Origin of the sequence: Bacteroides sp. 2201st1_D9_2201SCRN_220225 (assembly GCF_040928965.1) — a bacterium.
Taxonomy (GTDB): domain Bacteria; phylum Bacteroidota; class Bacteroidia; order Bacteroidales; family Bacteroidaceae; genus Bacteroides; species Bacteroides stercoris.
The window spans coordinates 12,174-56,732 of sequence record NZ_JBCODG010000030.1 but is presented as its reverse complement, the minus strand read 5'-3'; the positions used below and the strand labels follow the sequence as shown (position 1 = coordinate 56,732).

51 protein-coding genes, 1 tRNA gene and 1 pseudogene are annotated in these 44,559 nt (G+C 45.3%); 33 read left to right on the top strand and 20 right to left on the bottom strand.

Annotation, left to right across the window (positions count from 1 at the left end):
* Both AB5903_RS11845 and AB5903_RS11840 read left to right on the top strand, forming a co-directional pair.
* On the top strand, positions 1 to 1,812 hold a 1,812-nt coding region (locus AB5903_RS11845), incomplete at its 5' end, for a 3'-5' exonuclease (protein ID WP_368117853.1).
* Positions 1,809 to 4,700: a PD-(D/E)XK nuclease family protein gene (locus AB5903_RS11840; RefSeq protein ID WP_272710721.1), complete on the top strand. Its 2,892-nt coding sequence runs from the start codon at positions 1,809 to 1,811 to the stop codon at positions 4,698 to 4,700. The genes AB5903_RS11845 and AB5903_RS11840, both read left to right, overlap by 4 nt.
* Positions 4,701 to 4,804: 104 nt before the next feature.
* Here the strand turns inward: AB5903_RS11840 and AB5903_RS11835 are convergent, their stop codons facing one another.
* The 5 genes from AB5903_RS11835 to AB5903_RS11815 all read right to left on the bottom strand — a co-directional run bounded on the left by AB5903_RS11835 (position 4,805) and on the right by AB5903_RS11815 (position 9,236).
* Positions 4,805 to 5,932 carry a response regulator gene (locus tag AB5903_RS11835; protein WP_272710722.1) on the bottom strand — a complete coding sequence of 376 codons (1,128 nt, stop codon included), beginning with the start codon at positions 5,930 to 5,932 and terminating at the stop codon, positions 4,805 to 4,807.
* Positions 5,933 to 5,973: 41 nt separating this feature from the next.
* A complete protein-coding gene (locus AB5903_RS11830) occupies positions 5,974 to 6,909 on the bottom strand; it encodes a UDP-glucuronic acid decarboxylase family protein (protein ID WP_060385111.1) in 936 nt (311 codons plus the stop codon).
* Between the two features lie 115 nt (positions 6,910 to 7,024).
* On the bottom strand, positions 7,025 to 7,552 hold the full coding sequence (locus AB5903_RS11825; RefSeq protein ID WP_005653848.1) for a ParB/RepB/Spo0J family partition protein: 528 nt from the start codon (positions 7,550 to 7,552) through the stop codon (positions 7,025 to 7,027).
* The gene (locus AB5903_RS11820; protein WP_005653846.1) at positions 7,549 to 8,838 is read right to left on the bottom strand and encodes a DUF3440 domain-containing protein; all 1,290 of its coding nucleotides are present in this window, start codon (positions 8,836 to 8,838) and stop codon (positions 7,549 to 7,551) included. The genes AB5903_RS11825 and AB5903_RS11820 overlap by 4 nt, the downstream gene beginning before the upstream one ends.
* A gap of 2 nt (positions 8,839 to 8,840) precedes the next feature.
* Positions 8,841 to 9,236 (bottom strand): hypothetical protein, encoded by a 396-nt coding sequence (locus AB5903_RS11815; RefSeq protein ID WP_005653844.1) that lies wholly within the window; start codon positions 9,234 to 9,236, stop codon positions 8,841 to 8,843.
* Between the two features lie 497 nt (positions 9,237 to 9,733).
* Here AB5903_RS11815 and AB5903_RS11810 point away from each other — a divergent pair, with 497 nt between their 5' ends.
* Genes AB5903_RS11810 through AB5903_RS11800 form a run of 3 tightly spaced genes read left to right on the top strand, consistent with a single transcriptional unit; the run spans position 9,734 to position 14,541 of the window.
* Complete coding sequence (locus AB5903_RS11810) at positions 9,734 to 11,491, top strand: hypothetical protein (protein WP_368117852.1); 1,758 nt, start codon at positions 9,734 to 9,736, stop codon at positions 11,489 to 11,491.
* A 13-nt stretch (positions 11,492 to 11,504) separates the two neighbouring features.
* Complete coding sequence (locus AB5903_RS11805) at positions 11,505 to 13,079, top strand: DUF5723 family protein (RefSeq protein WP_336314131.1); 1,575 nt, start codon at positions 11,505 to 11,507, stop codon at positions 13,077 to 13,079.
* Positions 13,080 to 13,104: 25 nt separating this feature from the next.
* Positions 13,105 to 14,541, top strand: coding sequence for a DUF3868 domain-containing protein (locus AB5903_RS11800; RefSeq protein WP_117742660.1), 1,437 nt, complete (start codon positions 13,105 to 13,107; stop codon positions 14,539 to 14,541).
* Between the two features lie 98 nt (positions 14,542 to 14,639).
* Here AB5903_RS11800 and AB5903_RS11795 read toward each other — a convergent pair whose 3' ends face one another.
* Positions 14,640 to 15,854, bottom strand: a complete 1,215-nt coding sequence (locus tag AB5903_RS11795; RefSeq protein ID WP_117941132.1) for a sugar MFS transporter — start codon at positions 15,852 to 15,854, stop codon at positions 14,640 to 14,642.
* 98 nt (positions 15,855 to 15,952) lie between these two features.
* Positions 15,953 to 16,630, bottom strand: coding sequence for a porin family protein (locus AB5903_RS11790; protein WP_272710726.1), 678 nt, complete (start codon positions 16,628 to 16,630; stop codon positions 15,953 to 15,955).
* 346 nt (positions 16,631 to 16,976) lie between these two features.
* On the opposite strand from AB5903_RS11790, the gene AB5903_RS11785 reads away from it, so the two are divergent.
* Positions 16,977 to 17,714 (top strand): ion transporter, encoded by a 738-nt coding sequence (locus AB5903_RS11785; RefSeq protein WP_005653820.1) that lies wholly within the window; start codon positions 16,977 to 16,979, stop codon positions 17,712 to 17,714.
* A 31-nt stretch (positions 17,715 to 17,745) separates the two neighbouring features.
* Positions 17,746 to 18,381, top strand: coding sequence for a porin family protein (locus AB5903_RS11780; protein WP_016662756.1), 636 nt, complete (start codon positions 17,746 to 17,748; stop codon positions 18,379 to 18,381).
* A gap of 1,079 nt (positions 18,382 to 19,460) precedes the next feature.
* Here AB5903_RS11780 and AB5903_RS11775 read toward each other — a convergent pair.
* The gene (locus AB5903_RS11775) at positions 19,461 to 19,940 is read right to left on the bottom strand and encodes a hypothetical protein (protein WP_224200148.1); all 480 of its coding nucleotides are present in this window, start codon (positions 19,938 to 19,940) and stop codon (positions 19,461 to 19,463) included.
* Here AB5903_RS11775 and AB5903_RS11770 point away from each other — a divergent pair.
* The 4 genes and pseudogenes from AB5903_RS11770 to AB5903_RS11755 form a co-directional block, all read left to right on the top strand.
* Positions 19,940 to 20,428: pseudogene (locus tag AB5903_RS11770) on the top strand (mobilization protein); the annotation flags it as partial. The gene AB5903_RS11775 and the pseudogene AB5903_RS11770 overlap by 1 nt on opposite strands.
* A 322-nt stretch (positions 20,429 to 20,750) precedes the next feature.
* Complete coding sequence (locus AB5903_RS11765; protein WP_317127690.1) at positions 20,751 to 21,737, top strand: energy transducer TonB; 987 nt, start codon at positions 20,751 to 20,753, stop codon at positions 21,735 to 21,737.
* A 21-nt stretch (positions 21,738 to 21,758) separates the two neighbouring features.
* A complete protein-coding gene (locus AB5903_RS11760; protein ID WP_117941130.1) occupies positions 21,759 to 22,178 on the top strand; it encodes a DUF1643 domain-containing protein in 420 nt (139 codons plus the stop codon).
* A gap of 107 nt (positions 22,179 to 22,285) precedes the next feature.
* Positions 22,286 to 23,500, top strand: a complete 1,215-nt coding sequence (locus tag AB5903_RS11755; RefSeq protein ID WP_272710727.1) for a hypothetical protein — start codon at positions 22,286 to 22,288, stop codon at positions 23,498 to 23,500.
* A gap of 197 nt (positions 23,501 to 23,697) precedes the next feature.
* Here the strand turns inward: AB5903_RS11755 and AB5903_RS11750 are convergent, their stop codons facing one another.
* Complete coding sequence (locus tag AB5903_RS11750; protein ID WP_195658130.1) at positions 23,698 to 23,937, bottom strand: hypothetical protein; 240 nt, start codon at positions 23,935 to 23,937, stop codon at positions 23,698 to 23,700.
* Between the two features lie 474 nt (positions 23,938 to 24,411).
* Here AB5903_RS11750 and AB5903_RS11745 point away from each other — a divergent pair.
* Both AB5903_RS11745 and AB5903_RS11740 read left to right on the top strand, forming a co-directional pair.
* Positions 24,412 to 24,505, top strand: a tRNA-OTHER gene (locus AB5903_RS11745).
* Positions 24,506 to 24,947: 442 nt separating this feature from the next.
* Positions 24,948 to 25,298: a hypothetical protein gene (locus tag AB5903_RS11740; protein WP_195658131.1), complete on the top strand. Its 351-nt coding sequence runs from the start codon at positions 24,948 to 24,950 to the stop codon at positions 25,296 to 25,298.
* A gap of 178 nt (positions 25,299 to 25,476) precedes the next feature.
* Here AB5903_RS11740 and AB5903_RS11735 read toward each other — a convergent pair whose 3' ends face one another.
* Positions 25,477 to 26,283 carry a helix-turn-helix transcriptional regulator gene (locus AB5903_RS11735; RefSeq protein ID WP_195658132.1) on the bottom strand — a complete coding sequence of 269 codons (807 nt, stop codon included), beginning with the start codon at positions 26,281 to 26,283 and terminating at the stop codon, positions 25,477 to 25,479.
* Positions 26,284 to 26,398: 115 nt separating this feature from the next.
* Between AB5903_RS11735 and AB5903_RS11730 the strand changes: the two genes are divergently transcribed.
* On the top strand, positions 26,399 to 26,671 hold the full coding sequence (locus AB5903_RS11730; protein ID WP_195658133.1) for a hypothetical protein: 273 nt from the start codon (positions 26,399 to 26,401) through the stop codon (positions 26,669 to 26,671).
* A 156-nt stretch (positions 26,672 to 26,827) separates the two neighbouring features.
* Here the strand turns inward: AB5903_RS11730 and AB5903_RS11725 are convergent, their stop codons facing one another.
* Positions 26,828 to 27,148 (bottom strand): hypothetical protein, encoded by a 321-nt coding sequence (locus AB5903_RS11725; RefSeq protein WP_195658134.1) that lies wholly within the window; start codon positions 27,146 to 27,148, stop codon positions 26,828 to 26,830.
* A 126-nt stretch (positions 27,149 to 27,274) separates the two neighbouring features.
* Between AB5903_RS11725 and AB5903_RS11720 the strand changes: the two genes are divergently transcribed.
* The 18 genes from AB5903_RS11720 to AB5903_RS11635 all read left to right on the top strand — a co-directional run bounded on the left by AB5903_RS11720 (position 27,275) and on the right by AB5903_RS11635 (position 36,869).
* Entirely contained in the window at positions 27,275 to 27,484 is a 210-nt protein-coding gene (locus AB5903_RS11720) for a hypothetical protein (protein WP_195658135.1), read from the top strand.
* A 12-nt stretch (positions 27,485 to 27,496) separates the two neighbouring features.
* Positions 27,497 to 27,682 (top strand): hypothetical protein, encoded by a 186-nt coding sequence (locus tag AB5903_RS11715; RefSeq protein WP_195658136.1) that lies wholly within the window; start codon positions 27,497 to 27,499, stop codon positions 27,680 to 27,682.
* A gap of 106 nt (positions 27,683 to 27,788) precedes the next feature.
* Entirely contained in the window at positions 27,789 to 29,846 is a 2,058-nt protein-coding gene (locus tag AB5903_RS11710) for a hypothetical protein (protein ID WP_368117851.1), read from the top strand.
* Positions 29,847 to 29,882: 36 nt separating this feature from the next.
* On the top strand, positions 29,883 to 30,776 hold the full coding sequence (locus tag AB5903_RS11705) for an AAA family ATPase (protein ID WP_272710729.1): 894 nt from the start codon (positions 29,883 to 29,885) through the stop codon (positions 30,774 to 30,776).
* Positions 30,773 to 31,450 carry a hypothetical protein gene (locus AB5903_RS11700; RefSeq protein WP_182416742.1) on the top strand — a complete coding sequence of 226 codons (678 nt, stop codon included), beginning with the start codon at positions 30,773 to 30,775 and terminating at the stop codon, positions 31,448 to 31,450. The genes AB5903_RS11705 and AB5903_RS11700 overlap by 4 nt, the downstream gene beginning before the upstream one ends.
* A 31-nt stretch (positions 31,451 to 31,481) precedes the next feature.
* Positions 31,482 to 31,955, top strand: a complete 474-nt coding sequence (locus tag AB5903_RS11695) for a hypothetical protein (protein WP_195658139.1) — start codon at positions 31,482 to 31,484, stop codon at positions 31,953 to 31,955.
* A complete protein-coding gene (locus tag AB5903_RS11690) occupies positions 31,952 to 32,560 on the top strand; it encodes a helix-turn-helix domain-containing protein (protein WP_195658140.1) in 609 nt (202 codons plus the stop codon). Before AB5903_RS11695 ends, AB5903_RS11690 begins: the two co-directional genes overlap by 4 nt.
* A gap of 2 nt (positions 32,561 to 32,562) precedes the next feature.
* A complete protein-coding gene (locus tag AB5903_RS11685; RefSeq protein WP_195658141.1) occupies positions 32,563 to 32,847 on the top strand; it encodes a hypothetical protein in 285 nt (94 codons plus the stop codon).
* 19 nt (positions 32,848 to 32,866) lie between these two features.
* Positions 32,867 to 33,394: a host-nuclease inhibitor Gam family protein gene (locus AB5903_RS11680; RefSeq protein WP_195658142.1), complete on the top strand. Its 528-nt coding sequence runs from the start codon at positions 32,867 to 32,869 to the stop codon at positions 33,392 to 33,394.
* Entirely contained in the window at positions 33,372 to 33,551 is a 180-nt protein-coding gene (locus AB5903_RS11675) for a hypothetical protein (protein WP_195658180.1), read from the top strand. Before AB5903_RS11680 ends, AB5903_RS11675 begins: the two co-directional genes overlap by 23 nt.
* Positions 33,552 to 33,562: 11 nt before the next feature.
* Positions 33,563 to 33,832: a hypothetical protein gene (locus AB5903_RS11670; RefSeq protein WP_195658143.1), complete on the top strand. Its 270-nt coding sequence runs from the start codon at positions 33,563 to 33,565 to the stop codon at positions 33,830 to 33,832.
* A 12-nt stretch (positions 33,833 to 33,844) separates the two neighbouring features.
* A complete protein-coding gene (locus tag AB5903_RS11665; RefSeq protein WP_195658144.1) occupies positions 33,845 to 34,048 on the top strand; it encodes a hypothetical protein in 204 nt (67 codons plus the stop codon).
* A gap of 11 nt (positions 34,049 to 34,059) precedes the next feature.
* The gene (locus AB5903_RS11660; protein ID WP_195658145.1) at positions 34,060 to 34,266 is read left to right on the top strand and encodes a hypothetical protein; all 207 of its coding nucleotides are present in this window, start codon (positions 34,060 to 34,062) and stop codon (positions 34,264 to 34,266) included.
* Positions 34,267 to 34,285: 19 nt separating this feature from the next.
* Positions 34,286 to 34,567, top strand: coding sequence for a hypothetical protein (locus AB5903_RS11655; protein WP_195658146.1), 282 nt, complete (start codon positions 34,286 to 34,288; stop codon positions 34,565 to 34,567).
* A gap of 5 nt (positions 34,568 to 34,572) precedes the next feature.
* On the top strand, positions 34,573 to 34,824 hold the full coding sequence (locus tag AB5903_RS11650) for a hypothetical protein (protein ID WP_195658147.1): 252 nt from the start codon (positions 34,573 to 34,575) through the stop codon (positions 34,822 to 34,824).
* Between the two features lie 383 nt (positions 34,825 to 35,207).
* Positions 35,208 to 35,849 (top strand): KilA-N domain-containing protein, encoded by a 642-nt coding sequence (locus AB5903_RS11645; protein ID WP_195658148.1) that lies wholly within the window; start codon positions 35,208 to 35,210, stop codon positions 35,847 to 35,849.
* A 3-nt stretch (positions 35,850 to 35,852) separates the two neighbouring features.
* Entirely contained in the window at positions 35,853 to 36,638 is a 786-nt protein-coding gene (locus tag AB5903_RS11640) for a hypothetical protein (protein WP_195658149.1), read from the top strand.
* Positions 36,639 to 36,653: 15 nt separating this feature from the next.
* Positions 36,654 to 36,869: a hypothetical protein gene (locus AB5903_RS11635; RefSeq protein WP_195658150.1), complete on the top strand. Its 216-nt coding sequence runs from the start codon at positions 36,654 to 36,656 to the stop codon at positions 36,867 to 36,869.
* A gap of 278 nt (positions 36,870 to 37,147) precedes the next feature.
* Here the strand turns inward: AB5903_RS11635 and AB5903_RS11630 are convergent, their stop codons facing one another.
* The 3 genes from AB5903_RS11630 to AB5903_RS11620 all read right to left on the bottom strand — a co-directional run bounded on the left by AB5903_RS11630 (position 37,148) and on the right by AB5903_RS11620 (position 38,639).
* Complete coding sequence (locus tag AB5903_RS11630) at positions 37,148 to 37,606, bottom strand: hypothetical protein (protein ID WP_195658151.1); 459 nt, start codon at positions 37,604 to 37,606, stop codon at positions 37,148 to 37,150.
* A gap of 186 nt (positions 37,607 to 37,792) precedes the next feature.
* Positions 37,793 to 38,005 (bottom strand): DUF4248 domain-containing protein, encoded by a 213-nt coding sequence (locus AB5903_RS11625; protein WP_258996730.1) that lies wholly within the window; start codon positions 38,003 to 38,005, stop codon positions 37,793 to 37,795.
* Positions 38,006 to 38,156: 151 nt separating this feature from the next.
* Positions 38,157 to 38,639 carry an HU family DNA-binding protein gene (locus AB5903_RS11620; RefSeq protein ID WP_195658152.1) on the bottom strand — a complete coding sequence of 161 codons (483 nt, stop codon included), beginning with the start codon at positions 38,637 to 38,639 and terminating at the stop codon, positions 38,157 to 38,159.
* 197 nt (positions 38,640 to 38,836) lie between these two features.
* On the opposite strand from AB5903_RS11620, the gene AB5903_RS11615 reads away from it, so the two are divergent.
* Entirely contained in the window at positions 38,837 to 39,076 is a 240-nt protein-coding gene (locus AB5903_RS11615; protein ID WP_195658153.1) for a hypothetical protein, read from the top strand.
* Here the strand turns inward: AB5903_RS11615 and AB5903_RS11610 are convergent.
* The 6 genes from AB5903_RS11610 to AB5903_RS11585 all read right to left on the bottom strand — a co-directional run.
* Positions 39,058 to 39,516, bottom strand: coding sequence for a hypothetical protein (locus tag AB5903_RS11610; RefSeq protein ID WP_195658154.1), 459 nt, complete (start codon positions 39,514 to 39,516; stop codon positions 39,058 to 39,060). The two genes, AB5903_RS11615 and AB5903_RS11610, sit on opposite strands and share 19 nt — an antisense overlap.
* A gap of 48 nt (positions 39,517 to 39,564) precedes the next feature.
* Positions 39,565 to 40,134, bottom strand: coding sequence for a hypothetical protein (locus AB5903_RS11605; RefSeq protein WP_195658155.1), 570 nt, complete (start codon positions 40,132 to 40,134; stop codon positions 39,565 to 39,567).
* A gap of 89 nt (positions 40,135 to 40,223) precedes the next feature.
* Positions 40,224 to 41,456, bottom strand: a complete 1,233-nt coding sequence (locus tag AB5903_RS11600) for a phage minor head protein (RefSeq protein ID WP_229127160.1) — start codon at positions 41,454 to 41,456, stop codon at positions 40,224 to 40,226.
* Positions 41,457 to 41,512: 56 nt separating this feature from the next.
* Positions 41,513 to 42,841, bottom strand: a complete 1,329-nt coding sequence (locus tag AB5903_RS11595; RefSeq protein ID WP_195658178.1) for a DUF935 family protein — start codon at positions 42,839 to 42,841, stop codon at positions 41,513 to 41,515.
* Between the two features lie 78 nt (positions 42,842 to 42,919).
* Positions 42,920 to 43,345 carry a DUF1320 domain-containing protein gene (locus tag AB5903_RS11590; protein WP_117740406.1) on the bottom strand — a complete coding sequence of 142 codons (426 nt, stop codon included), beginning with the start codon at positions 43,343 to 43,345 and terminating at the stop codon, positions 42,920 to 42,922.
* A gap of 35 nt (positions 43,346 to 43,380) precedes the next feature.
* Positions 43,381 to 44,559: hypothetical protein (locus tag AB5903_RS11585; protein ID WP_368117850.1), on the bottom strand; the 1,179-nt coding region annotated here is incomplete at its 5' end.

The window sequence follows — 44,559 nt, the reverse complement described above, 5'->3', positions numbered from 1 at the left end:
GCATTGCATCTGGAAGAGCTGAAGGAAGAGTGCATCCCCTTGAAACGCGCCTATGCCGATGTAGCCCAGGAATCTCCCAAGACGGAAAACAAAGGCTATGTCAAAGTCTCCTTCCTGGAGCCCGATGAAGAACAGAACTATACGGAAAAGACCCTGTCGGCTATGGGTGAAGAAGTGCAAAGGCTGCTTTCGGAAGGCGTGAAGCTGAACGATATAACCATTCTTGTGCGCAAAAACAAGAATATACCACCCATTGCGGATTACTTCGACAAAGAGCTGCACCTGCCCGTTGTATCGGACGAAGCGTTCCGTCTGGATGCCTCGCTTGCCATTTGCATGCTGATAGATGCCCTGCGCTACCTGTCCAATCCGGAAGAGAAGATAGCAAGAGCCTCGTTAATCGCGAATTACAGTTTGCAGATTATCGGTAAGGGAGAAGCGGAAGCTCCCCTTGCAGCGCCTGCCGACTGGCACAAACTGCTGACCGCCGATGCAAGGACCGCGCTTCCCGCAGAGTTCGTCGCCCGTATGGACGAATTGCGCCTGATGCCTCTGTACGAACTGTTGGAAGAACTCTTCACACTGTTCGACATGGGGCGCATCGGAAAGCAGGACGCCTATCTGTTCTCTTTCTTCGATGCGGTGACAGAGTACCTGCAAAACAACTCATCCGACCTCGACGGTTTCATCCGCTACTGGGACGAGACGCTTTGCAACAAAACCATTCCCAGCGGAGAAATGGACGGCATACGCATCTTCTCCATCCACAAGTCCAAGGGACTGGAGTTCCATACCGTGCTCATCCCCTTCTGCGACTGGAAACTGGAGAACGAAACATACAACCAACTGGTGTGGTGCACCGCCCCCGAAGCGCCGTACAATGCCATAGACCTTGTACCCGTCAACTACTCGTCCACAATGGCGGAGTCCGTTTACCGGCAAGATTACCTCAACGAGCGGTTGCAGTTGTGGGTGGATAACCTGAACCTGCTGTACGTGGCATTCACCCGTGCCGGAAAGAATCTTATCGTATGGAGCCGGAAAGACCAGAAAGGCACTATGTCCGAACTTCTCTCCGCCGCCCTGCCCCAAGTGGCCAAAGCGGAAGAAGGAGGTTGGGACGAAGAAGGGAGCGTCTATGAAAGCGGAGCGGTATATCCGTCGGAAGAGGCGCTCCTTCACTGCGTTCGGAAGGGAAAGGACAAGGATGCGGACACTCCGGACGGGAAAAGCCGCACTGTGAACAAGCTTGCACAGAAGCCCGTCAAACTTCCGGTACATACGGAAAGCATGCGCCACGACATCGAATTCCGGCAGTCCAACCGTTCCGCCGACTTCATAGCCGGAGTGGACGAAGCCGAATCCGGCCGGCGCTTCATCAACCGGGGGCGTCTGCTGCATACGCTGTTCTCCGCCATTGAAACGGAAGCGGACATCGACGATGCCGTCAACCGTCTGGTATTCGAAGGTATCATCGGCCGTGCCGAGACAGAGGAAGAGATACGGGAACTCACCCGCAAGGCATTTGCACAACCGCAAATCAAGGACTGGTATTCGGGAACCTGGCAGTTGTTCAACGAATGCGACATCATCTGGCAGGAGAACGGAGAGCTCCGCAACCGCCGCCCCGACCGCGTAATGATGCGCGACGGTGCAATCGTGGTCGTAGACTTCAAGTTCGGCAAGCCCAACAAGAAATATAACAAACAGGTACAAGGGTATATGGAATTACTTGTCCGCATGGGATATGACGCCAATGCCATCAGCGGGTATCTGTGGTATGTAGAAGAAGAAATAATAGAGAAAGTATGAAAACATTCCTTCAATCAGTAGCCCAAGACCTATACTCCAAGATAGGGAACGACCTGTCGCGCACGGCAATCGTATTCCCCAACAAGCGTGCCAGCCTGTTCTTCAACGAATACCTGGCGGCTCAGAGCGACCGCCCGTTGTGGTCTCCCGCATATGTCAACATCAGCGAACTGTTCCGCAGCCTTTCGCCTCTGAAACCCGGCGACCCTATCCGGCTGGTGTGCGAACTGTACAAAGTGTTCCGCGAAGAAACGCACAGCGAAGAGCCTCTGGATGATTTCTATTTCTGGGGCGAGCTGCTTATCAGCGACTTCGACGATGCCGACAAGAACCTGGTAGATGCCGACAAGCTGTTCAGCAACCTGCAGGATTTGAAGAACATCATGGACGACTACGACTTCCTCGACCAGGAGCAGGAAGAAGCCATACAACAGTTTTTCCAGAACTTCTCCATTGACAAACGCACGCAACTCAAAGAGAAGTTCATCTCCCTTTGGGACAAGCTGGGAGACATCTACCGGCACTACCGGAAGAACCTCTCCGAACTGGGCATCGCATACGAAGGCATGATGTACCGCCATGTAATAGAGGAGCTTGATACGGACCGGCTGCGCTACGACCGCTACGTATTCGTGGGCTTCAATGTGCTGAACAAGGTAGAAACCCGCTTCTTCCAACGCCTGCAGGATGCGGGCAAAGCCATGTTCTACTGGGATTATGACGTGTTCTACACCCGCCTGCCCCACGAACAGCAACCGCCCTACGTGCACGAAGCGGGCGAATTTATCCTGCGCAACCTGAAGCTGTTTCCCAACCAACTGCCCGAAACTGCCTTCGATGTCTTGCGGCATCCCAAGAAAATACGTTTCATATCCGCTCCTACGGAGAATGCGCAGGCCCGCTACCTGCCCCAATGGGTGCGCACGGTCGTGAAAAGCGATACCGAAGCAAGCAAGGAGAAGGAAAACGCCATTGTGCTATGCAACGAGGCACTGTTGCTGCCCGTGCTGCACTCCATCCCGCCGGAAGTGGAGAACGTAAACATAACCATGGGATTTCCATTGGCGCAGACACCCGTATACAGCTATATCAACGCCCTTATGGAACTGCAAACCGCCGGCTACCGCAGGGATACGGGACGCTATACCTACGAAGCCGCACTTGCCATACTGAAGCATCCTTACACCCGGCAACTGTCCGCCACGGCCGAAGACCTGGAGAAGCAGCTCACCAAAGACAACCGCTTCTACCCTCTCCCGTCGGAGCTTAAAAAAGACGCTTTTCTCGAACAGGTATTCACCCCGCAGAACGGAACTGCTGCCATCTGCCGCTATCTCACCGAGCTGCTGCGCGAAGTAGCCGTCATATACCGTCAGGAGAAAGATGAAGAGGACATCTTCAACCAGCTCTACCGGGAGTCCCTATTCAAGGGCTACACCCTCATCAACCGCCTGCTCAGCCTGATAGAGAATGACGGGCTGAGCCTGCATACAGACACGCTGAAACGCCTGATGAACCGCCTGCTCACCGCCACCAACATCCCGTTTCACGGCGAGCCCGCCATCGGCATGCAGGTAATGGGCGTACTGGAAACGCGTAACCTCGACTTCCGCAACCTCATTATGCTGTCCCTCAACGAAGGGCAGCTCCCCAAGGCGGGCGGAGATTCGTCTTTCATCCCCTATAACCTGCGCAAGGCGTTCGGCATGACTACCATCGAGCATAAGAACTCCGTGTATGCCTACTACTTCTACCGCCTCATACAGCGTGCGGAGAACATTACCTTGCTGTACAATACGGCATCCGACGGACTGAACCGGGGTGAGATGTCGCGCTTCATGCTCCAGTTTCTCGTCGAGTCTCCCCACGACATCTCACGCCAATATCTGGAAGCCGGGCAATCTCCCCAACAAAGCCTCAAGATTGAAATACACAAGACGGACGAGGTACTGCAACGGATGTACAACACATACGACATCCGCCGGCATCCCAACGCACTCTTTTCGCCTTCGGCACTCAACACCTACCTCGACTGCCGGCTCAGATTCTACTACCGCTACGTTGCCGGACTGAAAGCTCCCGACGAGGTAAGCGCAGAGATAGACTCCGCCCTGTTCGGAACTATCTTCCACCGTTCCGCCGAGCTGGTATACCAGGACCTCACAGCCAACGGAAAGGAGATACGCCGGGAAGATCTGGAGCAGTTGCTCCGCAACGACGTAAGGTTGCAGGCATACGTAGACACCGCCTTCAAGGAAGAGTTTTTCCATGTGCCTGCCGGCGAGCAACCCGAATACAACGGCACACAGCTTATCCACTCCAAAGTAATCGCATCCTATCTGCGGCAATTGCTCCGCAACGACCTGCAGTACGCCCCTTTCCGTATGGAAGGCATGGAACAAAAAGTAACGGAAACCCTGGAGATAGACACTCCTTCCGGAATACTTCCGCTGAATATCGGCGGAACGATAGACCGTATGGACAGCAAAGGCGATACCCTGCGCATCGTGGACTACAAGACGGGTGGCACTCCCAAGACTCCCGAAAGCATAGAGCAGTTGTTTACCCCTGCCGACAACCGTCCGAACTACATCTTCCAGACTTTCCTGTATGCTGCCATTATGTGCCGCAAGCAAGGACTGAAGGTAGCTCCATCCCTGCTGTACATCCACCGTGCGGCATCCGAGAGTTATTCGCCCGTTATCGAGATGGGCGCACCGCGCCAGCCCAAAGTGCCGGTCAACAATTTTGCGTTTTATGAAGATGAGTTTCGCGAACGGCTATCAGCGCTCCTGCAGGAGATATACAATCCCGAAGAGCCTTTTACCCAAACAGAAGATGCGAAGAAATGCGAATACTGTGACTTTAAAAGACTATGCAAGAAATAGAGGAGCACAATATAAAACAATAGGGCAATTAAAGTAATAAAATCTGAGGAATCATATTGCAGCCAATATCACTTTAGCACCCTATTGTTTTATTGTCCTCTTTTTTATTTCTTCAACGGGATGGAGAAATAGAATGTCGAACCCTCTCCTTTCTTGGATGTAAACCACAACTTGCCGCCACTCTTCACTGCAAAATCCTGACACAGCAGCAATCCCAATCCGGAACCTTCTTCATTATTTGTGCCGAACGTACTGAAATGCGTATCTGTATGCAGCAGTTTCTGCTGTCCTTCTTCATCAATGCCGCAACCACTGTCTTTTACACTGACTACCACTGTATCTCCTTGCTCTTCCATCTTCACCAACACTTCCGAATTTTCGTTGCTGAATTTAATGGCATTGCTCAGCAGATTGCGAATAATGGTTTTCAACATATCAATATCGGTACAGACGGGCAACTTCTCCGGCTTTTCTTCACGGATGGTAATTTTCTTCAAGCCGGCCACCATATTGAACACATCAATCACGCTGGCTACCACTTCCACGGCATCCACATCCTGATAGACAACATTCAGGTTGCCAATCTGGCTTTTTGTCCACTTCAACAGGTTATCCAGCAATGAAAACACATCTTCCGTTGTCCGGTTTGCCATTGTCAGCAGTTCGTACATCTCACCGCCAATCTTCTCAACGGGCAGATTGAGCATCAGCATGTTCAGCACCATCTTGATAGAGCCCATCGGAGAACGCAGATCATGGGCAATTACAGAATACAACTTGTCGCGCCCGGCAATGATGCGCTGCAACTCTTCCGTCTTATTCAGAATAATACGCTTGGCCGCCACCAATGAAACCTGATGGGTGACACGGATTATCAGCTCTTCCTTATTGAAAGGTTTGGAAATAAAGTCACTGGCACCCGCCTGAAACCCTTTCACTATATCCGTTGTACTGTTCAACGCTGTCAAAAAGATGATTGGAATATCCGCTGTATCGGGATTGGATTTGAGACGTTGCGCCACTTCAAAGCCGCTTAAATCGGGCATCATTACATCCAGCAGCACCAAATCCGGATGTTCTTTATCCACTTGTTCCAAGGCCTGCCGTCCGTTGTTTGCCGTAGCAATCGCAAACTTCTCATTTGTCAGGAGTACTTTCAACAACAATACGTTGGACATCACATCATCTACGATGAGGATTTTGTACTCAGAAGGATTTATTTCCATGTTCATCTTTGTATTATATTTTTTCCCGTTATTGGTACCATATTTATTCAGGAACGATATTTGCCGAAATATTCAATCATGTGGAGCAAGCCTTCCTCCAACTCTATTACAGGCTGCCAGTCCAGTTTATGTTTGGCTAACGTAATGTCCGGTTTCCGTTGTCTCGGATCATCGTGCGGCAGTGGTTTGAATATCAGTTTTGATTTGGAACCTGTCAGCCTAATAACCTTCTCTGCCAGTTCAAGGATGGAAAACTCGTTGGGATTGCCCAAATTTACCGGGCCGATAAACCCTTCTTCCGTATTCATCATACGCACCATCCCCTCTATCAAGTCGTCCACATACTGGAAACTGCGGGTCTGAACACCCGAACCGTAAATTGTGATGTCCTTGTCCTGCAGTGCCTGGACCACAAAGTTGGAAACCACCCGCCCGTCATCGGGCAGCATGCGCGGACCGTATGTATTGAAAATACGTATAATCTTTATGCGTATTCCGTTCTGACGGTAATAATCCATAAAAAGCGTCTCTGCGCAACGCTTGCCTTCATCATAACAAGAACGGATACCGATTGGATTTACATTTCCCCAATAACTTTCCACTTGGGGATGTATGACAGGATCGCCGTAGATTTCGCTGGTAGACGCCTGCATGATTTTTGCACCCGTCTTTTTGGCCAGCCCCAGCATATTGATGGCTCCCAATACCGAGGTTTTAATCGTTTTTATGGCATCGTGCTGATAATGTACCGGAGATGCGGGGCAAGCCAGGTTATAAATCTCATCGACTTCCGCCTCGTAGGGCAATTCCACATCGTGAAGCACAAACTGAAAACGGGGATTTCCTTTCAGGTGGGCTATGTTCTCTTCCGAACCGGTGAAGAGATTGTCCAGGCATATTACTTCGTGTCCGTCTTTAATCAGCCGGGTACACAGATGAGAACCTATAAAGCCGGCACCACCGCTAACCAATATTTTTTTCATGCAGCACTTATTTCTGTGTCCGAAGACCATGCAACTTGTTTGTTCTGTTTATGTGCTGACAAATGTAGGAGATTTGGTTAAAATATGCAAGTTTGCAGGAGAATTATTTCAACTATCAAGGCATATATTCCGGCTTGTTGTCAGGAATACTGAAATCTTTATTGGCAAACAGGTCTGCCAAACCCGAAATTTGCTTCAGACGAAGCAGCTCGTCCCGGTCCATTCCTATGTTTTTCATAATCCACTGGTCGGACATACCGGCACGATCCAGTTCGGCAACGATGTTGCACATCAACTCGATGTTATGCGCCCCGCGCGCACGGTTATGACGGATAGTGGACGCCATGCGGTTGGACAGCTCCTTATCAATCACAACAACCGGCAACAAGCCGTTCTCACGCTGATAAATCCGCTTGGAAGTTTTCAATACCTGATAGCGGTGGTAGCCGTCTACCAATATATAGTTGTCTTTTTCTTGGTCGTAATAGCACACGCAGGGCATTGTAAATCCGTCTTCCCAGATGGACAGTTCCAGCAATTTCATTTCGGGCGGTGCCACTACATTGGGGTTATAATCATTGGCCTGTATCTTTTCTACGGGAATTGCTTTTACATTATATACCGGACTTTTATCTACACTCATAACATCATATTTTTGAATTGTTCCATTATCTTGTCTCGCTTGTATATCTCCTCTTTGGTCAGGGCAAACCCCATGTACTTGCACGCGTGGTCGTTCTTTAGGATACAGATGCACATGCGCTTGTAGGTGGGGATTTCCCTGAATTCCGTTATATCGATATCATCCAGATAATCCATGCGGACAGGTTTCTTGTTTGTCTTGTAATTGGTATGATTCATCACTTCGATGGGAATGCCTGCGTCTTGCAGCTTCTTTATGGTATTCTCGCCCAGGCATCCCCCTTTTGTCCGCCAGAATTCGATGCTGACGGTCAGCTTCTTCAGATAGTTGCGCCGGGTTTCTTCGGGCAAGGTGGAAAGCAGGAATTGCATAAAGCTCTTCCAGGTATATCCTTCGGGAATGCGTACGCTCTGCCAGCCCATGGCGTGAGTACCGCCATAGATACCTGTAAAGTTCACCCCGTTGACACGTCCTATCATCTTCCCCCAGGTATTGGGGTCTATCACTTTATACAATGCAAGGCTCTCCTGCGCCTCGCACAGAAACGGACTTGCCACACGCTGGCGCTCTATATTGACACCCGCCTTATAATACAAATCGTACAGATGGTTATAATCGAAGCCGAACTTACCGTTGGCAGTCCATATATCCGTCGTTTTCCAGTCGTAGATGGGATAAGCGTTGAATATGTCATTGCCTATTTTGGAAGTCCACCTGTAGTTATGGTACATCTGGTATTTACGGTTCAGATGAATACTGCGCCAGCGGTTGAAGCTTTCCTGCGTGCGGATACCAATAAGGAAACAGGTGCGCACCGCATCTTTCCGCTGATGCAGCCATTTGGCAAAGTGCATTTGGAATTCGTAATCCCACATTTTCTCCGTATAGAAAGGGAACGCTTCTTTCGTATAAGAACCCTGCGGCATCTGACGCACCCAAAGCTCCTTCATACTCTCGTCCCAAGGACGCCAATAGCTCTGATACATGGATGTGCAGGTGGTGACCTTGAAAGGGACACATACCCGATAGACTTCCAGAATATCCTTATTGGCTTCCAATATACGGTCTACATAATCTATGGTTACGGTGTACTGTATCTCATAATCCATATGAAACACACACAATTTTCGCTTTAAATTATTACGCCGGATGTAATCTATGCACAAGTTCAGCAATACGCCACTGTCCTTCCCTCCGGAAAACGACACGCATATTGTATCGAACTCTTTAAAAATCAGTTCTAAACGTTCCTGCGCAAGTTCGTATACATTTTTAGAAACAGCCATAGTTATCTGTCTTTTTTCATTTTCACGTAGCGAGTCCAGACTTTCTCCTCCGAAAAGCCTAATTCCTTAAAAAGAGAACAATGCTCCATGAAAGTAACCGATGTCAATTCCTTACCCGCAGTTGCATTCGATATAACCTTCTCCAATAATAGCTTCAGCGTGCTTTCATTGTTGTCCTCTACATAGTAGTTGTTAATGATACACTCTTTCTTCTTCTCTTCTACGGGTATAAAACCTATAACTTTCCTCTTTTCTACTGCCACAAACCAAACAAAATCTTCCGATGTACGAAACGGGTAGTTATAATTCTGCTTTAAGACATCGGGATTCATCACCAATGGCGCTACAAGCTCATATAGCCGCCTGTCTGTTCCCTTTAATTGTATAATTTGTATCATTCAGTATTATCGGTTTTATGTTTTGATTGTAAATTGTTCAAAGATAAATATTAAACTTTATGCCTTAAGTAATTTTTAAGCAGTTTTAAGAATAAAGATTCAAATTGTCGTAATTTATTATTTTTATACAGAATTTGTAATTCACTGATAATCAATAGACATAAAAGTGGCGTTATTCAGTATACGACTGAGCCTATTTAAGTATACGACCGAAATAGGATGAGTATACGACTGAAAGGCATTCAGTATACAGCCGAATGTTTCAGCATTTTAAACTATAAACTATTTTCAATAAAACAGTTGTGTATCAGAAAGGATTAAACAATCTTATTTCACCCATATTCTTGCATTTTTAACGATTAAGGTATTATTAATTAAATAAAATTTATACATTTGCACAGCTTTTAAAAGTAGCCCGAAATTCTTTTAATCTATTCCGTTTTTCCATAATATTGAATACATAAGTAAACAACAAAACAATTATAAACAGTAAAATTATGATGCTAAACACAAAGAAAAGACCGCTTATAGCTGCGGTCCTATTACTGACATCGTTCGGAATAACCACATCGTGCATCGATAACAGTTATGACCTGAACAAGGACATCGACATGACAATCAGTGCAGGTGGCGAACATCTGGCAATTCCCGTGGGATATACGGAGAAGATAACATTGGATAAAATCATCGAACTGGACGAGGGGGATGATTTGCAGATTGTGGATGGAGAATATCATCTGCTGAAAAAGGATAATATTGATGAGACGAATACGTCGGTAAAGCTGGTTACAGTTAATGAATCATCGAATCCTATAGAACCGATTAGAATAATCAGTGGGAACCATGATAGTGATGTTTATGATATTTTAATCCCAAATGCAGAATCAGAGGGATTCATCAACGCAGAAGCCCATGGTGTGGACAAAGCCGTCATAGAAATCGGCTCCTTGGCTGCCGATATGCCAACGACCTTGACTCTTAAATTAAAACTTAGCGGTGAAATTTCAACCTCATTGGTTAAAGTGGGAACTATGACAATCACCTTCCCGAACTTCATACAATTTGAGAAAGAGAACGGACTGAATGGACAGACCCTTACCATGACTGATGTACAGATAGAACCCTATTCCGGATTTACAAAAGAACTGAAAATCAACAAATACGTATTCGGAAAGGAATACGGTGAAGGAAACAGAGTTGACGAAGAGAATGGCGACAGAATCCTTAAAATCGAAAACCAAGAGATAAAGATAGAGATGCAAGGCATAAACGTAACAACTCCCTCCGGCAACGGCTCTTTAAATATCACTCCTACCATTACCCTTGCAGAAATGGCTGTAAGCGAAGTTTATGGCACCATCCAGCCTGACATCGACGTGAAGCCTACCGAAGTGGAACTGAACAATCTGCCCGACTTCCTGCAAGACGATGAAATAAGACTGGACATCACCAATCCTGTTTTCTCATTCAATGCCAACAACCCACTGAACACGGATGTAGAAATGGATGGTGTCCTGACCGGATATAAAGACGGTAAAGTAACTAAAATCGTAAAAATAGGAAGCGGTAACGGTGGTGCATCCATCACATTAAAACCCAGCGGAGACAAGCAACAGACAATTTCAATAGTACGTGATGAGCAAACGGTGGTTGAGGCAAATGCAACCAAAGTTGTCGTACCCAATCTGAATGATATTATCGAAACGATACCCGACCACATCAACGTTGAGCTAAAGCCGGCCGTAAAGACAGAACAGTATTACACCGTCAATTTAGGACAGGACTACACGCTGAACAGCGCATACGACATCGACATCCCCCTGAGCTTCGGCAGCAACCTGAAAATCGTGTATGAAGAAACACTCGATAACTTCGACCTCGACCTTGAAGATGTAGACATCAAAAAAGCCGTTCTTTCCATAAATGCCGTCAACACCATTCCTTTGGCAATGGAAATCAAGAACGACAACGTAAGCGCACTGGATGCCAACGGAAACGTGATAAAAGACATCGACGTAACCGTAGAGGGAACCATCACGGAAAGCAAAGACGGCAAGACCGAAGTTTCAAGCGCGCTCAACGTCAACTTGAATGAAACAGCGGAAGGCGCCATCAGCAAGCTGGACGGCCTGAAGCTGAAGATAGCAGCCGTGCCCGGACAAGCCACCGATGTTCAGTTGCTAAGCACACAATGGATGCAGCTTAAAGACATGAAACTAAAAATTCCCAACGGTATCAAAGTAGATTTGAACTAAGGGAAATTATTTCATGCGATACAGACAAAAGATTCAACAATCATATATAACGAAACGAATGAAAACAAATGTTTTAGCGATTATACTGTCTGGAGCCGTAGCGACACTTGCAATCGGCGATGCGATGGCACAGACACAGAACAGCCGTTCAACCTATTTTCTGGAAGGAAGTACCTACCGTCACGAACTAAACCCCGCCTTTATGGGCGAACGCGGCTACGTCAGTTTTCCCGGCTTGGGCAATCTTACAATCGGCGCGCAATCCACAGGCGGCGTAGGCGACTTTATCTTCAAGAAAGCCAACGGCGACCTCACCACCTTTATGAACGAGGAAGTGAGCAGCGCCGAATTCCTGAAAGGATTGCCCAAAAGGCTGAAAGTAGGTGTCAACGTAGACGAATCGATTCTTTCCTTAGGCTTCCACGCCTGGGGCGGTTTTAACACACTCGGCATCTCCGTAAAGTCCAATACCAACGTTTTCATGCCCGATGAACTTTTCAAGTTCATGAAAAACGGGGTAGCCAGCGAAACGGGAAGCAGCTACAACGTGAAGAACGTGAACATCGTATCTACCAACTATGCGGAAATTGCTTTCGGTCACTCACGCGAAATCAACGAACGCCTCACGGTAGGCGCCAAAGTAAAAGCGCTCGTGGGACTGGCAAAAGCAACCATGCACATTGACGAACTGAACATTCTCGCCTCTCAGGACCAATGGACCATCACCCCGAAAAATGCCGAGCTTTACATGTCTGCCAAAGGCCTCATCGTGCCCACCAAAGGCGAAACCGGCAACTATCAGGAAGACGACTATATCCTGGATGCCAACGGAGACAGAACCCCGATACTGAAAGACGGAACCGACGGACAGATTTCATACGATGACATCGATTTCGATACGGACAACCTCGGCCCCACAGGTTTCGGTATGGCTATTGATTTGGGAGCGACCTACAAACTGAATGACGAATGGACATTCTCCGCCTCCTTGCTCGACCTCGGTTTCATTTCATGGAAAAACACCACCAAAGGAACAATGAACAAAGACTTCACGTTCAACGGTTTTAGCGACATCTCCGTGAAAGACGACGGAACCGATAATAACAAGAAACTGGACACCCAAGTGGACGAATTGGTAGATGACCTGGCAGATCTGGCAAAGTTTGATAAAGCAGGGGAAGGATTAAAGCGTACCACCGCCCTTGCAGCCACCCTGCACCTGGGCGCTCAATATACCCTGCCCGCTTACGACCGTCTGAGCTTCGGCTTCCTCTCCACCACCCGCATGCAAGGCAAGCACTCATGGACGGAAGCACGCGTTTCGGCAAATGTTGCTCCCCTCTCCTGGTTTGAAGCATCGGTAAACTACGCCTTATCCAACTTTGGCTCCGATGCCGGCATCATGCTGAATTTCCACCCGCGCGGCTTCAACTTCTTCATCGGTGCAGATGTTCCCATGTGTAAATACGAACCGGCCTACTACGCTCCTATCAGCCGTGCAGCCGTCAACGTAAATATGGGTATCAACTTTACTTTCGGACCGAAGCACAAGCGTAAATACAAAACGGTAGAAACCCAATCACTCTGAATTTATCAACCAAAACAAGAAGAATATGAAAAAGATATATTGTCTGCTGTTTGCCATGCTGCCATTGGCAGCATGGGCAGGTGAGGTAAAAGTCACCAAGCCGGTGCTGACTCTGGAAAACGATACGCTGACCCTGGACTTTAAGTTTAATATGGAAGCCGTAAAAGTCAACAGTACCCAGTCTTACGCCTTTACTCCGGTATTGTTTGCGGGAAAGAACTGCAAGACCTTGCCGCCTGTTGTCGTCACCGGTAAAAACAAGTTCAAGATGCGCCACAAAGACCGTAAGCTTGCCAGGAAAGGCGATTACAATGCGCCTTATACCATTATTAAAGGCAAGTCTGCCGACCGCCGGAACCTCGTGAACTATACCGTATGCCTCCCCTACGAAGAATGGATGAGCCAGGCGGATATGTGGATATTGCAGGAAGGCAGGAAAGACTGTCTGCTGGATTTACCCGAGATTCAGGTGATAGAACCGGTAGTTGTGGTAGAAGAAGAACCATTGCCGCAGAAAGGTTCCATCTGCGAACCCTGCATGAGCATGGTATCCTACCTCACCCCGACAGAAAAGCCGTTGAAAGTGCGCTCTGAACAAAACACCCTGTATATAGAATATGCAGCGGGCGGAACGGAATTCAAAGCCGATTTCAAAAACAACTCCGCTGAGCTTCAAAAGCTGAAGGAAACCCTGAACCCGCTGACCGAAGGCGACTTGGTTACTTTCAAAGCCATCAACATATGCGGCTATGCTTCACCCGACGGCTCTGCCAAGACCAACGACCGCGTAGCCACAAAACGCGCCGACTCTTTCTCCCTCTATCTCAGAGGAAGTTATCACTTCCCGGACAGCATACTGAACGTAACATCAGCCGGTGAAGACTGGGACAGCCTTGTCAAGATGCTTGAGGAAGATAAGCCCGACTATGCGAACAAAGCATTGGAAATAATCAATAAGTACACCAACCCTGATGTACGTGAAGCCAGACTGAAATCAGGACTGGGCAGCGCTTCCTACCGTGCCATGATGAATGAATATTATCCCCGCCTGCGTCGTCTGTCTATCGCCATAGATTACGAAATACGCGAAGTACGCAACTCCGAAGCCGCAACATTGATTTATACCAATCCCAAGATGCTGAATCTGCAGGAAATGTACGGCGTAGCCAAGAACTTCCGGCCGGGAACGAAAGAATACAGGGAAGTGTACGAAATAGCCGCTACCAATTATCCCACAGATATTGTGGCAAATATCAACGCTGCCTCTGCCAACATCGTTTACGGTGACTTTGACCGCGCGCAGCAATACATAGAAAGGGTAAAAGACGATCCTCGTGCATGGAACAACCTGGGCGTGCTGGCATGGCTGTCGGGCGACAGTGAAATAGCAAAGGAATGGTTCACCAAAGCTTTGACCATAGAACCGGAAAAGGCACAGGAAAACTTGAATAAGATAAAGTAACATACACATCTTTGCGTAAAAGATAAAAGAGTTGCAATAACGGGACAGTTCCCTATATTGCAACTCTTTTTTTAATATATCCTATATCGGCAACCTCTTTATTGTGCCTTTCTTACAACAGACAGCATTTTGCGTGCATAACACCATACTACGCAATAGGCAGCCAAAGGTACGATAAACGCCATCACCATTGTTGTATAATCCGCCACAAGCCCCATCAACAGCGGACCTACCACCCCGCCTACCGGAGACATCATCAGGAAAGAGGAAGCGCGCTTGGTATGGTTGCCCAACCCTCTTAGAGAAAGAGCGAAAATAGTAGGAAACATAATAGCCTCAAAAGCATATCCGCAGAGCAGTGCAACCAGCGACACCATGCCCACATCAAGCAACACCACAAGAGTAGTCACCACCGTTCCCGTAGCGCAAACCAGCAGCATCTTCTCCGCACGTACACGCCCCATAATCCAACTGCCAGCAAAACGTCCCAGCATAAATAATCCCAATCCGCCGAATGAAAGTACCAATGAGGCTTCACGGGCATTCATCCACCCCTGTTCCACTACATAATTAATGAAAAAACTATTAATGGAGATTTCCCCTATTTCGTAAGCAAACAGAGCCAGCAAACCAAAGATAAAGAGTTTATGCGACCACAGCCCTATTTCATGCCCGGCTTCATCCACCTCTGCCCTATGCTCTATTTCGGGTAACTTAATCTTCGAGAAAACCAACGCTACCAGCAGCACCACTATCCCCATGCCTACATAAGGCAGAGCCACATTACCCGCACTGCCGCTCCCATCTTCCGAAAACAAAAGCAGACCTGCCAGCACAGGAGCGCAAATACATCCCAGACCATTGAAGGACTGTGCAAAATTCAGGCGGCTGGCTGCCGTTTCCTTCGCCCCCAATTCCGTTGCATAAGGATTGGCAGCCGTTTCAAGGAATGTCAATCCACAACCGATGACAAAAAGGGCAAACAAGAACATATTGAATGACAGATAGTATTGCCCGGGAATAAACAGCAACGAACCGATACCGTACAGCAGCAACCCGAAAACCACTCCCCTGCGATACCCGAAACGGCTTATGAATAATCCCGCAGGAACAGCCATTACGAAATAGCCCATATACATCATCGCCTGGATAAAAGCCGAATGCGCCTTTGTTATATCCAGCAGTTCCTGAAAATGCTTATTCAGCACATCCAAAATGGCATGTGCAAATCCCCATAGGAAAAAGAGAGAAGTAATCAATATAAAAGGAACAAGGTATTGCTCCCCTACCAACGGTATCCGTTTCTGTTTCATAATCTAATAATTTCAGACAATCTGTGTCTATCAATAAATGCGGCCGCAAAGATAAGCAATAAAAAGGAGACAGCCCCATCCATACCACGTATCTTCAACTAAAACACATAAGAAAGGGATAACTGCCAATACCTGTTTTTGGATTCAAATACATCACCGTCAAATATCTGGTCTATGGCATCGTGCTTGTTTCCGCCGATATGATGTTTGGCAGATTGCGTCAGACCGATATTATAGTAACAGCTCAACATCAGGTGATTTACAATCTTAACACCGCCGCCAAGATTGATACCGACCTCAGTGGAACGCCAACCCATGGATGAGAGATCTTTGTCTATGACATCTACAGCTATATGGGCAAGCTTACGCCCCCAATTATCCTCATCTACCAAAAAAGAAAAAGAGGGTCCCACCCCCAGGAACAGGTCAAAATTGTCTGATATGCCCATCTCCCATTTCAGCTCAATAGGGATGTCAATACTTTGCGTTTTTACATCGGTACTTGCACCGTTGGCAGTATTGGTAAGTTTCACACCGCGCTGCACATACAATAAGGAAAAGTCAAGAGCAAGACCATAAAAACCGGTCTGATATTGCAACATGGGACCTACCTGAAAACCGGTCTGATTCTCTTCCTTGATCTGACTACTCATTCCGTGAATATCCGCCTTGTTGCCAAGCACACCAGCTTTCAAGCCGAAATGCAAGCCCTGCGCCATGCCGGCAACCGGAAATAAACATGCCAATAGCGACAATAAACAAATTACTTTTTTCATTATCATTTACAAAATAGAATTATGGGAACAAAGGTATGGATTTCCGTCCGTAGTCCAAATTCTCGTACAGTTAACATTGCTCTTTTTGTTCTTTTTTAGCTGTATACAGTAAGATTAATATTGATATTTTCAGCAAAAGTATTCACTTTTTCCGATTAGCAGTCGATGAATGTTTTTTATACCATTTTTTATTTCCCAAACAATAAATATATTGCTACCTTCGTTTCTGCATTCGGACAAGGTTTTGTTTTTTTGGTTGAAAACATTAGGCAGAACCATGTACCGTACAATAAAATTATTAAACTAAAAAACGACGGTGCAAAGCCCGCATACAAATTTATCCGTAATGAAACTCTATATATTGATACAGCGATTTTTAGGGAGAAAGTATGTACATTATTTCGTACTTTTCTTTATCCTTATCTCCATTGCAGCAATCATCGGAAGTTCGTATGAGGAAATGGCCGCATACAGGTTACCTCTATTCGGAGTGACCTATGTATCCTCTTTCGTATTTTTAGTGGAGTACATAGCCCGTATCTTATCTGCACCGGCACTTTATCCCGGCAGAAAGGCTGTGAAAGCACGTCTGAAATACACATTCTCTTTCTATGGATTTGTAGATTTCGTAGCTGTGCTACCTTGTATCCTTACCTATATATATTGGGATACGGAAGTGGTGCATGTCATCATCCTGCCTTATATTTTTATCATTTTCAAACTGATACGGCACTCTCGTTCTTTCCGGATTATCGGCCGGGCGCTCTCAGCCGTAAAAGAGGAACTTGAAACTGCATATACTGCAAGTTTCATCACTATCTGCTTTTCAGCCATCCTCATGTATTATATCGAAAGAGGTGCTCAGCCCGAAGTTTTCAAAAATATCGGAGACGGAATATGGTGGGCTATCATCACGTTTGCCACCGTAGGTTACGGAGACATTTATCCGGTTACGCCTTTAGGGAAGTTGCTGGGATGTATCATCTGCCTGGTAGGCGTGGCGATGGTAGCCATTCCTACCGGTATCATCAGTTCTTCTTTTATCAACATTATACAAAAAAAAGAAAAGGAAATTTCAAAATAACAACCTAACTGATTTTAAACTTATAATTATGATGAAAAAAAGTGTTTTAACCGTTTTATTTGCGCTGTTTTGCACGATGAGTTTTGCGCAATTGTCTTTCAATGTAAAAGCCGGTCTTAACCTCAGCAGCTATATCGGCGACAACTCGGATCACTCCAAATTCAAACCCGGAGTACGTCTTGGTGTCGGAATGGAATATCAGTTCACCGACATCATTTCCTTGCAACCCTCACTGTTTTTCTCGCAGAAAGGTGCAAAGTATTCGGAAGGATACGAAGGTATCGTGGATGCTGATGCAGATGTAAAAATCAACCAGCTTTATCTGGAACTCCCCATCAATGTACAATTCCGCTTCAACATTGCAAACAACACTAACTTAGTGGTTGCGACAGGACCATATCTTGCCTGTGGTGTAGGTGGAAAAGCTAAATTCGACGGCGAGGCCTCCATTGGTAATGTCGGTATAAATGCTGACGAGAAAATTGACACATTCGGTGATGACGGACTTGGATACAACCGATTTGATGCAGGATGGAACATCGGACTAGGTGTAGAATTCGGACAAATTCTGGTAGGGCTTGACACCCAACTCGGATTTTGCAAGATCATGGATGGAAATGCCCCACACAATGCGAATATAGGCATTACCGTAGGATACAAATTTTAAAACTACTCTCTTACATATTTTCCTGTATAAAAAAGAGTCTGCTGTTAAAAAACGGCAGGCTCTTTGTCGTATATAATTATTAGCATCTTACCCGAACACTATTTTTTAAATTATAGAATACATTCATGCTCAATTCTCATTAAATGCCTTTTAATAACCATTCAAACGGCACTAAAATGAATAACAAAATTGCCGTTATTCTTGTATTAGCAGATGTAAAATACTCACTAAACGATTTGGAAAAGCATTACAAGACGTTTTGCGGTTTATATTTAGTTGCATTTTCAGTAGTCCTAAAAAAGCAACTGAATTTGCACCTGACATACTTCTCAGAAACACTACATCTGCTTCACCTCAAACAAACAAAAAAGCCCTAATTCCGTTGAGAATCAGAGCTTTTCCTAATTTTGCTTTCTTGAGAAGCGGTGCGTACGAGACTAACGGAGTTCATAATTACTTGTGACATTCAATAAGTTACAAAACTTCTCCCCCCAAAGCCCCAATCTTGCACCTACATAGCTTCTATGTTTTTCCAATAGGAATTTAGCTTGTTCCAACAATATAAAGATAGGTGTTTTGAACAATACAACCATAAACCATGTGAAATATAATATATTTCAGAGAGCATTTTGGATTTATCATTTAATTCTAATTCTATTGAGAATTGTATTATCATTTAAATATATCATGACTCGGAAAGTTTTCCCATCTATCATTTATATCTCCATCATCCATTGTATGCGTCCTTCCATCTGTGTGGCAGCATTTGTAACAGCTCCTCATAAGTTACCTTCTGCATATATGACATTCTTACTACGTCATTCAGGTATCTACATAAGGTTACTTTATGCGCCTATGCATGTAGTCAATAACGAACAGATGCACTCATGTTAACCGTCGCCTAGTAATCACTGTAGAGCAGGTAGTACTTTCTGTCCAATATGAGGGGGGATGACATTTTCTGCCAGATTATTATCAATACGGATGTCCATCCTGTAGATACCTCATCATGTTCTCTCAGCGGGTATAAGCATAGAACTACCGCCTTTCCTGTCAGATAGTTCGGACTGACAATAATGTTATAACACCAATATCAACGTTTTATTATCCTCTGATAGTATTGGATGCTCTTTATCGAAGATATCCGAAATAAGTTGTTGCATAATATCTTTCTTCTCTAAAGGCTCTCCATCTGTCTTTGTTATCACAATTTTTGTTTGTTCTTCTGTTGTTACCATTAATTTCAGCAAGTAGTTTACATTATTCCCGCCTATTACGGCTATTTCAACCTGTCTGGTAAAGTTGAAATTTCGAGAAACGGTATCTTGTCCGTCCCTAAAGATGTTAATGTATGTTTTAGATTGACGTTTGAAACTATCTAACACTTGCTTGACAGATTCGCTATTTACCTGATATTTATCTTTAAACTTGCATTCAAAAAATTCTCCATCTAATGCACATTCAATACTTTCGAAAGTGTATGTATTACTAGGCTTTGTATATAGTTCTGTTATACTCTTTCTACCCCATTCTTGCGCATCATCACATAGAATAAGCAAGAAAGAGAATTGTGGATCTGCAAAAGCAGGTGCAAGCCGAACAGAGGGAGCAGACAAAAATGGAAAACCGCCACAACAGCGAGATAAACAAGATAGACCGGAGCTACCAGCAAAAAATCAGGGAATACGACAACAGGCTGGAACAGATAGACACCTATTTCCCTATCGTAACGGAACTGCTGCCCATAGCCGAACAATGCCGGGAAGTGGGGTTTACCGAGGAACTGACAAGGCGGATTGTCAGCCTACAACCCGTGGAGTTCAAAGGAAGGCTCTATTCGAAGGAACACAAGGAGAAGTTCAGGACGGAGCACTCGACGGCAACCGTGGAGAAGCACCCGCAGGAGAAAGGAAAATTCCGGCTGTGCATTGACGACATGCCCATACTCGAATGGTTCAGAATGAAGTTTCAGGAACTCAAAGAAAAGCTGGGTATAAGCCACACCCAAAAAGAAGAGAACAGACCGAAAAGAGGATTGAGGATATAAAACGTAATAGAAAATAAGGGGTTTTGGTTTCATTTATTCAGCTGTTTTTCATATTTTTGTATTGGATTGAATATGCTCTTTCCAAGACATAGTTAGAATTTTTAGAAGCGTTATGCTTATCTTGTAGATGAAAACGTAGGAAATTTTCAAAGAGCACAAGGATAGCATAGTGGTTCTCACGCTATAGGCGTGGGCGGCTATATCCATATCTGTACTCAAGGTATTTTCCTACGACCTTCATCTAAGACGTGGCATGCAGTTCCACGCTTTTTCTGTATATAAATCTCCTTTTGGAACTGGGGGATCTAATTTATAAACAATAATGAAATTAAACATTTTATTTTTAATTACATTCTTAAGTTTATGGAATGTGTCTATCGCCCAGTCTTTAAAGATTTATTCTGGTAAGTATCGAGAAGGAACTGCAACTTATTCATACAAAGACAATCCTGATGGAGGACGAATTTATGAAGGGAGCTTTGTTTATACTACTCCTTATCATAAAATTACTGGACAATTCAAAAATAACAAAAAGGATGGCCAATGGATTTACAAAGGATATAAGAAATCCCTGAAATTATCATATAAAGATGGGGTTTTGGATGGTATGTATCAATTCATCAATGGAGGTGATAACGCTTGTATACTTCTTTTAACTATTAAGGATGGAAAATTTGTAGGTTCTGCAAAAGGGACAGACATTGGTTATACTTGGCACAGATTATTTCATTATAGGGGTTCTTTTAGTGGACAGTTTGACGAGAATGGCTATATGGATGGTGATTGGACTTTTAAAGATGACGACGGTATATATGTCTTCCACGCAACATACGAACATGGGGTTTGCCAGAAATGTTATCGTGAAGACATAACAACCGGAGACATTGCTGAAGGTGCAGTTAAAATTGATTTACATTCTATTATTATAGATAATTTCGAAACAATAGAAGGAGAGGTTGATCGTGGACATAGCCGTTGGCGCAAATATGATTATGAAATAGAAAAAGCCCCCTCACCTGTAATACAAAAAGGAAGTGGATATGGTACTTTTAATCTTTCCGGGCGTTCATTGGTAGGAGGACTACCACGCCCAAGACACAATGTGGCAGAAGAAGGAAGGGTGGTTGTTGATATTACTGTAAACCCAGCCGGATACGTAATAGCTACCAGTGTTAATTCTCAAACAAATACATCAAGTACCGACTTGTGTAAAGCAGCAATGGAAGCCGCCCAAAAGGCTCGTTTTAATGCCATAGACAGCACAGGCAATCAAGTAGGGACAATAACTTATTATTTTCAATTACGCTAATCAAAACTTTTATCCTAAATTATGAAATATGAAAATGTAACCATGAAAGGAAATGCGAATGAGTTTCGCTTTTCACTAACTAAAGAAGGCGATAGAAAGCTAGTCGTATTTGGTGTAAATCCAAGTACTGCTAACGAACAAATTGCCGATTTGACAATCACAAAAGTAATGGGATTTGCAGAGCGGAATGGCTTTGATGGCTTTATCATGCTAAATCTCTACCCACAACGCTGCACCAATCCTGAAAGCTTAGACAAAGAGATTGATGAAGAATTGCAACGCAAAAATTTAGAGGTAATCCGTCTATCTGTAGGCGATATGAAAGAATCCATCATATTGCTTGGATTTGGCGATACTATTAATTTGCGTCCCTATCTGAAAAGGCGTCCTAAGGAAATCATTGATATGCTTGCTCCCAATAATCCTCAATGGAAAATGTAGGGACATTGACTAAAAACGGAAATCCTCGACACCTTTCCAGAGTGGATTATATCACGTTTTCTGATTTTAATATGCAAGAATACATATCCATATATCTATAAATTATCATGATGAACCATATCTATAAATTCCGACTCATAAGCATGACTATGCTATGCTTGTTGTTATCTTGTACAACACCCAATCCGGTTGAAGAAGCCAAAGTTGAAATGCAAAAAGAGTACCATGCCTATTTTGACAATACAATCAGTATGATAGAGCAATACAATTGGGTGTTATCCATTGACATTTATGATTATTGGTATCCGGAAGGAGCTACCGTTATTGATTTTGTCAATGATTTGGAAACTGGAATACAAGGATGCAGGCGACTATCTAAAGAAATTTCCACCATTAATATAGATGATGAGCGGGTTATTTCAGCCAAACAAGAATTACAACAAGTATTAAAAGAAATAAGCGAAGATCTGGTTTCCCTTGTTGATAATCCAACTAATATTTTTGAAATTGTTGCAGAATCTAGAGATGAAGAATTCGAAGTGCCAGAAATAATTGTCCACGCACTAAGCAGTCTGCAAAACAGCATAGAATCCAAAATGAACATAAGCAATGACATCGTATGTATGCGAGAAGACATCATTAGAAATAAAAGGCTGAACAAGGAGCAATTTATTGAAATCAATCAATCCATATTAACAATGGCACGTGATAGCTTTCTACATCATTTCCAAAATTGGAAGGAAGTAGATGCTTATTTTGACCAAGAAACAAATTACTTGAAAGACAGTACGTATATCAATAATATGTATCAATTCTTCTATGCATCAACAGAGGCTATGACAAAGCTAAAGAAGCATAACTTATACGATGAACAAACTACTCAAATGTACACTGGTTTCTATGCTGAATCCGATGCTTATTGCGAGCCTGTTAATAAAGCAACAGACAATGTCACCACCATCTATAAAGGAAATGGATTTGTTATAGACTTTTATTCAAATGCATTAGATGGAGAGGGAGAATTGTATTGGAATGTTTACTCTTGTCAAGAAAACAACGGAGATTTAACATTGACACTCAAGAAAAGTTTTCTCTATAGCAAAAACAATTATTCCGCATCAATCAAAACACCAGATGAAAAGTATATAGGCGAAAAGTATATTTATAAGTCACTTTCCTGCGGAGAAAATTCTTATGCAGGAATACATATATCCAACAAAGGAAAAAATATGCAGAAGTTTGGGTTGAAACTGAAGAAGATAAAGGGTTCTTGCGAGATTTATACCTATGTAAGGGGGACAATTCACTTTGTATGTAAATGAAGATAGTTGTAAATGTAGCTGAAACGCCGATGTACAAAGGGATTGATGCATATTTGGACGTATCTGAGAAATCAAATCGAGTTGTTACATTATGGGACATGAGTGTTACATTTGAACTGGAAACAAAAATGATTTAAACAGTCAAATGTTACATTGAGATAAAATGAGGGCTGAATTGATGCTTTTTGAGGCGTAATTTAGCCCTTTTCTGTATACTTTGAGGTGAGGTTATTTTGAGTATTACGAATAAGGTGAGACTGCTTGATAATGGCTCTACGGGTTATCTTAACGCCACCATCAGTGAGACCAGCATGAAGCAAAGAGTTCTTTTTGATACCTATTTGAGCATCATTTAGGACGGTGTAGATGGCGCTGATACTACCGAAATAATAGTCCTTCTTCTCAAAAATGAGATGTACGTGAATTACCTTAGTCATAAATTCATCATTTAGAAGTTTCTTTTGCAAAGATATTCTAAATAATAATTATATAGAGTATTTACAAAGAAAATATGTACTATTTAAGGCGTTTAGAGAATATGGTCTCATAAGTTCTTTTATATGCCCAAACGGATAAAGTGGTATCAATGAATAGCCATAGAGTGAAATGTTAAAAATGAGTTTAGGCATACTATAAGGCATACTGATAAGGCATACTTTTTTCATAAGTAATAAGCTTATGTAACGTGGTTTAGGCATACTATTTTAATAATTAGAAAAGGGCGTATTTTATATGATGTTTCCTTTTAAGTTATGTTTTTAGGTGTTTAAATAAACATTTATAGGGGGATAGTATAGTTATTTTGGTAAGTGATACGGTTGTATCTCTTTTATAAGTACTTGATTTATAGTATACATTTATAAAATAAATGCTATTTTAGCGTCATAAACGCGTGCGCGTCACAAATAATTGGCAGTATAGCTCAGTTGGTAGAGCGCAGATATGCATACGTGATGATACATGTGTGCAGTTCTTTTGTCACAAGTTCGAGTCTTGTTGCTGCCACAATGGTTTTTGAAGGTAGAGACGAACGTTCCCACTATTCAGTGCTCCGTCTGAGGGAATTAAACGTACGGAGATTTTAAGGTAATTGATTGATTGTTGATGGAAACGCTCCCGGTGATTGTGCCGGGAGCATTATTTAGTAATGAAAATAGATATTCCTATTATAAAAAGAAATATCATCCGCAAGGTTCTCTATTCGCACAAGGAACTTCCACGGTATCAGCATGCACTCGAAATCCTATTTTGTGCAGTAAACGGATATGAACCTATTAATGGATATATAAGTGGCATCGAAGATGCAGGATATCGAGAACTATACACTAAAATATTGGAAAAAGTCAACGAGCTAAGAGTAGGCCTTCCAAGCGCCAATAATACCAACAATACTAGCGAGTAAATTTATCCAATTTGTTGTTTTCTTATTTCTATTAAATTCAAAATTATGGCAAAACGGTTGATTATAGCTTTTGATGTCGTGGATGAAAACGACAATAGTATTATTGATTGGCAATGCAATACGAATGAAATAGATATCTCCGATGATGTAACCCCTTTAGATATTACGAGGCTATGGATGGACATGTATCGTTATACTATGTACGCTCCGGCACATCCTGGAATATCTCATCTGTTTCCTTATATGGCTCCTTTAATTGAAGAGGCACAAGGTGGTAATACTTCAGGTAAACCTGTTGTAAATCCATTAGTAATTTACTGCAGTCACAGAAAAATCGGACATCCTTTGCAAAACCGGAAACATGAACAGGTTTTACCAGAAATTCTTCAACGCTGACTTCTATATTCGGATTTCGAGAACAGATATCATCCACAAGTGCCCAAAAATGATCATTCATATCATATAGGTGCGACTCTGTCTCCTTAAAAAACATGTGATTGTATGTGTGTTTATGTTTTAGCTTGTTCATCTTATTGATTATTACTTATTATTTAGAAGACTTACGGATGTCGCCTTACTTCACATTGATAGCACGCAATAATTGTTGCATCTGCCCTTTCATGACATCCATATCATCTTCCAACTGATTAACCTTGTCGTAATATGTTTCATTGAGATTCGGCATTTTAGCACTGAAGTACCATTCTGCATGAAGTATGGTGTTTATCTCCTGAGTTTCCAAATTAAAATTGGGGTAATTGATTTTATCTACATTATCTGACATACAGACGAGAAAACCATGCTGGCGAAATCTGTTTTTGATGCGTTTGATATATGAACGCCCATCAGTGTCACTGATAACATAAATGTGCTGGTCGGGCATGTCCTGCCATTCAGAACGGTCGAGTAATCTCACGATAACGTAGGAGCTATCCAATAATGTGGGTGACATACTTTCTCCTTTAATGCGGACGCAGAAGTATTTCTCACTATTACGCACCATGGATAAAGGCATTTTTATGGTATCTACTACTTCCAAATAATCGGGGTTATCGTAGCCACAGCAGCCTGCTGCAACAGAGATGTCCACCAGTGGGATTGAAACAAAATCATTATTGATAGGCAACGACGCTGTAGGAGCGAAATTAGTAGATGTTGGCTCGTGACGAAGCATAGAGCCACGTCCTGTGATAAGCCAATCTGCAGAATATAAGGGATAATTTTCAACTATGTTTTGTAACCATTTAGATTGAATGTCGGTACCATTGGCTATAGCTCTTGATAACACGCCTTTACTGGCACCAATACTACGTTCCATAGCAGTGATAGTTATCCCCTCTTTTATAGCTATTTCTTGAATTCTTGATAAAATATTACCCATATAGATGAAAATTATCACGCATTTATTTGCATGGTTGAAAATTATCACTTAGATTTGCATCGTGTTCAAGCAGAACAGCCCCAAAGATAAGAATTATTTTAATCAAAATTTAGATATGGAGAACAAAATCAGAAAGAAGATTGAACTGAGTGCTTCAGGCAAAGAGAAACTTGCCCGGATGTTCAATGTGACACACCGCAGTGTGTGTTATGCACTTGACTTCAAACGTAACAGCGTGCAGGCTGCAAAAATTAGGGAAGCTGCTCTAATTAATGGTGGTAAGTTGGTAGAGATTATTGATGTGACAGACTCTGTCAAACGTACGGTGAAAGTGTTGGACTCTCATGGAAATGTGAAGGCGGTGATAAATGATACGGTAACTTTATAAATGGTACGGATATGGCAACAACAATTAGCGTAATACCTGCATCTGTAGTAATATCTCGAATTGGATATGTGTATTATAAGAAATTAATAAAAGGAAAGCGCATTGAACTTGTCAGAACAGCGCGCTTTCCTTATGAGGCTTTAGTGAAAAACTCCTCTATTCTTCAGTCGCTTCTGGATCAGGATCAAGAATGTCCTCCTTGTTACAATGCAGGAAACTGAAATCATGGAGTAGCATAAATGTTCTCAGGGCATCTGCAATGTTGTTACTTAAAAAGTGGTCGCGGAGAATGGAGATAGAGAACCGATACCAACCGGACTTCTCATCATAGTCAAGGAATTTATAGATACCATAATAAGTTTTACAAAAGGCTTTGGCAGCTTTTTCATCCAACTGATACCCTTCTATGCCTCCACCGTCCTGATAGCGTCCCATAGTAACAGTAATAACAGAAATGCTTTCATTAAATGAATTCATAATAGTTGAATTTAAGATAAGATAATGTTTTTTATCAGCTACAAATGTAGCGAAACTATTCCGGTTCGAGATGAATAGGGGTAGATTTTTCAATTGAGAATTAAAGAATTAAAAAAATAAAGTGATATGGATAGAAAATTGACAGTAAAAGAAAAGGCGTTCTTGGAGGAGCTTCGGGAACTAATGGCGAAGCACAGTGCTATGCTGTATTCGGAGAATGACCGGGTATGCATGGATATTGAGTATTCGGGTGATGAAGACTGGGAGCCCGTAACCTTGCCCGATGGCATTACCGTGTTTTACGACTTGGATGATTTCATTGAACAAAACTCTTAAGCTTTACAAAATATGAAAACCTGGAGAACAATTCAGAAGATTGCCGCAGTCGTGGGCATGACCTATGGCATGTGGCTGGGAACCAATGTTGACACAACGGATGCGGACAGCTGCAATGCGTTTGTAATCATCGTATTATCGGTTATCGTGGCGATATCACTTTGTATACCGGATAAAACGGATACCGCAACTGTTTAGGAACAGTTTGTTCAGCAAGTCCGGAGTTTCCCTTATCATGCGGAAGCGGCCGACTCCCCGGTTCGACGCCGGGGCTTGCACAAATAAAAGAGAAAAGTTTCTGATTATGGAAATGTACGGTAAAATAAAGTGTGTCACTTTCCCTGAACTGGTTTCGCAAGGAAGAATATTGAGTAAACCAAACTACGATAAAAAAGTACGTGAAGGCAAGCTTCGGGTTGTACGTCCCGGAAAAGGAGCCGGTTCCTATGCTCTCATAGACTACACCAGTCTTCCTACCCTTATTCGTGAGGCATATGACAGACTTTATCCCAATGCTTTGGAAGAAATGAAAAAACAACTAATGAGCAATATCATCCGTAGTGACAGTAAAGCTGTAGAGTTTTATAAGACCTACCGCCCCGCCATCTCACTGGAACGTCAGGCAGAATATGTACTGAATGCCGAGGTGATGAATGAACTGATCCGCGTGGAGAAAGAGACCGGAGCCTTGCATAGCAAGTGCGGTTACAGCCGTAAATCCATCGTGTGGGAAACGGTGCAAGGCACATGTGAAAAGCTGCGCGAACGCTATGGGCATACACTGCCCGCAACCCGTCTCCGCGAGAAATTCAACGCTTACAAGAAGGCAGGATATATCGCCCTTGTAAACAAGAATACGGGCAACCAGGCGGCACGTGTGGTAGTTCCCGAAGTGGCCCGTCTGTTGCTGAAACTTCGTCGGAGCATTGTTCCCCGCTATACCGAGGCGCAGATCTTCGATGAGTATAACCGTCAGGCAGTAGAACGCGGGTTGAATATCATCAAATCACCTACTACCATAAAGAACTATCTTAATGATCCGGCTGTAATGCCGATGTGGTATGCGGCCGTATACGGCATGCAGAAGTGGAAAGCCAAGTATGCCAGTCTGATGAAGACCAGCCTCCCGCAGATGCGTGATGCATTATGGTATGGCGATGGTACCAAACTAAATCTCTACTACAAAAATGAACAAGGAAAGATGTGTACCACCAGCGTATATGAAGTGATGGACGCTTACAGTGAGACTTTGCTTGGGTATGACATATCCCCGAATGAGAATTTTGACAGCCAGTACCGAGCTTACCGTATGGCCGTTGAAGTCTCCGGCAGCCGTCCTTATGAGATTGTGACTGATAACCAGGGCGGACATAAGAAAGGTGATGCAGCAGGTTTCTTCCAACGTCTTACGATACTTCATCGCCCCACGATGCCCTATAACGGACAATCCAAAACGATCGAAAATGCTTTCTACCGTTTTCAGGCGCAGGTTCTTCATGCCATTTGGCATTTCACAGGACAGAATGTGAATACCAAAAAACTGAATAGTAAGCCCAACCTGAAATTCATAGAGGAGAATGCCTATGCGCTTCCCACACTCGAGGAGCTGAAGGCTATTTACAAGGAATGCCGTAACCGATGGAACAATGAGGAAAAGCACTTTGCCACCGGTATTCCTCACATGGAGATGTATCGTATGAGCGAGAACCCCGAGGCTGTGCCTGTTAATGAAATCGACATGATGAGGATGTTCTGGCTGTGTCATCCCAAAGCTGTAACGTACACCAATTATGGCCTGCGGTTTGAGATTGACAAACAGCAATACCACTATGATGTATATGCAGCCGACGGTCTGCGCGATGAAGCCTGGGCGCTCCGCAATACCGGACGTGAATTCACTGTAATGTATGATCCCATGGACATGACCCGCGTGGAATTGTGGCGTAATACCGCCACCGGTGCCAAGTATAGTGCCACTGCCACTCCAAAAGTTTCTGTTAGTCGGGCCACCCAGGAACGTACTCCTGAGGAAAGCGGCTTCATGCGGCGTACCATTGAGCGCAACAAGGAGACCATGGCCGCCATCCAACTGGAAGGCGAACGGTTTGACCTTGACGAGCGTATTGCAGCCGAACTTTTCGGCCTTTCCACCCCGAAACCTAAAAATCTCAGCAGGAAGAAAATGGACGAATGTCGTGAAAGGTATGATCATGGTAAACTTTCCGTTCCTCTCTCCCTACCGGAGAAACGCAAACAGGAGGAAACCGAAATCTATAATGAAGCCGATTATTCCACTGTAGGGGAATATACCAAGGCACTTTCCAATATGACACTGGATGAGCTGGCATTGGACAGATTTTAAACAATAATCAATAATCAATTAAATACTATTCAAACTATGAAAGGATTAACCAGACAAGACAAAGACAATATCCGCGATGCACTGATGGGCTACTGTGAGAATTTTCCCAGCCGTAACCGCGCCAGCGAGAGCCTGCAGGGAGTCAGCGCGGCTGTGGTAAGCCAGATTTTAAACACCAAGTATGAAAGTATCAGCGATGACATGTTCAGCCGCATAGCCGCACAGATCGGTTTCAGCTTCGAGCACTGGACTATCTGTGAGAGCGACAATTACCGCCTTGCCACTTATGTACTGGCCGATGCCCAGACGTACAAGAACGTCACCTGGATGGTGGGCGATGCCGGATGCGGCAAGACTACCGCCGCCATAGAGTTCCGCCGTACACACCGTAACGTGTTCTATATCCTTTGCTCGGAAGACATGAGACGCAGTGATTTTGTCCGGGAAATAGCCAAGCAGGTAGGCACGCCTACTGACAGCACCAACAATTTGCGTGACATGCTGGATTATGCTCTTGGCATGATTGGTTTCCTGCAGAACCCGCTGCTTATTTTTGATGAGGGCGACAAGCTGACAGACTGCGTGCTGAACTACTTCATCAGCATCTACAACCGTCTCGAAGGGCGTGCCGGCATTGTCTTTATGAGCACCGACTACATCAAGCGCCGCGTGGACAACGGGCTGCGTTACAACAAGAAAGGCTACAAGGAAATCAATAGCCGCATAGGCCGCAAATTCTTCGACTTGAATGCTACCAGCCGCAATGATATATACGCCATTTGTCAGGCCAACGGATTGACAAATGAAGCTGAGATAAAGCGTGTAATGAAAGATGTGGAGGCCTGTGATAATGACCTGCGCCGGGTTAAACGTGTAGTTCATGCACAAAAACGGCGTGCCGAGCAGCAGAAAGGGAGGGATGAAGAATGAATGTAAGATATGAAGATGCTGCAGGGGAAAAGGAGAAAAAGATAACCTTTGACCGAAATGCTAAAGGGGTACGTGAAATGCTTTCGATGAAGTTCGATACGCTGGATTTCAAAGATGCGTGGCATGACGCTTTCGGTACACCGGAACGCCGCGGGGTATGGTTTGTCTGGGGAAATTCCGGTAACGGCAAAACCTCGTTTGTAATGCAGCTCTGTAAGTACCTCTGCCGTTTCGGACGTGTGGCTTACAACAGTATGGAAGAGGGAGCATGTCTCACCATGCAGGACACGCTCCGGCGCTTCGGCATGATGGAAGTTAACCGCCGTTTTCTGCTAATCGACAACGAAAGCATTGAGCAGCTCAGTTTGCGGTTGAAGCGTCAGAAATCGCCTGACTTTGTGGTTATCGACAGTTTCCAGTACACGCAGATGACCTATCGGCAATATATAGAATTCAAGGAGCAACACCGCAACAAGCTGATTATCTTCATCAGCCATGCTACCGGACGACTACCCACCGGACGCAGCGGTAAAAGTGTGATGTTCGATGCCACACTGAAGATATACGTCGAAGGATACCGCGCTTTCAGCAAAGGGCGTTTTATCGGACCTGTGGGGCACTTCGATATCTGGCCGGAAATGGCGGCGAGATACTGGGGAGAAAGTAATGAATGATTATTAATGTTCAGTGACAGACAGACCTATTATGAAAACGACCAAAAATAAATCCATTACGTCGCAGCAGCTCAAAGCTTTGCACGCAACTTTCCGCCGCATCGGTATGGATGACGATGCCAGGCATGGATGCATCTATGAATTCACTTCCGGACGTACGGCAAGCAGCCGGGAACTGACGATGCACGAGGCGCGGCAGCTGTTGGAAAGGCTGAACCCACCGGATGAAAAAACAAGGGCGATGCAACTGGCGGAAGCGAAAAGTGTGTTCCGCGACATCTACCGCCTTTCTTTCATGATACCGCAGCTCAATCAGGGTTTCACCAGTGACAATGAAGACGAATACCGGATGAACGTTGCGAAGCTCAATATGTGGGCGAGGAAATACAGCAAGGCGCGCAAGGATGTTACCACCATGAAACTGTGGGAGTTACAGGATACCAAGAAGCAGCTGGAAGCTTGGATGCGGCGTGAGGAAAAGAAACAGAAAAATGAAACAATATGAGAACGAAAAATGAAATCAAACAGGCTGTGGCGATATTGACTCGTAAAGCCGACCGGCTCAGTCTTGTACAGGCCGAGGTATTGCAGGGCAGCATGACCGAACAACAGGTATTCCAGAAATACGTCATGGAAGTTGCAGAAGAGAATCGTGACGAAGAGATGTTCTTCGCCGCCCGCGATGCCGCCCGGTTTTCTGCCGGACATATCGGTCTGGAAGAACTGATACCGGATGTACAGAACATGACAGCGGCGGACTTTGCCGCCATCGGAACATTAGGTGTAGTAGACGAAGAGGGTGATACGATAATGCTCTCACGCAAAGAGTTCAACCGTTTACTGGCCCGCATCGAACGCCTGGAACATTGGACAGGTTTACGCCGTAAAGCTGCTCCCGGTGATTGTACGCCTCTTCCATTGCCCGAGGATGCCGATATGGATGACATGATGAAACAGAACGAGGCCTGCCGTTACCTCTCATGCGGCAAGAATACAATCAAGGGCTATGCCTCCCGCGGACTGGTACACAGTTATAGGAAAGGAAAGTTCACTTATTACAGCCGCCGGGAACTGGATAAGAAAATCAGGAAACTTCGCGATACATTATAACCATGCCTGCCGCCTACAACACCACCGAACGTTACCGGGAATTGGAGAACCGGCTTTCCGAATGCCGCGGACGCATCAATATCCTGGAAGAAAAACTGCTTGGAAGTCCCGTTCCTCTTCCGGTGGCCGAATTCGACCGGTTGCTTGACGAGTACAGGGCCGAGCAGATACGACTCGCCCATCTGGAACAGGAACAGGACGGAAACAGTACCCCAGCCAAGACGGCAGCCGCCAAGGAGCGCTGGCGCAAGCAGAACCGGGACAGAAGGACGAAATTACATTATTAACCCTATAAAAACATTTATTATGGCAAGAACAAAGAAAACAGTAGTCAGCGGTATCACCCGCGAGCAAGCAGAACAGGCATTCGCAGACTTCGCAGCGGCCGACGCCAAAGTACAGAACCTTACCTCAAAAATGGATATTGAGATGACGCGTATCCGCGAGAAATATGCGGATCAGTTGGCAGAGCTGTCTGCCACGAAGGAAAAGAACTTTGACATCATGCAGGCGTACGCCGTAGAAAACAAGGAAGAGTTGTTCTCCAAGCGGAAAAGCCTCGAGAGTGCTCATGGCGTATTCGGTTTCCGTACCGGCACACCGAAGCTGAAGAACCTGAAAGGTTTTACCTGGGCAGCAGTAACCAACATCTGCAAGGAATTGTTGCCGCAATATATCCGTACAACGGACGAGCTGGCAAAAGACAAACTTTTGGCTGACCGGGACAACCCGAAAGTAGCCGAGTTTTTCCCGAAGATCGGCGTACAGGTTGTACAGGAAGGGACTTTCTATGTGGAACCCAAGAAAGAGAATGATGCGCAGCAATCTGCCTGAAGAATATTACGAATACCGGCCGCATGGCAGGAACTGGGTGGTGTACCGTATCCGGCGCGACGCCACCGGTTCCACCGGGACCAAAGTCGGGCAGTTCCTCACGAAAGAGGAAGCCCGGCGTGAGGTCTACCGGTTGAATGGCTGGAAAACAAGATAGAAAGGAATATTATGGAATATGGATATGAAAAGAAAGATCACTGTGGTAACTTGGTTTACCCGATGTACCCAGTACAAGAAGAAGAGGCTGACCATGTAATAGCAGCTTACATCGTAGGCAATGGTTATGTTCCTGTGTTGCCCTTAACTTATGACTCAGAAGAAGCATGTCGCAAGGCTTGTGACGTACACAACAATTACCATAAGTGGACGAAAGGAGAAGTTGAATCCATCTTCTTCAAGTCAATAACAGGGCAATACCCAGAAGATATTAAAGAGTAAAACAAGATAATTATGAATGAATTGGAATTAAAAATAACGGAAATATTGGGACGTACTGCACTTGATAATGATATGCAAGTTCCCGAAGATGTGCAACGGTTGGCAAAAGCCACGAGGTATTTGGCAACGCAGTTGAGGATAGCACTTTGCGAAAGTGAGGGCGATGCAAGTGGCTCTTGGGAGATATTGAGAAAGACAACTGAAATATTATCATAATTTACACAGAAATGAGCAAAATTGAAGAAGCCTTCAGAGGTTTAGGAAGAACAGAGAAAGCGAAGTTTATTTCGCAAAACATTGATTACGCAAATGCGGATGCAGTAGCCAAGTATATAAGTGCCTACCTTTTTGATGTCCTTGAAGATGTCGGGAACAATGAATATATAGCAATGTATCTCAGAGGAAAGGGGTATGAAGTAACAAACCAAAAATAATTCTCAAAACGGAAAAATAATGGCAAAGATAACTTACAAATCAAGTATTCCCAATGACAAGCCGCTTTGGCTTCTTAAGCTCCAGTTGGCGGTCAGCCAGCTGGATGCCACCGGACTGAAAGGAAATGAGCAGGATTTCCGTAACCTGAAATCGTTCATCGATGCTGAAATCCGTTCATTAATGGAGAAAGGCGACATCCGCCGCAGCTTTGTGGAAACCGAACTCCGGCATGATGAAGGCAAAACGGTGATACACATCTTCCGCAATCAGATGATGGTTCAAACCTATTACATTGAATAAGCCCCATGAGCGAGAAAAGAGAAATAGCACTAATAACTTCTCCCGGCTTTGGCGTTGGCAAGGAAACCGTGGGATACTATACCGGCTATGCCTGCGGTTACTGCCACGGCAATGGTTGGTTTTGGAACCCGGACATCATTCATGAACGGGTAAAGATACCTTGCCCCAAGTGCGGTGGTACCGGACAGGTGAAAGGCATTGTTACGGTGGAATGGGTGCCGGACGGACAGGTGAAGCCCTGCTTTAATGAAGAATAAATAACGAAAAAACTCTCTTTAATAAACCTCCTTACAACCCCGATAAACAGGGCATTTCGCTTGCCACTCTCCCTGTTTTTTCGTATCTTTAAAGAGTGGATGAGCATTTTTTTTAATGCCATTTGTGTTGATGAATAGAAAAATAGTTCGTATGTTTGCAGCGCTTAAAGTTTTATATAGAGAGGCGGAGCGTCCGTCCATTAGTGTTGCTTATGGGCTTTTTTTATGCCCTTATGCGAGCTTTCTGATATGGCGGTATCTCACACCCCGTGCATACATTGTAATGGTGTATGCGAGCCTCTCTATAAGGACTTTAAGCAGCGGGTTAGTGTGCGGGTACCGCTTTCTTTTATCCGCACAAATGCTTAATAACTTATAGATTTATGAAAAAAGAAAATGAAACCGCTACCGAATTACAGGTAATTACGGTAGGCAAAACCACCTTTCCAGTGGAAGTTAGAAACGGACGTCTTGCTGTAAACCTCACGGCGATGGCAAAACCTTACGGCAAGTTGCCTAAGGACTGGTTCAGCACAGAAAGCACACAACGTTATTTACAAGCAATTTCCGTTAGGACAAAAATCCTAACGGCTGACTTAGTGGAAGTTAGACAAGGAGGTAGTCCTCAATTGCAGGGTACATGGGTATATGACCGACGTATTGCAGTGCGTTTTGCCCAATGGGTGGACGAAGAACTGGCTATTGATGTTGACACTCTCTTGGTTGACGTACTGGAAGGACGCAAGATTATCCTTAATACCACCCCATTTGAAGACCGGCGCTTTGTTTCCCTGGAAGATTTCTGCGCAGTTTACAAACTATCCCCGAACGCTTTCTATTCTTATAAAGCGCATTACCCTTACGAATACATCTGGACCGGCGGTTCGTGGCGCATGAGCACAAGGCTTTGCCATTACATCGAACTGAGACACCAGCTTAACCACAACAAACAGTCAATGTACCAGTACAAGATTGACATCGACAAGCAACAAGGAACGTTGGACTTTAAATCATGGGAGGATTAGGCTATGAGAGCGTATGACAGATTTTCTCGTATAGAAGATAGCAGTAACCTTGCCATATTATTCAATGAAATCTTTTCCAAATTGGATATAGTCAGGCTCGTATCTGCGCCTGCTACATTCGAACTATTGGAAAGCAAGGAACAAGACCTTGGATTATTCCATGAAACCTGCCTTTGGGAGATGTACCTGCACGGTGTCATCAAAAAGTTACATCAATGGATGGAAATACTTGAAGAGTATGAGAATGAGTTCAACTCCAGCTGGGAGTATTACGCATCATCGAAACGCATTGAAGCCATTAAGGACTATGGTGGAGATGAAAGCGACTACGACAGTGAGGGGAATATCCGTGCACAAGGCCTCACTTATGAAGACTTGAAGTGTTATACGGTTGTGTGCGATTTAGTCTCGGATGACTGGAGAGATATCGTACTGGAAACTATCCCGGAACAGTTGGGTGTCTTAACCCTCGCTCTGAAAAAACAGGCAAAGACCTCTTTTGCAGAAGTCTTCAAGAAAGTTATCAACCGAGACCTTCCGATGTACAAGCAAGACAAGAACGGCAATATGGTGAAGATGAACTTTTCGGATCATGCCATGCAGAAGGCTTCGGACGAGCTGTTGGCAGATGATTTGGCCTCTGTAGTCTTGCTTGCATGTCGCAGCATACAGTTGCTTGTCAAAAGAATAAGAGAGCTTGACGCATTCAGCGACAACAAGGACGAACTTCTGTCGATACGGAAAGATGCGGAAGCCATGCTGAATCTGAAATTCTTAGTCCGTCAATAATTAAGGAGGTTTATTATGGAACAGAAATACGATTTATCCGAGTTAGAAGGTTATTTTCAGTGTATGGTATCGCCTGATAAGGCTGTATCTCAAATAAATTCAGTCATAGTTCAACTTACGCAATGGTTTCTTGAAGTTGATAAACAAGGAGTAGAAGAATTCTATCTGAAAGATTGCGTTGATTTTCTCCTTGGTTTACGATGTGCCATTGAAGAAGTCAAAGCCATTTGATATGAGTATACCATCTGATAATTTAGATATGTCCTATTTGCAGGATATTGTTGCAAACTGAAATCCAAAGGAAATAGCCAAAGCTGTAGAAGATGCGATGTTTACCTATATTTACTCAAATCTGAGTCAAGACGGACAGGCTGTAGAATCGTGTGACTATATAGCCTACTTGCGTATGCTTCGTGATACGCTATTGGATGTAAAACCGAAAGATTGCGTTCTTTCATAAATAGAGAAGCCGCTACACAGCTTTATGCCTGTTGTAGCGGCTTTTTGTTTCAATCTCTGGAGTTCTGCTCTTCTTGTGCTTTCTTATCTCTTTTCCTTATACGTGTAATAAAAGAATCCATTGTGAATAATAGTAAGGCAGTAAATAAAGGTGTAAACTGCCAAACGGCTAAATATAGAGATAAGTTATTGATGTCGCACAACATATTGACTACATACAAGACGGATGCCGTCAATACATGTGAGAAAATTAAGAGATTATGAGTAAAGTCTAACTTTTTCTCTGCTATGTTCAGAGCCGGAAGGTACAGGAAGAGGGTAAAAAGAGTAGAGCCACCCATAGCTACAAGAACTGAAATATGCAACGGGTTGTCTTGAAAGGAGGGGAGATATAGAAATGCTACAAAAGAATAACATATAGTGGCAATCAATATGGTTCTTACGAACATTCTTTCATTATCTCCGGTAACTTTCAATAATTCGAAAACGGCTAATACAACTTCTTTCATAAATATAAGTTTTTAATAGATTAATAATCCACAAATATAAATTCATACTTGTGCAATTTTCTTGCACTCTATGTATTTTCTTCAAGAAATGATAAATATAACAGCAAAAGCCGCCAACGGTCATCCCGTCAGCGGCTTTTCTTTTTGTCCGAGCCTCGTATCTTGTAGCTCGTGCTCGTACCTATTTCACTCCCCCGGCTCCCCCAACCGTCGGACGATCGCCTCGTGCTGCTTGGGTGTCAGCGCCCGTTGTCGTGGCTTGTAGCAGAGGGCTTCCAGTTCTCTTTGCAGGTCAGTGTTTAGTTTTATCCATCGGTGCAGCTGCGCACTGGCGCTGCGGGGTGTGGAGCGCGGAAAATAGGCTTGCGCCAGGTCGCTCATATAGATTGCGTGTATCATTTCGTTTACAATTTAGTCATTTATAAAGTACAATTTAAAATCACTGTGTGGCAGGGTAAAAAAACTACCCGTAGGTAGCCAGCTCACTACTTACGGGTAGTCGGTCATTTACTTGGAGGTAGTTGGGGCACTACCACGTAGCAGGCCGTTGTCAGCCCAGCGGGTTCTCTTCCTGATCTTCGCCGTCACCTCCGGTACCACTGCCCGGGTTGCCATCGGGCAAGGGTGCTTCGCCCAGTTTGGCTACACGCTTGAAAGTGAGCCCGCCTTCGCCCGCACGGGTGGCCGCCTTGATGGGACGTCCGGGGCGGAACTGGATGTGCGCACCGGTGATATTGGCGCTGGTGAATTTCTTTTCAGTTTCAGCGCCGTCACTACAGAGCTGAATCTGGAATGTGCCGAAGTTCTCGAGACGGACAATCTTGCCTGCCGCCAGATTCAGGTTGACCTGTTTGATAAGGGCACGGATGGCATTCAGCACATCACCGTCTGTCAGCGAGGTGGCGTATGAGATTTGCTCCGCCATTTCGTCCATGGTTATCTCGCCGCTGGCCTGTGCCTTGGCATAGAATAGTTTGGCGGCTTTGTCGTCGCCCGGTTTGCTGCTCATCAGAGCAAGGGAATAGTTTACCATAACTTTGTAAATTAAAGAATTAATAATGAAAGCTGTCTTTTCGCGAAAAAGACGGGGCAAAGGTGTGGTAAACATACCGGACGGTGTGGTAATGGGTGATTTTCCGGCGCATTTGTTGCATTAATGTGTTATTATGGTTATTTTTGTATCAGGATTTCAGACTGTTTCAGGGTAATCACAAATCAGTTTTTAAGGGTATGAAGAAATATCATCGTTCCATTGTCGGGCGTAGTTATGCACACCGGGTGAAGGAAATTCTCCGCATCTACGACGAATACAGCCGTAGCGGGCTCAGCAACCGTGAAATTCTTCGCCGGTATATCTGGCCTGTTTATCCTATCTGCGAAAAGACTTTCTACAACATCATTAACGCTAGTGCCGATCCACGCATCATCCGGCAGCAGAATGATTTGCAGCGTCAGCTGTCGTTGTTCTGAACATCTTCCATTACAACTGTACTATATTGGTGTTCGTACACCTTGATGCCACCGGGCAGTGAGAACTGCCGGCTGAAGGTGCGTTCCATAACCCGGTCACATCCCTCGAACCGCCAACCGTGCAGATAGCTGTTCAGTTGCCTTGCACGGCTCAGGCGTTCAGCGGCTTTTTGCTCCTGGCTGCTGCCGTAATGAGTGTCATCGTAGCAGTCAAAAGCCATGCGGACGGTCAGGATGAGTTTCCCTTGCTGCGTGGCTGCGTTCAAAGTTTCCCACTTTGTTTCCGGCACGCCGATGAGGATGCAGGGAAAGGTTACGGGGTACTGGTCTTCACCGTTTGCAAGGGCTTCCAGTTGCCCGCAGTCTTCATCGATAAGGGAGACGAAAGCCCCCATCTTGTCGGCAATCTGCCTTTGAAGGTCATTGAATAGTTGTTCCATAATATATAATATGCTAATGTGAATAATGCGCTAATGTGCTAATTTCTTTTACTGATATATTATCTTTCTGATTTCCTGCTCCAGTTTATTATCTATCTTCTTCGCCAGTTCCGGTCCCGGCTCTTTGCTGATGAACTGTCGTTGGGGGATGCGGACGGTGAGCTTGGTCTTCTTGGTAAGCGCCAGGCGCTTCCAGAAGGTATCTTTCTTCTTGTCGTCTCCAGCTTCCTTGTAATGCTGCGCCCAGGCAAACTTCCGCATTTGGGGAGTGACGGTGGGTTGCAGGATGCCGCCCCAGTTGTGCACACCCGCGTATGGGGCGCGGGTGAAGACAGTCACTACGCCGTCTCCCGGCGTGTATTCAATGCTGCCTGCCAGGAGGTTTCTGCCGGAAAGCAGAGGCCCGTACCGGGAACCGGCATCGGCACCTCCGCTTTTCTGCCGTTTCGTCTCCTGCCATTTACGGAAACCGTTGTAGGTGAATCCGCCTTTGCTGAAGTCCTCTTCGATGTGGCGCTTGGCAATGTTTCCGGCCAGAACGGGCATCTTGCGTCGGCAGAATTCCTCTATCTGTTTTCGATTTTGGGAGATTTTACGGTTAAATTCTTGTATATCCATTGTTTATTAAATAAATAGATGTATTTTTGTGCCATAGGAAAGGAGTTAAAATATTCCAGTGTCGGGTTGTAGTCCCGACGAGGTTTGTTTTAGCTCCTTTCTTTTTTCAGGTGTTGCAATATCTTGTCCGAGTCGGTGATGCTGTGTAGCCTGTAACTTCCGTCCTCATATTCACGAACGATTATCCAACTTTTATCACCCAGTATTTTGATTTCAAACAAGTGGGACTGCACCAATTTAGGAATATCCTTGTATCTGGAGACAGCACCTATATACTTCGCTTTTCTGAAAACCTCGTCAATCATGAGAATCATTTCATTCTTGTGGGCGTAGTGCTCATGAGGCTGGTTCAACCATTCCTTCACGTTCTTCTGTCCTATCTGAATCTTATGGCGGAACTCCCTGTTGACAAGTTCCATGCCTTTGACGGACCGTGCCGCCTCCTGTTTCAGTTCTTTGGTACGCTCCGAGTACTTCCTATCCTGGTCGTGGCGCGGCTCTACTTTGACCCTGGCATAGTCCGGAAACTTCTCTTTCAGAAACGCTTTCACCGCTTCCTTTGCCCCCTCGTACCCATTGGCTATGTAGGGGTGCGAGTCCCCAAACAGCTTCCCGTCTATGCCGGGGTTGTTATCCAGTCCCGGTGCGGGTTGATTCCCGGGCGCATTGCTTTCACGAGGCGCACCGGTGGGCGTCGCATCAGTGGCAGAGAGCGAACATTTGCAGTTCCACCGGTCACCAGGGCGGTGAGCTTTCCAGAACGGATGATGTATTGGCAAGATGGTTCCCCAGAATACTTTGTGGTCGGCTCCGGGATGGGCACTGGTACTGGGCATCCATTCTAAGTTTGGCAGGATGTCGGCATATTGCTCGAAGCGTTGCCAGTCCGCAGCCTGGCGGGCACGAATGACGGCGGTGTTATACTCCGTCCGAAGCCAGTGGCGCACATGATGGTCGAGCATGGGATGAACATCCTTTTTCCACTGTTCAAACGGTTTTAAAACACCGTTCGAGTCGTAGAGTTGCGTGGCGATGTCGTTCTGCATGCGGTGTACCTTGAAGGCGGAGAAGACGGCGTTGCCCGTTTCCATCTTGGTGCGGAAGTCCGGAGTGAGTTCCCTGCTGCCGATACCTTTGTCGGACGCCTCTGTAAAAGCTCGGAAGGTTTCATTGAATAGATTTTCCTCTATCTCCGTCATAGGGTGGAAATCCTGTTCGTAGATACGCTTCAGGGCACGCTGCAGGGCTTTGTTGTCGAAGACGAAGGCGGTACTTACGCCATCATCAGTTTTGCATTGCAAGGGTGTAGCTGCCCCGGACATATAGTCTACTTCATCCTGAGCAGGTAGTCGTTGATCCTTATAGTAGAGGCCGTTCATTACCAGTCTAAAGCCCCGTCTGTCTGCGGGGCGTGCCCGAAAAAAGAGCGGGCACGGTTTTTAGGGCGTTTCCCTGCCACTTCCTCCTGCGGGTAGTCGCCAACGGGTGGCGTGGCAAGTGGGGCGAACGGATTGGAATCCTTTTTCTTTTTCTCCATTTCAGCTTTCAGTTGCTCGTAGTTGTTGGGCTTTTCGATGTTCAGCTGCTCATACAGATAATCATCCGCCATTGGCAGGCCGAATACGTTGACGGCTTTTTCCAAGAGTTCTGCTTTCGTCTTTACTTGCCCAAGGTCTGCTTCCTCCACATATACGAACTCTCCGCCCTGCGTGTTGATACCCAGGGCGGCAAACTGTTCGGTCATGTCGTAATTCAACAGGTTCAGAATGGAGAGTGCATCCTGCTCTATCAATTCCAGCTCTACTTTGTTATGTACGGTTCCCAATGCCTGTGTGCCCGTTTTACTGGCTTCGGTGGTAAGTGTGTTGCCCAGTACCGCCTTACTCATTTCAGCGTTGTATCGGTCGGTGAGAGCAGAATACATGTCACTGCTTCCTGAGAGGTTGCCGGGTTCTATAAATTCCAGTTTCGAGCCGTCCGGGCAGAGGAATACGGATGCTCCGCCCTGGCTTTCGGCTGCTTCGAGCGATGCCCTGCGGGCTTCGGGATCGGAGGCGTCGTAGGTGTATTTGCGGATGGGGCGTCCGAATATTTCGGCCAGTTGTGCCCAGTCGCCGATGGTACCCCGCTTGTAGATGACGTAAGGTGCGGTACGTGCCAGGATTCCCAACGGTTCTTTTCCCCGTATCATCAACAGGTCGGCATAGTTATCGAACGGTTCGCCCATGAGGTCATCCTGCCGTGTCTTGATAACCCGCAATACCGGGTCTACATGTTTGCGGGGTACCAGGTAATAATCTATCCACCCTTTCTCATTGATATAGAATTGCACCAGCGTAAATCCCCAGTATTCGGCATCGAGCGCATCACCCAGAAAACGCAGGAACCAGGGCGAAGCAATCTGTCGGTTTACCTTATCGTCAGCAACACCATTACGACGGAACTCTATTTTTCGTCCCAGTACACCGCTCTTCCGCTTCTGTACAACGGAAAACAGGTGCGGGTCCATCAGACTCTCACTGTAAATGTCGTATAACCGGACGCGACGGGTAAAGTCCACATTCTCCGCTCCCCGGATGGACTGCATATAGTCGTCCAGCCCGATGCTGAAACGTTGGGGCTGCGTCAATATAATGGTTGCTCCCGGACGGGTGACGTTGCTGCCTTCGGTAATGCGCTGCTTCTCTTTGGCAGTTTTATTCGCCATGTAAAAAACGGAACTCCACAGCTTTTTGATTCTTGTGCTCATACAGTTTTCATTTTTAATTCTTTCATTATTAATTCATCAAAGATGATTGGTGCGTTTTGGGTTGCTTGCCATCAGCCAGGGCGCATTCTGTTTCTGCTCTTCTTCCGGCAGCCTGGGTGCCCCGTCGATAGTGATTTTAAATGCCGCTACCTGTTTCAGCCATTCCACGGCACGCTCATAGCGGTCTTTACGCATCTGTGACAACTTCTGCGGGTTGTGTATGCAGAAGAGGTGATATACGGTGATGTCTATCGCCATCATCAGCACCAGCTGGTTGCGGCTTTTGCCTTCGGCGGAGAAGATGGCATCCACGTCATAACGTGCACTGAGGTAACCGCGCATTTCGGCAATGGCACGGTCTTCGCATATCTCGACGATGCTCTCGTCATCGCGTGTCAGCCTGGCCAGTATTTCGGAGTGGATGCTGGCGTCGTAATCTTCGGGGTGAATAAACTGGCTCATTTTAATTCTTTCATTATTAATTATTAATTAGCTTGTCACAGTCGTTTTGGGTTCCGGCGTGCATTATGATGAATCACTGTCACCGGTTCCAGTTGTTGTACTTTCTTTTTGAGGATACGCAGACCGCCCTCCGCGCAGTCGGGGCCGTCGGCAGGAAATTTTAGGCGCAGGGTAAAGAGCCGGAATTGGTCATCCAGGCGTTTCATGTGGGGACTGTTTTTCTCGGCCTCGTTGAAGATGAGGTTTCCTTCGCGGTTCAGCGGTTCCAGGTTGGCCTCGATGCGGGTGGCCTTGTCAGTCTTCCGGTCTTCATCGGGATGGATGTAGAGTTGCACGTTCCGCTCGCGTCGCACCTTGCCTACCAGCGGTTTGAATACTTGTTGGAAGAAAGGGTCTTGCAGCTTGTTATTCTCCATGTAGCAGTATACGGGTACCTTGGCTTCCACGTATTCCAGCAACTGGACGTACCAGTCGATGAACTCGGAGTTCAGTCCGCGGTCCAGCCGGGCATTGATGATATAAACCTTGTCCTTCAGCTGCCCCATGAGGACGCAGCTTTTGGTGCTGCTGTTCTTGCTTTTGTTTTCTCCCGGAGCGGGGTCGCCGTAGATGACGAGGAAAGGAAACTTTTTCAGATCCGGAACTTTGCCATATACCAGTTCCTTGAACACTTCACCCTCCGTTACCGGATTGTTGAAGTACTCCGTCTGCTGGGCGGCGGTACTGATTTTGGAGAGTGCAGTGTCTATTTGTTCCTCCGTATTCTTGGCAGGCCATGTGCTACGTCCCTCCTTATCGCGTATGTTCACTATATCCCAATGGTTGGCAGCTTCTCCGGCACGCACTACGCAACAGTCACGGGCGATGATATTGCCGCAGAAGATGATCAGTGTCTTTATGGCAGTATCGCGCGTGCCGTATAATGCCTTTTCCCACCAGTCCCAGTTCTTTTGTACCGTGTCCGGATTGCGCACGGCTTCATCCGTATCAAAGTCATCCACCAACAGCACATCCGGTCGGATGGCACCGTTCCTGCTGCCGCGCGGCGCATTGCCCGCACCTACCGCACGGAACGAGCATCCGCATTTGGCGACGAACTCCTCGGCACACCAGTTCCCGGGATTCACCTGCACGCCATAGTAGGCACGTATCAGTGCATTCTCCTCGAATTGCTTCTTATAAGGATCGAGCAGGCGTGTGGCGCTGTCCTGCGT

Coding starts and splice junctions, on each gene's coding strand:
- AB5903_RS11835 (WP_272710722.1), bottom strand. CDS start 5,932: ATGAACATGGAAATAAATCCTTCTGAGTACAAAATCCTCATCGTAGAT.
- AB5903_RS11665 (WP_195658144.1), top strand. CDS start 33,845: ATGAATGAATTGGAATTAAAAATAACGGAAATATTGGGACGTACTGCA.
- AB5903_RS11685 (WP_195658141.1), top strand. CDS start 32,563: ATGCCTGCCGCCTACAACACCACCGAACGTTACCGGGAATTGGAGAAC.
- AB5903_RS11680 (WP_195658142.1), top strand. CDS start 32,867: ATGGCAAGAACAAAGAAAACAGTAGTCAGCGGTATCACCCGCGAGCAA.
- AB5903_RS11630 (WP_195658151.1), bottom strand. CDS start 37,606: ATGAAAGAAGTTGTATTAGCCGTTTTCGAATTATTGAAAGTTACCGGA.
- AB5903_RS11695 (WP_195658139.1), top strand. CDS start 31,482: ATGAAAACGACCAAAAATAAATCCATTACGTCGCAGCAGCTCAAAGCT.
- AB5903_RS11705 (WP_272710729.1), top strand. CDS start 29,883: ATGAAAGGATTAACCAGACAAGACAAAGACAATATCCGCGATGCACTG.
- AB5903_RS11650 (WP_195658147.1), top strand. CDS start 34,573: ATGAGCGAGAAAAGAGAAATAGCACTAATAACTTCTCCCGGCTTTGGC.
- AB5903_RS11780 (WP_016662756.1), top strand. CDS start 17,746: ATGAAAAAAAGTGTTTTAACCGTTTTATTTGCGCTGTTTTGCACGATG.
- AB5903_RS11725 (WP_195658134.1), bottom strand. CDS start 27,148: ATGAATTCATTTAATGAAAGCATTTCTGTTATTACTGTTACTATGGGA.
- AB5903_RS11815 (WP_005653844.1), bottom strand. CDS start 9,236: ATGATACAAATTATACAATTAAAGGGAACAGACAGGCGGCTATATGAG.
- AB5903_RS11690 (WP_195658140.1), top strand. CDS start 31,952: ATGAGAACGAAAAATGAAATCAAACAGGCTGTGGCGATATTGACTCGT.
- AB5903_RS11595 (WP_195658178.1), bottom strand. CDS start 42,841: ATGGCGAATAAAACTGCCAAAGAGAAGCAGCGCATTACCGAAGGCAGC.
- AB5903_RS11640 (WP_195658149.1), top strand. CDS start 35,853: ATGAGAGCGTATGACAGATTTTCTCGTATAGAAGATAGCAGTAACCTT.
- AB5903_RS11760 (WP_117941130.1), top strand. CDS start 21,759: ATGAAATATGAAAATGTAACCATGAAAGGAAATGCGAATGAGTTTCGC.
- AB5903_RS11635 (WP_195658150.1), top strand. CDS start 36,654: ATGGAACAGAAATACGATTTATCCGAGTTAGAAGGTTATTTTCAGTGT.
- AB5903_RS11600 (WP_229127160.1), bottom strand. CDS start 41,456: ATGTCCGGGGCAGCTACACCCTTGCAATGCAAAACTGATGATGGCGTA.
- AB5903_RS11610 (WP_195658154.1), bottom strand. CDS start 39,516: ATGGAACAACTATTCAATGACCTTCAAAGGCAGATTGCCGACAAGATG.
- AB5903_RS11720 (WP_195658135.1), top strand. CDS start 27,275: ATGGATAGAAAATTGACAGTAAAAGAAAAGGCGTTCTTGGAGGAGCTT.
- AB5903_RS11735 (WP_195658132.1), bottom strand. CDS start 26,283: ATGGGTAATATTTTATCAAGAATTCAAGAAATAGCTATAAAAGAGGGG.
- AB5903_RS11740 (WP_195658131.1), top strand. CDS start 24,948: ATGGCAAAACGGTTGATTATAGCTTTTGATGTCGTGGATGAAAACGAC.
- AB5903_RS11765 (WP_317127690.1), top strand. CDS start 20,751: ATGAAATTAAACATTTTATTTTTAATTACATTCTTAAGTTTATGGAAT.
- AB5903_RS11675 (WP_195658180.1), top strand. CDS start 33,372: ATGATGCGCAGCAATCTGCCTGAAGAATATTACGAATACCGGCCGCAT.
- AB5903_RS11805 (WP_336314131.1), top strand. CDS start 11,505: ATGCGATACAGACAAAAGATTCAACAATCATATATAACGAAACGAATG.
- AB5903_RS11625 (WP_258996730.1), bottom strand. CDS start 38,005: ATGATACACGCAATCTATATGAGCGACCTGGCGCAAGCCTATTTTCCG.
- AB5903_RS11750 (WP_195658130.1), bottom strand. CDS start 23,937: ATGACTAAGGTAATTCACGTACATCTCATTTTTGAGAAGAAGGACTAT.
- AB5903_RS11590 (WP_117740406.1), bottom strand. CDS start 43,345: ATGAGCCAGTTTATTCACCCCGAAGATTACGACGCCAGCATCCACTCC.
- AB5903_RS11795 (WP_117941132.1), bottom strand. CDS start 15,854: ATGAAACAGAAACGGATACCGTTGGTAGGGGAGCAATACCTTGTTCCT.
- AB5903_RS11605 (WP_195658155.1), bottom strand. CDS start 40,134: ATGGATATACAAGAATTTAACCGTAAAATCTCCCAAAATCGAAAACAG.
- AB5903_RS11670 (WP_195658143.1), top strand. CDS start 33,563: ATGGAATATGGATATGAAAAGAAAGATCACTGTGGTAACTTGGTTTAC.
- AB5903_RS11840 (WP_272710721.1), top strand. CDS start 1,809: ATGAAAACATTCCTTCAATCAGTAGCCCAAGACCTATACTCCAAGATA.
- AB5903_RS11655 (WP_195658146.1), top strand. CDS start 34,286: ATGGCAAAGATAACTTACAAATCAAGTATTCCCAATGACAAGCCGCTT.
- AB5903_RS11660 (WP_195658145.1), top strand. CDS start 34,060: ATGAGCAAAATTGAAGAAGCCTTCAGAGGTTTAGGAAGAACAGAGAAA.
- AB5903_RS11645 (WP_195658148.1), top strand. CDS start 35,208: ATGAAAAAAGAAAATGAAACCGCTACCGAATTACAGGTAATTACGGTA.
- AB5903_RS11710 (WP_368117851.1), top strand. CDS start 27,789: ATGGAAATGTACGGTAAAATAAAGTGTGTCACTTTCCCTGAACTGGTT.
- AB5903_RS11830 (WP_060385111.1), bottom strand. CDS start 6,909: ATGAAAAAAATATTGGTTAGCGGTGGTGCCGGCTTTATAGGTTCTCAT.
- AB5903_RS11785 (WP_005653820.1), top strand. CDS start 16,977: ATGAAACTCTATATATTGATACAGCGATTTTTAGGGAGAAAGTATGTA.
- AB5903_RS11730 (WP_195658133.1), top strand. CDS start 26,399: ATGGAGAACAAAATCAGAAAGAAGATTGAACTGAGTGCTTCAGGCAAA.
- AB5903_RS11825 (WP_005653848.1), bottom strand. CDS start 7,552: ATGAGTGTAGATAAAAGTCCGGTATATAATGTAAAAGCAATTCCCGTA.
- AB5903_RS11790 (WP_272710726.1), bottom strand. CDS start 16,630: ATGAAAAAAGTAATTTGTTTATTGTCGCTATTGGCATGTTTATTTCCG.
- AB5903_RS11615 (WP_195658153.1), top strand. CDS start 38,837: ATGAAGAAATATCATCGTTCCATTGTCGGGCGTAGTTATGCACACCGG.
- AB5903_RS11755 (WP_272710727.1), top strand. CDS start 22,286: ATGATGAACCATATCTATAAATTCCGACTCATAAGCATGACTATGCTA.
- AB5903_RS11715 (WP_195658136.1), top strand. CDS start 27,497: ATGAAAACCTGGAGAACAATTCAGAAGATTGCCGCAGTCGTGGGCATG.
- AB5903_RS11800 (WP_117742660.1), top strand. CDS start 13,105: ATGAAAAAGATATATTGTCTGCTGTTTGCCATGCTGCCATTGGCAGCA.
- AB5903_RS11820 (WP_005653846.1), bottom strand. CDS start 8,838: ATGGCTGTTTCTAAAAATGTATACGAACTTGCGCAGGAACGTTTAGAA.
- AB5903_RS11810 (WP_368117852.1), top strand. CDS start 9,734: ATGATGCTAAACACAAAGAAAAGACCGCTTATAGCTGCGGTCCTATTA.
- AB5903_RS11700 (WP_182416742.1), top strand. CDS start 30,773: ATGAATGTAAGATATGAAGATGCTGCAGGGGAAAAGGAGAAAAAGATA.
- AB5903_RS11620 (WP_195658152.1), bottom strand. CDS start 38,639: ATGGTAAACTATTCCCTTGCTCTGATGAGCAGCAAACCGGGCGACGAC.